General features: G+C 36.6%; 49 protein-coding genes and 3 pseudogenes (1 of these 52 running past the window's edge). 8 read left to right on the forward strand and 44 right to left on the reverse strand.

Annotation, left to right across the window (positions count from 1 at the left end; all coding sequences use genetic code 11):
- Nucleotides 1-245: 245 nt before the first annotated feature.
- A pseudogene (locus IOC57_RS12160) lies at nt 246-462 on the forward strand (transposase); the annotation flags it as partial.
- Between the two features lie 1,019 nt (nt 463-1,481).
- Here the strand turns inward: IOC57_RS12160 and glaH are convergent.
- The 4 genes from glaH to IOC57_RS12180 all read right to left on the reverse strand — a co-directional run bounded on the left by glaH (nt 1,482) and on the right by IOC57_RS12180 (nt 5,026).
- Nucleotides 1,482-2,420 carry a glutarate dioxygenase GlaH gene (glaH, locus tag IOC57_RS12165; protein WP_207438973.1) on the reverse strand — a complete coding sequence of 313 codons (939 nt, stop codon included), beginning with the start codon at nt 2,418-2,420 and terminating at the stop codon, nt 1,482-1,484.
- 327 nt (nt 2,421-2,747) lie between these two features.
- Entirely contained in the window at nt 2,748-3,089 is a 342-nt protein-coding gene (locus IOC57_RS12170; RefSeq protein ID WP_207438974.1) for a DUF3870 domain-containing protein, read from the reverse strand.
- A 30-nt stretch (nt 3,090-3,119) separates the two neighbouring features.
- The gene (lhgO, locus tag IOC57_RS12175; protein ID WP_207438975.1) at nt 3,120-4,337 is read right to left on the reverse strand and encodes an L-2-hydroxyglutarate oxidase; all 1,218 of its coding nucleotides are present in this window, start codon (nt 4,335-4,337) and stop codon (nt 3,120-3,122) included.
- 14 nt (nt 4,338-4,351) lie between these two features.
- Nucleotides 4,352-5,026: a GntR family transcriptional regulator gene (locus IOC57_RS12180; protein ID WP_207438976.1), complete on the reverse strand. Its 675-nt coding sequence runs from the start codon at nt 5,024-5,026 to the stop codon at nt 4,352-4,354.
- A gap of 830 nt (nt 5,027-5,856) precedes the next feature.
- Between IOC57_RS12180 and IOC57_RS12185 the strand changes: the two genes are divergently transcribed.
- Nucleotides 5,857-6,567 (forward strand): Dph6-related ATP pyrophosphatase, encoded by a 711-nt coding sequence (locus IOC57_RS12185; RefSeq protein ID WP_207438977.1) that lies wholly within the window; start codon nt 5,857-5,859, stop codon nt 6,565-6,567.
- Between the two features lie 413 nt (nt 6,568-6,980).
- Here the strand turns inward: IOC57_RS12185 and IOC57_RS12190 are convergent, their stop codons facing one another.
- The 3 genes from IOC57_RS12190 to IOC57_RS12200 form a co-directional block, all read right to left on the reverse strand.
- A complete protein-coding gene (locus IOC57_RS12190) occupies nt 6,981-7,553 on the reverse strand; it encodes a site-specific integrase (RefSeq protein ID WP_286184790.1) in 573 nt (190 codons plus the stop codon).
- A gap of 471 nt (nt 7,554-8,024) precedes the next feature.
- On the reverse strand, nt 8,025-8,996 hold the full coding sequence (gene uvsE / locus IOC57_RS12195) for a UV DNA damage repair endonuclease UvsE (protein WP_207438978.1): 972 nt from the start codon (nt 8,994-8,996) through the stop codon (nt 8,025-8,027).
- A gap of 176 nt (nt 8,997-9,172) precedes the next feature.
- Nucleotides 9,173-9,676: a PCYCGC motif-containing (lipo)protein gene (locus IOC57_RS12200; protein WP_207438979.1), complete on the reverse strand. Its 504-nt coding sequence runs from the start codon at nt 9,674-9,676 to the stop codon at nt 9,173-9,175.
- A gap of 198 nt (nt 9,677-9,874) precedes the next feature.
- On the opposite strand from IOC57_RS12200, the gene IOC57_RS26745 reads away from it, so the two are divergent.
- Nucleotides 9,875-10,093: a YczF family membrane protein gene (locus IOC57_RS26745; RefSeq protein WP_483862050.1), complete on the forward strand. Its 219-nt coding sequence runs from the start codon at nt 9,875-9,877 to the stop codon at nt 10,091-10,093.
- On the opposite strand, the gene IOC57_RS12205 is transcribed toward IOC57_RS26745, so the two are convergent.
- The 10 genes and pseudogenes from IOC57_RS12205 to IOC57_RS12250 all read right to left on the reverse strand — a co-directional run bounded on the left by IOC57_RS12205 (nt 10,088) and on the right by IOC57_RS12250 (nt 24,157).
- Nucleotides 10,088-11,191, reverse strand: coding sequence for a GerAB/ArcD/ProY family transporter (locus IOC57_RS12205; RefSeq protein WP_207438980.1), 1,104 nt, complete (start codon nt 11,189-11,191; stop codon nt 10,088-10,090). The two genes, IOC57_RS26745 and IOC57_RS12205, sit on opposite strands and share 6 nt — an antisense overlap.
- A 19-nt stretch (nt 11,192-11,210) precedes the next feature.
- Nucleotides 11,211-12,401: a Ger(x)C family spore germination protein gene (locus IOC57_RS12210; protein WP_207438981.1), complete on the reverse strand. Its 1,191-nt coding sequence runs from the start codon at nt 12,399-12,401 to the stop codon at nt 11,211-11,213.
- A gap of 32 nt (nt 12,402-12,433) precedes the next feature.
- Nucleotides 12,434-13,921, reverse strand: a complete 1,488-nt coding sequence (locus tag IOC57_RS12215) for a spore germination protein (protein WP_309487699.1) — start codon at nt 13,919-13,921, stop codon at nt 12,434-12,436.
- A 766-nt stretch (nt 13,922-14,687) separates the two neighbouring features.
- Nucleotides 14,688-14,825, reverse strand: coding sequence for a hypothetical protein (locus tag IOC57_RS12220; RefSeq protein ID WP_207438982.1), 138 nt, complete (start codon nt 14,823-14,825; stop codon nt 14,688-14,690).
- Between the two features lie 345 nt (nt 14,826-15,170).
- Nucleotides 15,171-17,057, reverse strand: a pseudogene (pulA, locus tag IOC57_RS12225) (type I pullulanase); the annotation flags it as partial.
- A 389-nt stretch (nt 17,058-17,446) separates the two neighbouring features.
- Nucleotides 17,447-19,576 (reverse strand): ATP-dependent Clp protease ATP-binding subunit, encoded by a 2,130-nt coding sequence (locus tag IOC57_RS12230; RefSeq protein ID WP_207438984.1) that lies wholly within the window; start codon nt 19,574-19,576, stop codon nt 17,447-17,449.
- Between the two features lie 398 nt (nt 19,577-19,974).
- On the reverse strand, nt 19,975-20,418 hold the full coding sequence (locus IOC57_RS12235) for a C40 family peptidase (RefSeq protein WP_286184792.1): 444 nt from the start codon (nt 20,416-20,418) through the stop codon (nt 19,975-19,977).
- Nucleotides 20,419-20,957: 539 nt separating this feature from the next.
- Entirely contained in the window at nt 20,958-21,584 is a 627-nt protein-coding gene (locus IOC57_RS12240; RefSeq protein WP_207438985.1) for a metal-dependent hydrolase, read from the reverse strand.
- Between the two features lie 499 nt (nt 21,585-22,083).
- Complete coding sequence (locus IOC57_RS12245) at nt 22,084-22,995, reverse strand: hypothetical protein (RefSeq protein WP_207438986.1); 912 nt, start codon at nt 22,993-22,995, stop codon at nt 22,084-22,086.
- A gap of 241 nt (nt 22,996-23,236) precedes the next feature.
- The gene (locus IOC57_RS12250; protein WP_207438987.1) at nt 23,237-24,157 is read right to left on the reverse strand and encodes a selenium metabolism-associated LysR family transcriptional regulator; all 921 of its coding nucleotides are present in this window, start codon (nt 24,155-24,157) and stop codon (nt 23,237-23,239) included.
- Between the two features lie 102 nt (nt 24,158-24,259).
- On the opposite strand from IOC57_RS12250, the gene IOC57_RS12255 reads away from it, so the two are divergent.
- Complete coding sequence (locus tag IOC57_RS12255; RefSeq protein WP_207439049.1) at nt 24,260-25,285, forward strand: YeiH family protein; 1,026 nt, start codon at nt 24,260-24,262, stop codon at nt 25,283-25,285.
- Between the two features lie 23 nt (nt 25,286-25,308).
- Here the strand turns inward: IOC57_RS12255 and speD are convergent, their stop codons facing one another.
- The 11 genes from speD to IOC57_RS12310 all read right to left on the reverse strand — a co-directional run bounded on the left by speD (nt 25,309) and on the right by IOC57_RS12310 (nt 35,592).
- Nucleotides 25,309-26,145: an adenosylmethionine decarboxylase gene (gene speD, locus IOC57_RS12260; protein WP_207438988.1), complete on the reverse strand. Its 837-nt coding sequence runs from the start codon at nt 26,143-26,145 to the stop codon at nt 25,309-25,311.
- Between the two features lie 174 nt (nt 26,146-26,319).
- Entirely contained in the window at nt 26,320-26,982 is a 663-nt protein-coding gene (locus IOC57_RS12265; protein WP_207438989.1) for an ABC transporter permease, read from the reverse strand.
- A 17-nt stretch (nt 26,983-26,999) separates the two neighbouring features.
- Entirely contained in the window at nt 27,000-27,917 is a 918-nt protein-coding gene (locus IOC57_RS12270; protein WP_207438990.1) for an osmoprotectant ABC transporter substrate-binding protein, read from the reverse strand.
- Between the two features lie 11 nt (nt 27,918-27,928).
- On the reverse strand, nt 27,929-28,582 hold the full coding sequence (locus IOC57_RS12275; protein WP_207438991.1) for an ABC transporter permease: 654 nt from the start codon (nt 28,580-28,582) through the stop codon (nt 27,929-27,931).
- A gap of 12 nt (nt 28,583-28,594) precedes the next feature.
- Entirely contained in the window at nt 28,595-29,749 is a 1,155-nt protein-coding gene (locus IOC57_RS12280; protein WP_207438992.1) for a betaine/proline/choline family ABC transporter ATP-binding protein, read from the reverse strand.
- A gap of 204 nt (nt 29,750-29,953) precedes the next feature.
- Entirely contained in the window at nt 29,954-31,126 is a 1,173-nt protein-coding gene (locus IOC57_RS12285) for an acyl-CoA dehydrogenase family protein (protein ID WP_207438993.1), read from the reverse strand.
- A 496-nt stretch (nt 31,127-31,622) separates the two neighbouring features.
- Nucleotides 31,623-31,781, reverse strand: coding sequence for a hypothetical protein (locus IOC57_RS12290; protein WP_396020808.1), 159 nt, complete (start codon nt 31,779-31,781; stop codon nt 31,623-31,625).
- A gap of 646 nt (nt 31,782-32,427) precedes the next feature.
- Complete coding sequence (locus tag IOC57_RS12295; RefSeq protein WP_207438994.1) at nt 32,428-33,054, reverse strand: hypothetical protein; 627 nt, start codon at nt 33,052-33,054, stop codon at nt 32,428-32,430.
- A gap of 183 nt (nt 33,055-33,237) precedes the next feature.
- On the reverse strand, nt 33,238-33,699 hold the full coding sequence (locus IOC57_RS12300; protein ID WP_207438995.1) for a flavodoxin: 462 nt from the start codon (nt 33,697-33,699) through the stop codon (nt 33,238-33,240).
- A 580-nt stretch (nt 33,700-34,279) separates the two neighbouring features.
- Nucleotides 34,280-34,678, reverse strand: a complete 399-nt coding sequence (locus IOC57_RS12305) for a hypothetical protein (RefSeq protein WP_207438996.1) — start codon at nt 34,676-34,678, stop codon at nt 34,280-34,282.
- A 686-nt stretch (nt 34,679-35,364) separates the two neighbouring features.
- Nucleotides 35,365-35,592 (reverse strand): hypothetical protein, encoded by a 228-nt coding sequence (locus tag IOC57_RS12310; protein ID WP_207438997.1) that lies wholly within the window; start codon nt 35,590-35,592, stop codon nt 35,365-35,367.
- A 306-nt stretch (nt 35,593-35,898) separates the two neighbouring features.
- On the opposite strand from IOC57_RS12310, the gene IOC57_RS12315 reads away from it, so the two are divergent.
- A complete protein-coding gene (locus IOC57_RS12315) occupies nt 35,899-37,089 on the forward strand; it encodes an MFS transporter (protein ID WP_207438998.1) in 1,191 nt (396 codons plus the stop codon).
- 495 nt (nt 37,090-37,584) lie between these two features.
- On the opposite strand, the gene IOC57_RS12320 is transcribed toward IOC57_RS12315, so the two are convergent.
- From IOC57_RS12320 to IOC57_RS12355, 8 genes are all read right to left on the reverse strand, one after another.
- Nucleotides 37,585-38,004, reverse strand: coding sequence for an aminotransferase class III-fold pyridoxal phosphate-dependent enzyme (locus tag IOC57_RS12320; protein WP_207438999.1), 420 nt, complete (start codon nt 38,002-38,004; stop codon nt 37,585-37,587).
- A gap of 83 nt (nt 38,005-38,087) precedes the next feature.
- Nucleotides 38,088-38,474, reverse strand: a complete 387-nt coding sequence (locus IOC57_RS12325) for a DUF192 domain-containing protein (protein WP_207439000.1) — start codon at nt 38,472-38,474, stop codon at nt 38,088-38,090.
- Between the two features lie 421 nt (nt 38,475-38,895).
- Complete coding sequence (locus tag IOC57_RS12330; RefSeq protein ID WP_207439001.1) at nt 38,896-39,900, reverse strand: NAD-dependent epimerase; 1,005 nt, start codon at nt 39,898-39,900, stop codon at nt 38,896-38,898.
- A 426-nt stretch (nt 39,901-40,326) separates the two neighbouring features.
- A complete protein-coding gene (locus tag IOC57_RS12335; RefSeq protein ID WP_207439002.1) occupies nt 40,327-41,508 on the reverse strand; it encodes a hypothetical protein in 1,182 nt (393 codons plus the stop codon).
- Nucleotides 41,495-42,985, reverse strand: coding sequence for a glycosyltransferase (locus IOC57_RS12340; protein ID WP_207439003.1), 1,491 nt, complete (start codon nt 42,983-42,985; stop codon nt 41,495-41,497). Before IOC57_RS12340 ends, IOC57_RS12335 begins: the two co-directional genes overlap by 14 nt.
- Nucleotides 42,986-43,371: 386 nt before the next feature.
- Entirely contained in the window at nt 43,372-44,709 is a 1,338-nt protein-coding gene (locus IOC57_RS12345; RefSeq protein WP_207439004.1) for a UDP-glucose dehydrogenase family protein, read from the reverse strand.
- 1 nt (nt 44,710) lies between these two features.
- Nucleotides 44,711-45,616 (reverse strand): UTP--glucose-1-phosphate uridylyltransferase GalU, encoded by a 906-nt coding sequence (gene galU, locus IOC57_RS12350; protein ID WP_207439005.1) that lies wholly within the window; start codon nt 45,614-45,616, stop codon nt 44,711-44,713.
- Nucleotides 45,617-47,012: 1,396 nt separating this feature from the next.
- Entirely contained in the window at nt 47,013-47,675 is a 663-nt protein-coding gene (locus IOC57_RS12355) for a hypothetical protein (protein WP_207439006.1), read from the reverse strand.
- A gap of 987 nt (nt 47,676-48,662) precedes the next feature.
- Between IOC57_RS12355 and IOC57_RS12360 the strand changes: the two genes are divergently transcribed.
- Nucleotides 48,663-48,944, forward strand: a complete 282-nt coding sequence (locus IOC57_RS12360; protein ID WP_207439007.1) for a site-specific integrase — start codon at nt 48,663-48,665, stop codon at nt 48,942-48,944.
- Between the two features lie 351 nt (nt 48,945-49,295).
- Here the strand turns inward: IOC57_RS12360 and IOC57_RS12365 are convergent, their stop codons facing one another.
- Nucleotides 49,296-49,517 carry a hypothetical protein gene (locus IOC57_RS12365; RefSeq protein WP_207439008.1) on the reverse strand — a complete coding sequence of 74 codons (222 nt, stop codon included), beginning with the start codon at nt 49,515-49,517 and terminating at the stop codon, nt 49,296-49,298.
- A 386-nt stretch (nt 49,518-49,903) separates the two neighbouring features.
- Between IOC57_RS12365 and IOC57_RS12370 the strand changes: the two genes are divergently transcribed.
- Complete coding sequence (locus tag IOC57_RS12370; protein ID WP_207439009.1) at nt 49,904-50,548, forward strand: 2OG-Fe(II) oxygenase; 645 nt, start codon at nt 49,904-49,906, stop codon at nt 50,546-50,548.
- Nucleotides 50,549-50,846: 298 nt separating this feature from the next.
- On the opposite strand, the gene IOC57_RS12375 is transcribed toward IOC57_RS12370, so the two are convergent.
- Nucleotides 50,847-51,626, reverse strand: coding sequence for a hypothetical protein (locus tag IOC57_RS12375; RefSeq protein WP_207439010.1), 780 nt, complete (start codon nt 51,624-51,626; stop codon nt 50,847-50,849).
- Nucleotides 51,627-52,214: 588 nt separating this feature from the next.
- Nucleotides 52,215-52,640: a VOC family protein gene (locus IOC57_RS12380; protein ID WP_207439011.1), complete on the reverse strand. Its 426-nt coding sequence runs from the start codon at nt 52,638-52,640 to the stop codon at nt 52,215-52,217.
- A 580-nt stretch (nt 52,641-53,220) separates the two neighbouring features.
- On the opposite strand from IOC57_RS12380, the pseudogene IOC57_RS12385 reads away from it, so the two are divergent.
- A pseudogene (locus tag IOC57_RS12385) lies at nt 53,221-54,444 on the forward strand (IS110 family RNA-guided transposase).
- Between the two features lie 263 nt (nt 54,445-54,707).
- Here the strand turns inward: IOC57_RS12385 and IOC57_RS12390 are convergent.
- From IOC57_RS12390 to IOC57_RS12410, 5 genes are all read right to left on the reverse strand, one after another.
- Nucleotides 54,708-55,136 (reverse strand): DoxX family protein, encoded by a 429-nt coding sequence (locus IOC57_RS12390; RefSeq protein WP_207439012.1) that lies wholly within the window; start codon nt 55,134-55,136, stop codon nt 54,708-54,710.
- 73 nt (nt 55,137-55,209) lie between these two features.
- A complete protein-coding gene (locus IOC57_RS12395) occupies nt 55,210-56,061 on the reverse strand; it encodes a M56 family metallopeptidase (protein ID WP_309487700.1) in 852 nt (283 codons plus the stop codon).
- On the reverse strand, nt 56,058-56,474 hold the full coding sequence (locus IOC57_RS12400) for a BlaI/MecI/CopY family transcriptional regulator (protein WP_207439014.1): 417 nt from the start codon (nt 56,472-56,474) through the stop codon (nt 56,058-56,060). Before IOC57_RS12400 ends, IOC57_RS12395 begins: the two co-directional genes overlap by 4 nt.
- 233 nt (nt 56,475-56,707) lie before the next feature.
- Entirely contained in the window at nt 56,708-57,382 is a 675-nt protein-coding gene (locus IOC57_RS12405) for an NAD(P)H-binding protein (RefSeq protein ID WP_286184796.1), read from the reverse strand.
- A gap of 73 nt (nt 57,383-57,455) precedes the next feature.
- A protein-coding gene (locus tag IOC57_RS12410; RefSeq protein ID WP_309487701.1) for a histidine phosphatase family protein crosses the window boundary here: on the reverse strand, nt 57,456-57,671 show its end. The gene runs 339 nt beyond the window's last position; the window shows 216 of its 555 coding nt (coding positions 340-555); its start codon lies off the right edge, out of view; the stop codon is at nt 57,456-57,458.

Consider the following 57,671-nt stretch of genomic DNA (forward strand, 5'->3'; position numbering starts at 1 on the left):
CAAAGAAAATCGAGTTTGTCTACATTTTTTTATGGCTTGTACAATTTGGACGTTGATTTTCATTCGGCACGCGCTTTTCCCGCAGGAGTCTCGAACACCCGCTCCAATCAACTTTGTTTTACCTTTTAGATAGAGCCCTTTTGCCTAGAGTCTTTTTTGCTTTAAAATAAACGTATTAAAACTGAAGGGGATGAGGATGCTTTCTACAATGATTCTATTCAGCGAGATCAACTGGAGCCATGAAGCATTTGGTTCGCAAAATGGAGGCTGCCATGGACTTCTCTTTCATTTATGACATAGTGAAAGAGATGGATTCAGAGGTAGGACGCCCAAGTATTGATCCCGTTATTTTAGTTAAACTGACATTCATCCCAATAAACCTCCGGTATTCGTTCCATGCGTAAAACGATTGAAGAAATAGAAACAAATATGGCTTACCGCTGGTTCTTAGGCTACGATTTTCCAAGTTTATCATTGAACAATATTTACATACGCATCAAATATCGTTGTTACTATATGGTTTTTCTCTATAGGAAATTGTTGAGTCCACAAATAACCATATCAAAAACATATATACTTGTTAATAGTTCAGTTACTTTATCGTATTCAATGGAATGAAATAAATAAGACTCTTCTATTTCAGATTTTTTTCATCTATTTATTAATACCAGGTCCGCTTACTTCTTCATAAATAACTTTTAATTCTTCAATAGTAAGTGATTCTAAAAATTCCTTTAGTTCATCCATGTTAATGCCTCCTACTACAATAAAGAACATTTGTTCTTATTATAAACTCAAAAATATCACTAGTAAATAGTTAATTTTACTTTTAACACTAATAGAAGAATAATAGAATTCTTCATCAAATGTTTTCCAACCAAATTTTTTCTCATTGTTCCTACAAAACTGGAAAAGTACTTGAAAAAGCTAACTTTAATTTAAGGAGAGGGAATTATGTAGAAAAAGAAGGAAAGACAGAAAGGGAGAAACAAACAATGTTTTCGTCTCTTGATGGTCTACGAATAGCATTTTTAGACAGTATGAATCATAAACATTACATATACGAACTTGAAAAAGATATGGAGTTTAACTTGGACGACATGAATTACTTTTCAATTCAACAACTACTGAAAGTAAATGGGCTTTCATAGGAGATGCTCGATTAACTTACTTTTTTTCAGATGATGATATAAAGTTAAAAGAATTGGTCATTAATGAACCGATTAAATTAGGTTTGAATGATGAAGCATAAAGATTAAAAAGAATATAGCATAATCTTTATCCACTGGTAGCGTTGGTTCAAGATTACAAGTAGAGGCCCCATATTTAAGGTCCTCTTTTTCACTTCCATTTAGCGGCTTTGATCTTTAACTGAACCTTTCAAAAAAAGATAAATTGATTTCCAACCAATGGATGGAAATCAATTTATCTTAAAAATGGTATTTGGGGATGAAAAAAACTATTGGGTTTACAAAGTAAAACTATTGATTGAATCTTCCGCGCTGGCGAAGTAATTCACGGTTAAGTTTCGGATCTTTTTCAAATGCAGCGCGGCCGTGAAGCCAAAATATATTGTTGACAACAACTAGATCTCCAACAGGCAGTTCCAGTTCAAGTACGCTTTCATCGTTTTCTAAAGAACTGGATAAATCTCGTAAGTATTTGGCTTGTTCGATTGATTCAGGATAAACAAATTGATCGATAAAACATATACCAGGTTTGTTATTATGATTGAAGAAAGTCAATCTTTCAATTTCCTGATCAATGTTCTTGCTTTTTGGAGCCTTATACGTGAATTTTTGGCTGGATAATGGATGATTTACATACGTATCAAGCTCTTTCCAATCGTCTAAGTGCAATAAGCGTGATTCGCCACCTCGTGCATTTTGTTCGACCATCTTCATCATTAGTAACCAGTCCGTTGGTTCATCAACAAAGGTTCCGTCTGTATGAAGTGTAAATAAACGATAGGCCTGACGCAAATATGAATCACTGCTATCCGTGTCTTGAACACTAAAGCGGGCATAATATTTTCCTGACATGGCATCATGGTTTGGAGTTCCCAGCAAGTATGAAATGGCTGTCGCAAAAATGACATATTCATCTGTATTTTCCGTGACACCCTCCAAACCGAGGGTGAAGCCGCCGGATTCCCGATCATGAACGATGTTCCGAAGCACTTCACCAAAGTCTTCCCCCACTTGATCCAATAGATATGAAGCAATGATGATTCGTGCATATGGTGTATATTCCAAATGTTGAACAGACTGATTATCCTTCGATACAGTTTCTAAAAAAGCGGCAATTGCCTCTTTTGAAATTTCAATATGATATAAACGGCTGGATTGAGGGTGTACTTTCACCTCGTATTTTTCTGTTTTCCTTTCAAATTTAGCTCTCTTTTTTTCTGCAATGCTCATGAATAATTCCTCCTGTTATTTGTAATATAGTTGAGAAAGTTAACGGGAAATATAAAAAGCCAGTCGCACATGATTCCCAAATAAAATAGGAATCCAACTGTACAACTGGCTTATATTCACTTCACTGCTCTATGCAAATAGAGTCACAGCGAATATGCAGTTTATGTATGATTTATCTTTCCTGTTTCCAATCATTAAGATCTTTACACGTTTCTGAAAAGGTATTTTCCAAAAGGTGTTAATGTCATAATATTGGCTTAATTACATTAAAACGTTTTTTAGTAAAATTGTCAACATTTTTTACAAATTATTCTGAAAATCATATTACTAACTTGGTAGTTTCGTTTTTTCCCCAGCTTTAATTTGCTGAAAATGGAGATCCAGGTCCTTGAAGGCTGCAATCAATGCATTAGCTGCTTTCCCACGGTAATAAGATTGAATCGATTCTATCGCATCGTCAACACCATCATTTAAACTGATCCCTTTTAATAAACGCCCAATGAATTCCCGGCCATGCTCTGTTGCCAATGTACAAGAAGCTTCCAGGACAACCCCATATTTAGCATCGACCTCTGCAGTGATGGTCAATGTCTCAAAGACACTTTTCGCTGCCATCCCTTGAGGTAGACGTGCATGACCTGCAATGAAAATTGTTTTACCATTGAACATAAGACTTCTTCCCCTCTCTTAAAACGAATTTTATTTTGACAATGCAGCTTCCAATAAGTGTGATTGTTCCGGAATGCGGTTAACAACCTCTTTTCCAATTTCAATTGATGCTGTTGCTGCAGGCGACGGTGCATTACATACATGGATGGTCCGTTTCCCCATTATAATATGAAAATCATCCACCATATTACCATCATCCTGTAACGCCTGGGCCCGGACTCCCGCTGGTGCAGGGATTAAATCATCTTCTTGAATTTCCGGAATTAACTCCTGCAGGCTTTTCGTAAATTGCTTTTTACTAAAAGAACGGACATATTCATCCATTCCTTCCTTCATGAATTTACTAGCCAGCTTCCAAAAACCTTTATACCTTAAAACTTCAGTTAAATCTTTCGCATTGAAATCGGTTTTCTTATAACCTTCCCGTTTGAAACTTAGTACAGCGTTTGGACCGGCATCTACTTCCCCGCTAATCATCCGTGTAAAATGAACCCCCAGAAATGGAAATTTCGGGTTAGGTACCGGATAAATTAAATGATTGACTAGGAAGCGTTTTTCAGGCTTCAATTTAAAATACTCACCGCGAAACGGGACAATCTTCATATCAGTTTTATAACCCGCAGCTGCTGCGATACGGTCACTATGCAATCCTGCGCAATTAATGACCACCCTTGCCTTAATTGTTCCGTTGGTCGTGTCGATGATGACTTCATCTAAATTCTCGTCAATCTTCTCCACCTTTGTATTCAGCTTGATTTCACCGCCGTTGTCTCGGATGATATCCGCCATCTTTTCACTTACCTGACGATAATTGACGATGCCGGCTTGCGGGACGCGAATTGCACCAAGTCCTTTAACATGTGGTTCAATTTCGTTTAATTCATCCACACCGATCCTTTGTATAGCTAGTTCATTTTGCAAACCGCGTAAATATAAATCGTCTAGAAGGGGCAATTCTTCTGGTTTTGTTGCAACAATTACCTTTCCGCAAATATCATGTTCAATTCCATGCATACGGCAGAATTCCGTCATTGATTTGCTTCCTTGACGGGCAAACCGTGCCTTGAAACTGCCTGGTTTATAATAAATTCCTGAATGGATGACACCGCTGTTGTGCCCCGTTTGATGATCTGCAACAACAGCCTCTTTTTCAATGACTGCCACTTTAGCATTAGGAAAACGCTGATAAAGTGCCATTCCCGTCGATAATCCTACTATACCCCCACCAACAATTGCGAAATCATACACAATTAACACTCCTTTTATTGATGATTTTTAGTATTCAGTAACTCCATATAGGTAATTAAATTATTCTTCGTCCGTAAGATGTGAAATTCTACTGCTGCCCTTAGTTCTGCAGGATCCCCTCTTAGTGCCGCTTCATAAATCATTCGGTGTTCCCTTTGCGTTTCTGGGTAATAATCAATCAGCAAATTTGGCGCTATGGGTGAGATCCCCAGCGTTTCTACCATTTTTTGAACCCTTGGCCATGGGCACCCTTTTCGGAGGGTTTCATGAAAAGCCGAATTCAAAAGGATATAATGCTCATTCGTTTCATCGGATAACTGAATTCCTTCCATTTCAATCAAAATACCCTTTAATTTTTCTTTATCCTCCTTTGTTAAATAAGGAAGCGATTTTTCTACTGCAAGACCTTCTAGCAGAGATCTGGTATGATAAATTTCTTCAATATCATCCCTGGTAATCGGTGTGACGATTGCTCCTTTATGAGGAACCATTTCCACCAATCCCTCCATTTGAAGCTGTGTAAGGGCTTCACGAATGGGCATTCTGCTTACTTCTAGGCGGTCCGCCCACTCCTCTTGGATGAGTCGCTCCCCCTTTTTCAACGTCCCATTTAAAATCGCTTTCCTAAGGCTTTTAGTTACATTTTTAACGATTGTTGATTTATCTCTTTTTGAATGTGTATTATCCAATTCAGCGTCCACCTTTCGATATTGGATACAATTTTAACTATATCAGCTATATAAAGCGATTACAATACTGAAAATCAAATACATTGTATCCAATTAATAAAATACTGGATACAATGTATTTGGTGAATATCTAATTCATATCTGATGATAATTGGGACCACCCATTTAATATTTAACTATTTAAACAACTTTCTTTTGTTCAATCCACAAATTCCAAATCAAGGACTAAAGACATCTCCCAAAAATCACACTTGCACCAAAAGATTCTGGTCTTCTTTTTGAATATGAATGATATCATGGTTACAATATACAAAATTATACAAATTAAGGGTTGCTAGTTAATGAGTAAAGACGTCTGCATGATTAGCGCAATAAGAACTAATAATTTCTCCGATAAGGAGCTTTTAGAGAAAATCGGATTACTTTGAGGCAAAGCAAATGATCTTAATATTGAAATGATATATAGGTTATACCATCAGCAAGAGAGTAACTATCGTGGAGATTATACTTTAGCGGTAGCCACCGAAACCCCTGTATCGAATGAAAAATTTGTCATTTCCAGATCAAGAATACGCGGTATTTGAATGCTTAAAAGATGAATATTCCATAGGAGAAACTTGGAAAAGGTTATGGAGGTTGGAAGAAGGGAAAAATTGAATAGAAACTATAGTCCGGATTTTGAAAAGTATTATCCTGATGGAAAGCGGAAATACATATAATATCTTATCTAAAAGTGCCAACCGTGATAAAATCAAACAAATATAGTTATGATATGTTATATGTAAAATATGAAATTATCAAAAAGTCATTAGAAAAAGGAGAAAATATGGATGAAAGAAGTAATCGGGTGGAAAAATAGTGCTCGCGGGCATAAATTCATAGCTTCTTTTAGTGGGGGAAAGGATAGTGTCTTAGCCCTATATAAAGCAATGAAGATTGGAGAGGCGGTAGGACTGATCGTCATGTTGGAGGAAGAAGGAAAACGTTCCAGATCGCATGGAATGCCTCCGGACCTCATAGATGCCCAAGCCAAATCTATAGGTTTGCCTGTTTATACTGCAGCTGCCAGTTGGACTGATTATGAAAAAGTATTTATGGGCCTTTTAGGAAATGCTAAAGATCAAGGGGCTGAAGTGTTAGTAACTGGTGATTTGGATATGCCTGACCACGGCTGTTGGCATGATAAAGTTACGAAGAATGCTGGATTGAAGCTTGGGATGCCTTTATGGGAAATGAACCATCGTGAAGCTGTTGAAGAGTTCATGAATCTAGGATTTGTAACGATCATTGTAACCGTTAATTTATCATTGGGAATGCGAGAGGATGATTTAGGACGAAGGTTAACCCATGAATACGTGCACGAACTTGAAGTTCGCGGCATTGACCCATGCGGGGAAGGTGGAGAGTTTCATACCACAGTAATAGACGGGCCTATTTTTAAACAACCGATTCCTGTTCGTAAATGTGAGATTGTCAAGGACGGAAAATATGCTTTTTTACCTTTGGAGCTAAATCAGACGGCGGATAGGGATACATTTTAACTGAAACTAATTATCCATTTTCCTTGCAAGATTGTACTACCCCCAATTATTACATTTCCTTAGTAATTGGGGGCTGTTCATTTGATGGTAGGATACATTCTTAATACAAGTTAACATAATGTTATTATAGTAACCTAATTTTGAGGCCTCCATTCATTTCTGATAACGTTTGTTACATGATTTGTTCAAAGAGTGGAATAACAGTCTTTTTCTGATAAATCATTAAGTTGAGATAAGACTCTAACCCAACTCTTATAATTTTCAAAACTCTCAGAGGTCGATTTTCCTAATATAAGACGTATCCCATTCATATCTATCAAATTAATGTTTGCTCTGGAATGATAGCCTATTTAAGGGCTTAGATATCAAAAAAAATACCGAGTAATACAGGTATCGCACTTCGCCCTATTCAGTTAATAATAGAAATCCATTAGAGTTTCATCCATTAAATCCTGTGTGAGTCCTATGTAAATCATCGTATCTTTTGGATTGGAATGATTAAGGATTTGTTGCAGTAAAGCTATATCCTTGAATTTTTGGTAATGCAAATAGCCGAAGGTTTTTCGAAGGGTGTGTGTACCGACATCCGGAATGTCAGCCATTTCAGCTGCTTTGTTCAGGATCCGATAGGCCTGTACCCTAGTGATTGGACCATTACCCTTTCGACTTGGAAATAAATACTGTTCATTTTTCAGGTTCGATTTCCTGACATATTTCTTTACTTCCTTACGAAGTTGAGGATTGACAAGGAACCGCTTAATTTTATCAGTTTTTTGCTCCACAATGACTATATGCGTACCCTCAAGAATATCTTTCACTTTCAATTGTAATAGATCACCTATACGTAATCCGATGTTTATCCCAATTGAAAACATCATATAATCCCTGTAGCTGCAATATTTTAATAGTGACTTTTTCATCTTTTCTATGTGATCCAACCTACGTATCGGCTGGACATTTTTTATTCTTTGAGCGGTTGATTGCATGAATGGCCCATTCCCCTTTCCACTTCTTTCATTGTACGTGAACAGGTGAAAAAAAGGCAAGTTTTATAAATTTTCATACGCTTATAAACCTTGATTTAACGCGTTTTCGAATGTATCAATAGGAGTCCTTTGTTACATTCGGAATATTCTAGTAATATCATTCAGGAAACTTCAAAAAACTATTAACCTCCATTAACCGCTTATATAGCCTTCTAGAGCGATTTTAATACAATCAGGAATAAAGACTCAATGCATTTTAAACAATAGCGTTAAAACCCAAATATGAAGGCCGTTTTTTTGCTTTTTTTAGATTTTGTAGAACAATGTAAATCATCCTATCGATATTAATAATGATTTCCCTTTCTTTTTATTAATTATTCAGTTAGTTATCAATAATTATATTATGTAAACTAAATATATTTGATAAAGAGAAATTTATGCATACCCCCTTTATCAAATCCTACCGATTGATTAATGAATATAAAAACTGGCATCATCAATGATTTCTATTTCTTTGTAACTTTTCAGTTCATCCATTAACTGGAAAAGTGCTCCATCCTTTTCTTTAGCTTCAATCATGCAATCCAATTGTGGTAAACTTCCCTTTATTTGTTGCAAAAACTCCATGAACATTCCTGTATTCACAAAATCAGCATGTGCTCGAAATTCTTTATCGGACCTTGGACTTGAAATATGCATTTTAGGGGGGAGTTTGGAATTCCTCCAAGTATTCAATATTCGGTCCCAATGATTTATCCAATTTTCCCCAGGTAACTGATGTGCGAGGTAATGGTGATAATCAAAAACTATTGGAATTCCCATCTTCTCACATAAATAAAGGGTTTCCGACAAAGTAAAGGTAGTATCATCATTCTCAAGAATGATCATTCTTTGAATCGATTCAGGAATCAAACCCCAATTATGGATAAACTGCTCCAGAGCCTGTACACGGTCGTTATAACCTCCGCCAACATGCAGTACACAGCGATGCTCAAGATCCACTCCCATTCTTTTCAATAAAGTATAATGCATCCTTAATGTTTTTAATGATGTCTTCAATATATCAATATTTGAACTATTCAAGATGACGAAATGATCTGGGTGAAAGTCTATCCTTATTTTGGGGTGATCTGTAATGAATGTTTTTAATTTAGCAAGTTCTTCTGAAATAGGTTCTATGTAATCCCATTCTGGAATTTCTGGATGATTGGCTAAAGGGATAAGTTTAGAAGAAAGCCTAAAGAACTGAATATCATTTGCTTCGTTATGGATCAGTAAACGCCAACAATTATGAAGATTGGAAATTGAAATGCGTTCAAGCTTCCTTATCGCAGCATCTCTGTCCTTAATTTTCGAAAACTGAGCAAAAGTCATGGTTTGGGATGGTGAACAGTTCGGCACATGATTACTCATGGCTACATAACCAAGGCGGATTAATGTCAAAGTGGTAGCTCCTTAATGGTTTAATGTTTATTGGAAGCATTCCCCATTCTAACTAATATTATATATTGAAAGAATCCTTTACTCCAAGAAATTCAAAAATGGCATTTACCGAATGAATATCAGCAAAAGCCATTTTCCTACTTATCTCACGCTAGAATTTCATTTCTTTTTCCCCCTTACACTTCAGGGGTTGGTGTTGGTTTGGCATATCCACTTTTATATTTTTCATCGACTTTATTCCGGATATCTTTGATGCTCATACCATTATTCAAGTCCAATATCGATTGTGCAGCTATTTCTAAGCAAACTCCACATCTCGTCCCGTGGTCATCCCAAACCACTTCACCATTTTTTTTATTTTCATGGATGAAACAGTCGTAATTGTTTTTATGGTTAGCTGACTCCCCGCAACCGCAATAACAAGGTATTTTTTCTAGTAAATCTTTATTTTGAGCAACTGCTAAATAGATTGTCTTCATATCTTCTGGTTTTTCGGCTAAGAAATCCGGTGCTATTTCCTTACTGCTGGTCTCCTCCTGAAGATCTCCGGATACTGTATGTTCTGAATGTCCTTCATGACTGCTTTCATTTTGAACAACACTTTCCTCTTCACTTGAACAACCTGAAAGTACTAATGAAGAACAGATACCCAAAGTGATAATCATTAATTTAAACTTCATTTATACACTCCTTTATCATTTCATACTCCCATTTTATGTCGGGGAAGGAAATTCTACAAGCATAAGGTTCATCATAATGAGGATTGAAAATGACAAGTATCAAGTATCCAGACCACTTACTTAAATACGACTTCATGCATATTTTTAGAGCATTAACCACACTTTAAGAGAAAAGAATGAGGTGATATTATCGTGAGAATGCTACCATCTTTATTCATTTTGTTAGGTACGTATTTTCTTATTTTACTCCTTGACAACCTACAGGGCTTTGATATATTGCATTCCATCAATTGTATCAAACAATATTTGATAGTAGCTCGTGGGGAAGATCACTTTCTGCTCTTGTTGTTCACTATAATCTTTATATGTTTGACCATATTCTCAGCCATAAAAAACCGGCAGCCTCCCTCTTCATGAAACTGCTGGTTTCATTTTTTGTTGTATATATGCAGTCAGTAATAATAGGATGGGGATTCCAATGAGCAAAGGTAAGTGCAAAAGGTACGGGACGACTTTTAGCCCCTCATCAATATGAGCCTGATAACTAGGTGCAATCATGAGCGAAGATATGAAAATAACACCGCCAACCATATAAATGAATACTGGAGAGGGTTTGATATGAAATAGGTCGGTTGCTCCGATAATGGCACAAAAGAAAAAGACGGAAATTTTAATGAAGCCTAAAATGACCATGAGAATTAGAATGAGGGTATCCATCCTTTCAATGAAATCAGCAATATTAATATAACTGATTGCTGTAAGGGCTGGAAAGGTCGATCGTATCACAGCATCAGGACCTAGGACGCATAAAAGAATGATCGAATTAATGGTTAAATAGATTCCGCCTAATATAATCGCTGATAGGCCTGCCTTTATTGCATGACTCTTCTTATTCAAATAGGGAAGGATCATCGTAAAAGTAATCAATTCTCCAAAAGGTACGGTTATCCCAGTAGGAATCAACTCTTTCCATACTGATGCCCATCCGTTGCCTAAAACAGGCTGAAGGTTCTCCAGCTTTATATACCCTCCTAAAATGTACATAATATTCAGGATAAAAAGAGTCAAGATAATAATTCCAAAGCATAAGCATGCCACCCGTGCAAAAGCTTCCACACCTAGGTGAACTCCATAAATTAATACAAGTATCATGCATACCCCAAGTGTTATTATGGATGTCCGATTATAAGAGGAGCTAATTAATAATTCTTCAAAATCCCTTAACACTCTAGACGCAAGATATACAAAATAGATAACATAGCAAAAACTGAATATTCCTCCGATATATTTACCCCAAATTTCACGAATATAGCCGGTCATCGGTAAGTCAGGGTATTTCTTATATAATGAAATATACACAAAATACAATAAACAGCCGAAAAGCATTGATAAGAGAGTCACAATCCAGACATCCTGCTTGGCGCCTTTCCCTATATCCAGCAGTATATTACTGCCAAACATAAAAATGACCATCATGCAAAATAATTGAAATCCGTCAATTTTTATTTTAGGCATAGCATGCTCTCCACTTCTTTTATTTCGGCTCATAAGGTTCCATTCGCATTCCGGAATTAATTAACTCGACTTTAACCTTCATAGAAATCAACGCTTCCGAATATAAATCATACCAAATTTTTTTATTCTGACGCCAATAATCCGGGTTCGTCCGGGACAATGCATCTCCAAATCCGAAGATGTCTGACTTTTCTTTTTGCGTAATGCCAATTGTCTTTTTTATTTGCTTCTTTAATTCATTTTCCATTTTTTTTTCTAACTTTTTTAATACTTTGGGATCGCTTAATTTAAGTTCACATGATGTTTCCGACAATTCTCCCATCACACGGACATTAGTATGAATGATAGGTTTTTCATGATGGATTTTTGTTTCCATTTTACTTTTTACGCGAATTGTATTGATGGTCACATTGCCTCCTTCACAAGGTATCACAACTGGGGTCCTCTTCACTTTCGATGTAACGAATTGAGCAGCCCGGGCTGTTTCTCCATCCAACCATCTTACCAATCTCCCTTTTCTAAAAATGGCCAATCCTTTTACCTTAATGGTAGTCGGATTCGTCGTCTCTAAATTTCCTGTAAGCAACCCCTTCTTGGATTCATTATTTATACTGATTCCTGGAAGTGACACATCCTTACCTTCACTCAAAAGCGAGGAAATGATTTCATATGCTAGCACCACACTGGTTGCCCCATACATTTTTTGATTATTTTGTGTAGTGCTGATAATATTTTTACCTGGATTAATCTCAAGAGGCTCGATTATCCCGAGTACATCCTTAGCAGACTTCCCTCGTGCAATAAAGACTGGGATGCTTCCCCGCTCATGCTTTCCTCTATCTATACCATCAAATATTAAATCCAGTTCTTTTCTTGCTAACTCTTCACCAATAATAATGAGCGAAAGATGTGTGGAATTATTTTCTCTAGGGATAACAGAGGATGCCTTTCCAAGAGTTTCAACAAGTGTTCTTCCTGTTATTGTATAGTTGATGACAGAGAGACTCTGACCTCCAGTGGTACTGGTCTGTGATAGGCCGCTGGGGTTTATAACTTGATATGTTATTTGATACGGTTGTTTTGGATCATCATTTTGGTCAATTCCCATGGCAATTATCATTCCGAGATTATTTAATTCCCGATAATTTGAACATCCTGATATCAATAAGCAAATAGCTGCGATCCAAAATAGTGAGATATTAATTTTCATTTTTCGCCCCCAATCGTATTAAACCGCGTTTTTTATTTCCTTGATGATTTTTTCAAAAGTGATGGCAGAGGGAAACGAAAAAAACCATCTTTTTGCTCCTTGAAACGAAATGGAGCAAATGGTGCAAAGTATGGTACACCAATAGACCTTAGGCTGCTCATATGAAGCCAGATACATAAAGTGAAAAGCAATATGCCGTATAAGCCTATGAATGCTGAAATTAAAATCAACATAAATCGAATTCCACGTGTCACATTGACAAGACTGGTATTCGGCAGTGTAAAACTGCAGATTGCAGAAATGGCTACAATGATGACCACTGCTGCTCCCACAAATCCCGCTTCAACAGCTGCCTGTCCTAAAATGAGTGCTCCTACAATTGATACAGCCGGCCCGATCGCTCTTGGCATCCGAATACCTGCCTCACGCAAAATCTCAAAGGCCATTTCCATTACAAATATTTCGACAATCGCCGGGAAAGGAATATTTTCCCTTTGAGCCATCAGACTGACGATTAAAGTTGTAGGGATAAGCCCCTGGTGATGAGTAACCAGTGCCAAATAAATAGAGGACGCATACATCGATAGAAAAAAGGCTCCAAATCTTAATAGCCTTAAAAAGGAGCCGATATATTGATTTTGGTAATAGTCCTCAGGAGATTGAAAAAATTGAGAAAACACCGCTGGCACGATTAAAACAAAAGGAGTTCCTTGAATAATGATGGCAATTCGACCTTCTAATAAATTCCCAACTACCGCATCAGGACGTTCAGTATTCATAAGAAGGGGAAAAATGGTCGCTGAATCATCTCGGATTAATTCTTCAATGTAATTCGATTCAAGCACCCCATCAATATCAATGCCCTCTACTCGTTCTTTGACTTCCTTCACAATACTCTCATCCGCTATCCCCTGAATGAACATGATTCCAATATCCGTTTGAGTGATGCTTCCGACTTTCAAGCTCTCTAAACGCACATCAGGATTTTGAATCCTAGCACGAATTAGTGATGTATTGGTTCTTAAATTCTCAGTAAAACTATCTTTTGGTCCTCTTATGACTGTTTGGCTTGTCGGTTCAGTTATTGCCCGGGATGGCTGACTTTTCGTACTGGCGATAAATGCTTTTGTACTGCCATTCAACAATACGACCGTATCCCCTGCCAAAACCGCTGATATGAATTCCTGCCAACTTTCTTTAACGCTTAATTGAGATACCGTTAATATACGACTAGCCAGTTCTTCTAACTCTGTAGATATTTGGATATTTTCTTTAAACCATTGTATTAATGGGTCTACAATGTTTTCATTAATGATGTTAGAATCAGCCAGGCCGTCAAGGTGGATTACGGCTGCTTGTACCGATTTTTGGTGTGGAGATTCAATCATTCGGACAGACAAATCTGAACTGTGCCCGAGCTCGTTCATTAATTTCATTACATTTTCATTCACCTCGCAGGATAAGGTGCCATTGGTTGTAGGTTGTTCTTTCGCCCTTTTAAGAGAACGTCCTATTCTCACTTTTCCGCCTCTTTTTGATTAAGTGTGTGTGTTTGTTCGTTTCACAAATGATTGATTTTATTATTTGCATCTACTTTAAATATATGTAATAAAAGGCTATTGAGAAAAAATATTGATAATAATTTTCATTACCACAATTTCCACCGAAAAAAGCCGATGATTTCCTATTAGGGGGAATCATCAGCTTTAAAATATATCGTTCATAATTCAACTTCTTGGTTACAGGGTTTAGCTCAATATTCCGAATATGAACGTGCAAGTTACTTTATTTCTTGCTTTCAATAAAGTTAGCGGAATGGTTGCGGGCGAAACTCCTGCTCCCATCCAAAACCAGTTGTGTTTCGTTTTTTTCACTTCCGCTTTTACTGGGGAAGTTTGATCCGTATGATCTTCTGGAGATCGGCCATTCTATGTCAGCTGTTTCATTCGTTTTATGCAAATACTGATTCTCAGGTAATTGGTTGTTCTTTCTAAATCGCTTGTATCTTCTCCGATTCCTTTAAGGAAGGCCATCAGAAAAGTCATGGCTTGCAGGAGTTACTGGTATTTTGTAACCCCAGATGTTTTCATATTTCACTCGTACCTTTTCGTCCATTACTTTTTCAAAACCTGGCCAGGTATACCGTAGTTGCCTGTTAAAAGCAATAAATGGGAAATTACAGTGCATGTATCGCTTCCTACGCCATGCTGTGTTACGCCCATGGCCCAAAGCGATGCAACGCTCCCCGCTTCATGAATGGCTTCTGCAAGCGTAATTAAATCTTCTTTAGCTTACGCCTGTTAATTTTTCCGCATATTCCATTATGTAAGGTTCTAAAGCCTTGGTGTATTCCTCCATCCCATCTACACGATTTTTGATGAAGTCTTTATCTGCCCAATCTTTGTCGAAGATATATTTAGTCACGGCCTATAGCCATATGATATCCGATCCCAGAAGAGGTAGGAACGTTCAGCCATTTCATGCTTTCTGATGTCCGCCACTACCAGCTTCTGATTTGTAATATTGTTTGATTACGTTCCAGATTGGTCTCAACACCATTGATTTTTATACGCACTTTCTCTGGCAAAATAATCGCTCCCCTCTTAAAAAACGATAAAATCAACCATTTTACAATTTATCCCACTCGTGCAATTTTCCTTCCACTCCCTAAAGTAAATAAATGGAATATTACATTCGGCCAATTTCATATCAGAAAATGAACTAAAGTCGAAGTGAGACATAGAATTCACTCACTTCAACTTTAGTTCATTAATTAGAGATTGCTTTCAATACAAACGAACTTAAAGGGGAAACGGTTATCTGACTCCCTTTAATCCTTTCTATTTCGTCCAGGCCCGCCCGCTGGCCATCCACTAAAACGGACCAATCACCTTCGTGGGGAAGAGAAATGGCTATCGTGTTCCAATTTGCGTTATGAATCACTGCAATTTCAGTATCATAATGATGTTTTAAAGTGAATGCAACCGCATTCGGCGGAGCATCAATGAAATGTAAATGCTCCTCAATTTCTTCGGGTGTGCTTAACCTAAAAACAGAATGATTTTTCCTGAGTGAAATTAGTCCTTTCATATACTCCACTTCGCGATCTAATGCCGCTCTCCTTTTCCAATCCAACCGGTTTATCCAATCGGAAGATTGATAGCTATTTTCATCCCCATCCTTCGTACGCATGAACTCTTGACCAGCATGTATCATTGGAATTCCCTGTGACAGTAAGACAACGGCCGAAGCTAATTTATGCATTTGTTTCCGTACTTGTTCCGTCGCATCTGGATTAGTGATGAGTAGCTTATCCCATAAAGTATAATTATCATGTGCTTCAACATAATTGATCACTTGATCTGGTCTTTGATATGTTGCGATATCATCATCATATTTCAAACCACCAGTGATGCTTTTTTTTATAATTTCTTCCATTCCTGGTTTGCCATTCACGAATCCTTTATCATGTTCATTCATTACAAACCCTTTTAAACCATCACGGATCGCATCATTAAAGTGAGCGATTCCAGGCATTTTACAAGCATTCTTTTGATTTGCTTTCCGTTCTTGGGCCAGGGGGGTATTCATATCCCAGCCTTCGCCCAAAACAAGGAGGGTAGAATCAATTTCTGCCAGTTCCTTTTTCACTTCATTCATCGTTTCCACATCATGAATCCCCATTAAATCGAAACGGAAACCATCAAGGTTAAATTCCTTCGCCCAATAGGTTACGGATTCAACGATGAATTTTCGCATCATTTTACGTTCAGATGCCGTATCATTTCCTACACCAGTTCCATTGGATAAGGTGCCGTCAGCGTTATAGCGAAAAAAGTAAGTGGGAACGAGTTTATGGAAGTTTGAGTCCCCCACTGAATAAACGTGATTATATACAACATCCATGATTACTCGTAAACCGTGATCATGTAAACCTTGAATCATTTCCTTTAACTCCCGGATCCTGAGTTTTGGTTGATACGGATCAGTCGAATAAGAGCCTTCGGGAGCGTTATAATTCTGTGGATCATATCCCCAGTTATATTGCGGTTCATTCAATTTCATTTCATTAACTGTAGCAAAATCGAATATCGGAATAAACTGAACATGGGTAACACCTAGATCTTTAATATGATCAAGACCTGTTTTCGTTCCTTCTGGACCTTTGGTTCCGGCTTCAATTACTCCTAAGAATTTGCCTTTATGATGGATTCCGCTCTCAGGATGAATCGACAAATCCCGTGTATGCAATTCATAAATGATTATGTCTTCAGCTTTTTCTAGAGGTGGTTTATCCCGTGTCCACCTTTCAGGGTTCGTATCAGATAAATCTATCACAACTCCTTTATGACCATTAACAGTAACTGCACGTACATAAGGATCGACAGCTTCATTCCAGGTTTCTCCCACTCTCACTTTATATGTATAAATCAATCCATCCTGATCTCCGCTCAGCTCAATGGTCCAGGTCCCCCTTTCCGAACGAACCATCTGAATCTCCATTCCATCGGTATCCTCCCAATTATTATAAGTAACCAGCTTTGCTTCAGCTGCAAGTGGTGCCCATAACCGAAATGACGTTTTATCTTTGAGATAGGAATTTCCTAAATCTTTGCCTTCATAGAAATATAGTTCGTCCAATTCTGACGGGTTTATTGGATTAATATTTGCAATCGGTAGGGATTCCGACTGATTTTCTGTTTCATTATCCATAGGTTTTCGATTATTTTTATTTTCCTCTTCAAAATAAGAAAGTGAATCTTTAATAGGTCATTCCTCCATTACAATTCCCGTTTTAGAGCAGGAATTATTAATTTTTATAATCATGAGCGAATTTTCCTTATCATCTTTTGATTCCACAGGCAATACCCATCAAAACATTCTATCGGCAAACCATGTCGAAAATTCAGAAATCTATATTCAATAATCGAACGCTGCAGGTGTTTTAGTAGGACCTTCCCTATCCTTTTATAAAAAGTAATCCTAAAAAAGAAAAAAATGCCTCCATAACAGTTTTACGGTCTTGGAGGCATTTCTAGTACTCTTTATGGTGTTTTAATAATTTTCACAGAGGTATCCTCAACAATTGCAGTGAAGTTCTTAACTTCAGGCTGCTCAAAGATCAAGTCAGTGATACCGTCCTCGAGCTGTTCTTGAAGAACACGGCGGAGCGGTCTCGCCCCGAAAGCTGGGTGATATCCGAGTTCAATTAGCTTTTGTTTCGCTTCATTCGTCACATCTAAAGATATATCATTTGCGGCAAGTGTTTCGCCAAGCTCATGAATCATGATATCAACGATTTGTAGTAGATCTTCTTTCTTCAATGCCGAGAATTCAATGATGCTATCGAATCGGTTCAAAAATTCTGGTTTAAAAAAGCTGCCCAGAGATTGTAGGATTGAAGCCTCTTCCACGGCTGAACTTGTACCAAATCCCATTACTTTTTGTTTTTCACCGACTCCAGCATTACTCGTCATGATGATCACGGTATCTTTAAAAGTAACGGTCCGGCCTTGACTGTCGGTCAAGCGGCCATCTTCCATGATTTGCAAGAACATATTCATTACATCCGGATGTGCCTTTTCGATTTCATCCAATAAGATGATACTATAGGGCTTGCGGCGAACTTTTTCCGTCAATTGCCCAGCATCCTCATGTCCTACATATCCAGGAGGTGAGCCGATTAATTTCGAAACACTGTGTTTCTCCATGAATTCACTCATGTCAAGACGAATCATCGCTTCTTTGTCCCCGAACAATTCCTCAGCTAGAGTTTTCGCCAATTCGGTTTTACCGACTCCTGTCGGACCAACGAAAAGGAAAGAACCGGTAGGACGGTTTTTGGGTTTTAACCCGGCACGACTTCTTCGAACGGCCTTGGAAACCTTTTTGACTGCCTCTTCCTGTCCGATTACTTTTTTCATCAGCTCCTCTTGGAGATGAACCATTCTTTCTTGTTCATCTTCTTGAAGCTTACCTACAGGTATTCCAGTCTTTTGTTCGATGATACTTTGAATATCTTCAGCCATAACGGTTGGCTTAATTACACCTTCCCCAGCTTGCAAAGACTTTTCCAGTTTTTCTTCTTCATCTCGAAGAACCGCAGCTTTTTCATATGCTTCTTCTATTAAGGCCATTTCTTTTTCTTTATGAATTTGCGCCAGACGCTCTTTCATGTTTTCTACCTGGCCGTCTTCGATGGTCAAGTTCAACTTGGAACCAGCTTCATCCATCAAGTCAATTGCTTTGTCAGGCAGGAATCGGTCTTGAATATAGCGGTTCGAGAGTTCAACAGCCGCTTTTAGGGCCTCCTCACTATATGTTACACCATGATAAGATTCATAACTATTTTTTAAACCACGTAAGATGACCAATGCCTCAGCTGTTGTTGGCTCATTAACGTGTACAGGCTGGAAACGTCTTTCAAGGGCACCATCTTTTTCAATTTTCCTATATTCGGATAAGGTGGTTGCTCCGACAAGCTGAAGTTCGCCGCGTGCAAGTGCAGGCTTCAGGATATTCCCTGCATCCATTGATCCTTCGGCAGAACCCGCTCCCACAAGTTGATGAATTTCATCGATGAATAAAATGACATTTTTCCTTTCCTGCAATTCACTGATCAATTGCTTCATGCGTTCTTCGAATTGCCCTCTAATGCCTGTATTCGAAACAAGGGATGCTACATCAAGCATATATACAAGCTTATTACGTAGTTTAACAGGAACGGAACCTTCAACGATCGCTAAAGCAAGACCTTCAGCAATGGCTGTTTTGCCGACACCAGGTTCACCGATTAAAACTGGATTATTTTTATTGCGTCTATTTAGAACTTCAATGACGCGCTTGATTTCTTCATTTCTTCCAATAACCGGATCAATAAGTCCTGCTTTTGCAGCATCGGTCAAATTACGGCCATACTCCTCAAGCAATCCTCCGTCCTCACCATGTTCGGTTGAATCCGGTTTTGGAACATCATTATAATTAAATGGATTGAATGAATTTAAAGATCCGTTATATTGGAATTTCCCTATATCCATTCCGCCCATTGCTGCTCCAAGTTTGTTTCGCTCTTCTTTATAACAAGTGGAGCACAGTTTCACGTCATGCTCCTGACCATTCATATTTAGGTGAACTTGAACATTAGCTTGGTTTACATGGCATTTTTCACAAAGCATGTAGTACTCCTCCTTTAAAATTATTAATTGAAAATCTTTGACCTTCTTTGACTTTCTGACCTTATTATACCTTGACCTTCTTTGACTTTCAATGATTTTGTCTGGGAATTGTTAAAAATAAAAATTACCTGGGATTAGTTTGCTTAGCATATTAAACTATTCACTTTCAGTCAAATAAAAAGATTCTATGTATCTCTCTTAGTAATATATTCAGTTATTATTGATTACCAAGTTCAGGACTATCTCTATCTAAAACCTATTAACGAAACACCCATTCACCATTTTTCTGGAATAATCAGAGACCTAATCCATATGCCACTGCCACTCTTATTGTAAAAAAACCAAGAGACTTTATGAAGTCTCTTGGTTTTTTTTACAATAAAGTTGGTTTTCTTCTATTATATACGTTTTGCACCAATATACTTTGGCTTCCAATAACTATTATTGGTTTTAGCGTATGACACTCCTTTAGATGATGAAGAGTGTATGAATTCATTGTTTCCTATGTATATAGCCACATGTGTAGGTTTTTTCGCTTTATTTGGTGCAAAAAACATTAAGTCACCTTTTTGCAGGCTTTTAACTTTCTTTCCTTTTTTATATATGTCAGCAGCGGTTCTTGGTAAATTCTTACCAGCTTTTTGATATGAATACTTCACTAAACCGGAGCAATCAAAACCTGAAGAAGAAATACCACCCGTTTTATATTTTGTCCCTAATTCACTTTTAGCCACTTTAATCGCTTTTGTATGATAAGAAGCAGCTTCCACTTGATCCCCAGCAAAGGATGCGGTTACAAGGATGATAGCCAATGACAATCCGACGACAATTTTCTTAAACAAATTATTTTACCCCCTGATGTGATTTGCTAAACCTAATATACTAGAAAAGCTATATCATTCGCATCACAGGAACTTTACAAATATGTTACATTTAGTAGAAATAGGAAGAATGACCAGATAAAACTTAAAAAAAAGTCGAATCACGCGTTCAATATTCACTTAATTGGCAAAGCACTTTTACTTTTCCTCATAGAAAAAACAGTAGTAGGAAAACCACTGTCCAGTTTAACGTTATAAGAAGATTCGGAGTGCACTCACCCCGAACCATGATTTAAATGGAAATTTTATTATCCTTCATGTTTTTTTGTTTGATTATACGAATGAAACTCTCACTAGATTCTATAAATTTGCGACACTCCTACCTTATAACTGGTTACCAAGACCTCACAGGAGCTTGCTTTGATGCGGCTTGGCAGACAGTCGGCGGAAAGGGAGCGGATTTCTGAAATCAACTGGAACTTTTTTCAGAAGCAAAAATTGTAGGCAAACTGGCTCTTCTTCAATTTATCTATAGCCCAACAGCGGTAAAGAAATCACTGTCAAAATTCTTTTGAGAAAAATGGAAGAAATAACTTTACCCCACGTTTATTAAATGGTAAACATTTCAAATCTGCTATTAAATGACTTATGTATCCTAATATACAAGTAGTGAAAATTCCATCAATCCCCATAAAGGTTTCAAATTGAAAGGCAATGATTCCAAAGAAAGCGATACCTGCAATCGAATGGGTATAACTTCTATGTGGTGTAAAGGATGCCAGGATAATATAAACGCCTAACAGCCACAACCAGCTTTCCTTCATAGATAAACCGCCGCCTAAAACTGCTAATCCAGTCAAGGTCAGCATATGCCTTTGTGTAATGAATGATGAAATGATGATGGTTCCGATTCCTGCACCTGTACCAATCCACTTTTCCGCATCAGAGCCTTCCAAAAGACTATAAAAGATCATTAATATTCCTATCGTTTGTGCTATCGTTCGGATAAACTTATGGGAAAAAGTAATCCTATTACTTAGCTTCCCATCAATATCGATATCGGGCATTAGACCTGAAACTCCCCCAACGCCAACCAAGAATAAAGTGGTTGTTGGATCTGTTTGAAGTGTGTTTGCCGTTAAGAATCCAACTGTTGCCCCTAAAGCCATGTGTGCTGTACCGTTCACTGTCTCTCTCCTGTCCCTCTATGTAGTAATCACTGTTAGCAAGAAAACGAATGTTTGTTCGAATCCCTATATTCTAACTATACAATACTTTTGGGGAAATTTCTTTATTTCTTATAAAAAAGCCTAGTAATCATTATTTAGAGTAAATAATTCCCTTATTTTAAATTAATATCGATTCTTCTAGAGTGTCAATAATTGCTTTGTTTAAGTGATTTTCATCCCTAAACACCTGCAAAATATTTTTCTGTAAATTGAGTTTTTCATGAAATTTTATCCAAAATATGAATATACTAATCTATAAGGGGAGTGATTCAGATAGCCTTTATAAATGCCTTCAAAAATTTTAAAAATGGGAAAAAGTCTAAGAAAATAAAGAACATGGATTTTCGGGAACAACACGTAAAGAAATCATCTGAGCTCATTGGTAATAATGTCATTGTCCAAAATATAATTAACAATCATCTTTCCAAAAAAAATAACCACTTGTAGGGTGGTTTTTTTATTTACTTTGGGAAATCTCTTCATTCTTTTCCATCTTTTCGCTCGCTTCGTAAATATAGTTATATTGTAAATAGTAATCATATATGACGTTTTGCAGAATCTTAAGTAGTGATTTATCGAATGTATCGAATTCAGTTTGATAACTATTTAAGACAGTGACGAATTTCCCATCCATGTTTTCAAAATAATGCAGGAGGAAGTTCTTGTAATATTCACTATCACTGTTGCTTTTATTGGTGATGCATGGATCGCCGGTTTGGATCGACTTATCAAGCATCGCTTTGATGGATTTAGGCAGCTTTGCTTTTTTGAACTGGTTCAGGGTATAGATATCATAAGTAAAGGAAAGTCCTAATTGATCGGAATAAAAATCCACGGCACAATCCAATGTATAGATTAAGGGCGTTTTAAAGTCCTTGCTGTTGGCAATTTCCTCTGATATCTCCAATTGATATTCCTCGGATGTTAGATACGCAGCAAATTTCATCTTTGAACTGCTCATGCTGAATACTTCATAAACGGCTGCATCTTGTTTTTCAATTTCAATTTCGATATTAAAAAATTTAAAGTGTTTTAAACGGTAAAAAGCAATCGGTGCTAATAGGAAAAGCAGTATCCAAACAAGGTAAAGAAATAACGTGTTAAAGATGATTTGATAAAATTCAGACGTAACGATCGGTTCGATGATTAACGATATCAATGTATGTTCAAAGCCCTGCGAAACAGGAAGATTCGTTGTAGATCCAACTGTTTCCTCTGGCTTTTTTAAAGTTTGGATACCTAAATGAGCCATCGCAACTAGCGTATAAACAAAAATCAAAATTGTTCCAATCACATAAAATTTTGGCATGAATCCTATAATCCTGTCGAAAACAGAAATCCGCTTATCTTTCTGCTCCTCTATAGCCAATGTGGTTGCTCCTTTTAAGATTATTAATGTCAGGATAAGTTTACAGGGACTTAGAAGTTCCTGGAGACTACCTATTTAATTTATATGTTTACAATTATGTGAAAATACGTAAAATTCGTTTAATGATTGACATATTCCAAAATATTTTCGACGTTTTCAGTAAAATTAAAAATATTTAGACGTTAAAAATGCCCAACTTCCATCGAAAATGAAAGGTTGAGCAAATGTTTAGGGGGTTTATTCAGGACGGCCCTTTTATCGCAAATTCTTCGACCTTCCTTAAAAACAACTCCATCGCCTTTGATGCTTCGAAGTCTAACTTTTTCACGATTGAAAAAGGTCTTATAATGGGTTCATTTTTCAAATGAAAGGTTTTCAATTCATTCGACTTCAGTTCTTTTTGTACAGTCAATCGTGATAACAGAGCAATGCCAAGCCCAGCCATCACCGCTTCTTTCACTCCTTGGATGCTGGTAAAAATAAAGGTTTTCTTTATGTTTAACTCCAGACTGCTCAGAAGTTTATCGGAATATGTACGGGTTCCCGATCCTTCCTCCCTAAGTACCCATGTTTGGTTTTGGAGCAAAGTGCCCTCGATGAGATCCATCTGTGAAAGGGGATGAACCGGGGGGACGACAACGATCATCTCGTCATTCATGAATGGTCTGACATCTATATCTTTGTAGTCCGTTTCACCTTCAGTCAACCCGATATCAAGCTTATTCGAACGTATCCCTTGAATGACTTCATTAGAATTCGAGATGATGATTTGAATGTCCACCATCGGATATTGAGCCGCAAATTCCGCTAAAACCTTTGGAAGGTAGTATTCCCCTATCGTGAAGCTTGCACCTATTTTCATCGTTCCGCTAACCACGTTATTAAATTCATTAATTTCTCTTATTGCTGTTTCATAATGATTAAGCATTTGCTTTGCATGTCTATATAGAATTTTTCCCGGCTCTGTTATTTGCACTTGTTTTGGAGAACGATAAATTAATTTCGTCCCTAACTCATTTTCCAGATTCCTTATGTGAAGACTGACTCCTGGCTGCGACAAGTTCAAAATATCCCCTGCTCTAGAAAAGTTTCTCTGTTCGATTACAGTGACGAATACTTTTAACGGATCCATGGTTACCTCCCTATATCCTATGCGTTTCATTTTATCATAAGTAGAAGTAATCATTAAGATAGCAAAAATATATTTCACTTATCTTTAATTAAGCTTTAAAGTTAAGGCATCAGCATAGATGGAGTGATCACACTGGAACAAACAAACGTTGAAACAAGAAAACTTGGATTTACAATTGGAATAGGTTTGACTTTACTAATTGCCATAGTAGCAAAATACTTAGCAGAGCTTCCATTCCTTCATATTATGGGACAGTTAGTCATTGCGATTCTGATTGGTGTTGTTTGGAAATCGATCATTGGCGTCCCTGCTTACGCCATTGCAGGAACAAATTATTCAAGTAAAATCCTTTTGAGAATGGGCATTATCTTATTGGGAATGCGCTTGAACCTAAAGGATATTATTAATGCCGGCCCGAAAACATTTGCAGTTGGTGCCATTTGTCTCGTATTTGCTATATTAGTAGTTTATGGATTGACCCGCATTTTTAAAGTTGAGAAAAAGCTAGGCATATTGACAGCTTGCGGAACGGGAATATGTGGAGCTGCTGCCATACTGGCAATCTCCTCGCAAATAAAAGCAAAAGAAAAAGATACAGCAATAGCTGTAGCGACGGTTGCTGTTTTAGGTACAACCTTCACTTTCGGATATACGATCCTATACCCATTATTGGAGTTATCCGATCAAGGATATGGTATTTTTTCGGGTGCGACACTCCATGAAATTGCTCACGTCATCGCTGCAGCAGCACCAGGGGGAAATGAGGCCGTCGACTTGGCGGTGGTGGTAAAATTGACTAGGGTGGCCCTGCTCATTCCCATTGCCATTTTAATTGGATTCATCATGAATTGGAATGAACGATCAACAGCTACCGAAAAGAAATTTTTTTGGAAGGCGGTTCAGATACCGTGGTTTATTTTTGGATTTTTATTAATGAGTGCGCTTTATTCTACTGGAGCAGTTCCTGAACCAGTAGCTGATAAACTTGTTATGCTTTCCTATATCCTCATGGCAATGTCCATGGCAGGACTAGGATTGAATATTGATCTTGTAACGTTTAGAAAATATGGCGGAAAACCTTTTATAGCTGGACTGATCGGCTCTATCCTATTGACTTGTCTTGGGTATGTATTGGTTCAGGTATTCCATTTAAATTAACTTTCAATTAAAACAAGCATCCCTTAATCGGCATGCTTGCTTTTATCTATTGGATGTGGAACGTTGGCACCATAAAAAATTTCATCCATCTCCGTTTGAAGCCTTTCTATAATTTCTTGCCGTTCCTCTTTATTCAGCTTTTCCTCTGAATACCCGAATAAGTAATTATTAATATCGAATCTTTTTAGCTTACATTTTGTATGGAATATATTTTCTTGATATACATTCACATCAATCATGTCATATAAACCTTTTACTTCATCAGGAATATAGTTTTGGATTGAATTAATATCGTGATCAATAAACAATTTCCGCCCATCTTTATCCCTCGTAAAGCCTCTTACACGGTAATCAATCGTGATAATGTCAGTATCGAAGGAATGAATGAGATAATTAAGGGCTTTTAGAGGCGATATTTCTCCACAAGTAGAGACATCGATATCGGCCCTGAATGTGCTAATGCCTTCACTTGGATGGTATTCAGGGTATGTATGTACGGTAATATGGCTTTTATCCAGTTGCATGACCACATTATCAGGTAAAGGCCCAGGTGATTCCTCATAAGTTCCCGTAGGTACTTCAACGACAGGTCCTTCTGAAACAAGAATGGTTACACTGGCGCCTTGTGGGACATAATCCTGTTTCGCCGTATTTAAAACATGCGCTCCTATTAAATCAGAAACATTGTGCAAGATATTCGAAAGCCTATCTGCATTATATTGTTCATCGATATAATCCAGGTATGCCTCTCTCTCTTCCCTGGTTTTTGTGTAACAAATATCATACATATTAAAGCTTAAAGATTTCGTAAGATTATTAAAGCCATGAAGTTCAATACGTTGCTCTGGTGTAAGTTTCATGATTAATTCCCCTTATATTTTTTTACGACTATCCTTATAGTTACCCTTTTTCTTAAATAAAAAACTATGTCTGCCAGTCTCGGCTTCTGACTTCTGATCGGAAATCATTATTTTCTGCACAGAAAAAGCCATTGCATTAACCATGCAATGGCTCTTTTATTATCCTGATCTGTTTTAGGCAGTATGAATTTTTTTCTTTTTTATAGGTGAAAGGATTCGTTCCAGCCATCCGAGTAAAAGATCTGAGAGAATGGCCATCAATGCCGTCGGGATTGCTCCTGCAAGTATGATTGCCGTTCCATTTGAAGCATTCGTTCCCCTGACAATGATATCCCCCAGTCCGCCAGCCCCTACGAATGTACCGACAGCAGTTACTCCTATTGCAACGACAAGCGCTGTACGTAAGCCAGCCATGATGACAGACAGAGATAATGGTAATTCGACCAATCTCAGTAATTGCAGCTTCGTCATCCCCATTGCCTTGCCAGATTCTAAATAAGCATGATCTATACTTGTAATTCCTACATAAGTGTTCCTCAGGATTGGCAGCAAGGAATATAAAAACAATGATAAGATCACCGTATTTGTTCCTAACCCCATTACTAACATAAGGAGAGCTAGCATAGCCAATGCTGGTGTGGTTTGTATGACATTCGTTATCGAAAATACCCAATTACTCAATTTCTTATGCTTCGCGATGAAAATGCCTATCGGGATGGCTACAATTGCGGCAAATAAAACCCCGTAAGCGGACATTAAAAAGTGACGATAAAATTCAGTAAGTACATACATCCAATTTTGGGAATAATAAGTTCCCAGCTGTTGTAAGGTTTCCAATGGTCTGCACCTCCCATTTATTCAAAATAATTATGTGCTTTAAGGAATTCCGATGCTACGACCGATGGCTCCTTCAAGTTCCCATCAACTTCATAGTTCAGTTCCTGCATCGTTTCAGTAGTGATTTCGCCAATTAACTTTTTAAGTTCATCTTCAATTTCAGGATATCGTTCTAATAATTCTTCGGTAACGACCGGTGAACAGTCATATGGAGGGAAATATTGTTTATCATCTTCTAAAAGCTTCAAATCATTAACCTTGATCCTTCCATCAGAAGAGTATGCAAGGACAATATCCATCTGACCATTTTTGACTGCATCGTATACCAGGCCAATCTGCATCGGATACGTTTCCCCAAATTCCAATCCATATGTATTGACGAACCCTTTATAGCCATCCCCTTTTCTTTTCAGCCAAGCACTATCGACACCTAACCTTAAATGATCTGCATCCTTTTCCAAATCCGATATTTTCTTATATCCTTTTTCCTCTGCCAATTCACTTGAAATCGTAAAGGCATAGGTGTTATCGAATCCATATGAATCAAAAAATTTGAATCCATATTGTTCTTTGAATTCCTTTTGAACAATTTCCATTGCCTTGACCGGATCCTTTTCGATTTCCTGTCCCAGGACACTCGTTAAATCAGTCCCTGTATATCGAGTTGCGGCGATATCTATATCACCGGTCTCCATCGCTTTTTGCTGAACGAAATTCGAACCTAGATTTTTAATGATTTTCGTATCAAGTCCCGTATTCCGCTCAAGGAGTTGAGCGATCATGTTCGCCAGGATTTCGGATTCGGTCATACTTTGGGCACCGATCTTTACAGTAGTTTCAGAAGATGATCCTAAACCCGGCAAGGAACAGCCGGTGATCAATAATGAACATACTAAAAGGGCCATTAAAATAATACTTCTTATTTTTTTATACATGATAATCCCCCTCAAGCAACTTCCTTCATACCTTTCAATCCTTTTGGAACGACTTTTCGTTCTATGATTGAGAATACATAATCCACCAGGATAGCCATGATGATTACCGGAACTGCACCTGCGATGATATATTCTGTTTGATATAAATTCAAACCGATAAAAATGTAATCCCCAAGTCCCCCGCCTCCAATAAAGGAAGCTAAGGTGGCCCATCCAATTAAATAGACGGAAGCCGTACGGATACCTGCCATAATAACCGAAAGTGCAAGGGGGAATTCAATTAGACGAATTCTCTCCCAGCTTGTCATCCCGATGCCGCGGCCGGATTCCAGCAAATTTTCATTTACGCCTTTGATGCCGGTGTATGTATTCCTAAGTATCGGTAAAACGGAATAGAAAAATAACGCAATAATTGCGGGTGTTTTCCCAACGCCGAGGAAAGGAATGAAAAAGGCTAGGACTGCAAGGCTCGGCAAAGTCTGCATAATGTTTGCGATTCCGATTATTAGCGAAGCGCTCCTTTTCATTCGCGTCAACATAATCCCTAGCGGTACGGCTACTATTATTCCAAGGAAAACAGCGATCATGGATATATATAAGTGCTCCCATGCTTTATAGATCAATTCTTGCCAGTTCGTTTGTAAGAAATCGAGCATTGTTTCCATCTCATTCACCCCCTAAAACATTTCTGCCATTTCTGCCACTTGATTTTCTTCCTCTCCCCATATGCTGTCATATACGATGTCGACCAATGTAGCCCTAGTTACAATTCCGACCAAATGTTTATTCTGGTCAACTACTGGTACGTATTTGAATCCTCGTTTTAGAATCTTTTGAACAGAATCGCGGATTAAAGTGTCCTGTTTAACAGAATAGATTTCAGTATTGATGACTTCACTGATAAATTTAGCTTTTTTTCGATATTCACTGATCGTTTCAACATCTACAAACCCTTTCAAAACATTTTGCTCATCGACCACAAGTAAAGAATCGACCCTTTTCTTGCGCATGATCGTAATAGCATCGGTAAGGGATTTTTCCTCTGTAATGGATATTGGATTTCGACTCATGATTTGTTCAACCAACTCAACATTGGGTCTTGTTTGAAGCAAACGATCTTTGCCAATGAATTCTTCCACAAACTGATTGGCTGGGTTTCTGAGGATTTCATCCGGTATTCCCACTTGGACAATTTCACCAGCCTTCAAGATGACGATCCTGTCTGCTAGCTTAATGGCTTCATCCATATCATGGGTAACAAAAACGATTGTTTTATCAAGTGTCCGCTGCAGATTTTTAAATTCCTCCTGAAGAGCATCGCGGGTGATTGGATCTAGTGCGCCAAAAGGTTCATCCATTAAAATGAGCGGAGGATTGGAAGCAAGTGCTCTGAGAACGCCTATCCTTTGTTGTTGCCCGCCACTCAATTCGTAGGGATACCTTTCTAAGTATTCGGGTCCCATATCGACAAGCTGAAGCAATTCCAGTGCACGTTCCTTTTTCTTCTGTTCATTCCATTTAAGAAGTTTTGGAACGAGGGTGATATTTTCAAGAATCGTCATGTGAGGGAAAAGTCCGATTTGCTGGATAACGTAGCCGATCTGTCTTCTTAGCTCGACTGGATCTTTATCCATAATATTTTCACCATTAATTAGTATCTTACCTTCAGATGGTTCGATAAGACGGTTAATCATTTTCATTGTCGTTGTCTTACCACATCCACTCGGACCAATGAAGCAAATGAACTCCCCTTTTTTAATATCCAATGAAATATTCTTTACAGCTTTCTTTCCTCCCTTATAGATTTTCGATACATTTTCGATTTTCAACATACAAGCACCTCCATCATTTGCATACAATTACAAATTTTACAAATATATTAATTTTCTATATGCACAGTCTCTTGTACCCATTAGGTAATATGTTTAAACCTTTTTATTTTAAAAAACTAGTTCATTGTAATTATATTGAAAAAATGGAATAAAAAACCACCTCGTTTTAATTGAGGTAGTTGATAGATAGATTTATAAGATGGATTAAAACCCGATATTTTTAGCAATCAGGAGTTTTACGGTTTCATCTGTCCCTGTAAAGAATGTTGTCAAAGGTATGTCCCGGTGACGCCGTGCAATTTTATCGTCACCCATATTTCCGTAACCATCATGTAATTGCATGCACTTATCAGATATTCGCTTAGACATCTCCGTTATCCAATATTTAGCCATCGATACTTCAGTTAAGATATTCTCCCCAGTCATATGTTTACAGATCAACCCATCAACAAACGTTCTTCCCAGATGAATATCTGCCGCTATTTCAGCAATGGTGCACTGTGCATTTTTTAATTTACTTATTTTCTTATCAAATGCTTTTCGTCCTTTTATAAAATTCATCGTTAAGTGAAGCATGTCTTTCGCTGCTATTAATGACCCGATCGCACACATTAGCCTTTCCTGCTGCAGTTTTTGCATGATATAGGAAAGTCCCTTTCCTTCCTCCCCAAGGAGGTTGCCAACAGGAACTGGAGCATCATCGAAAAATAGTTCGGCTGTGTCTGGGCTTCCCTGTTCCTTTCCAAGTTTTCTTCCTCGTGAAAACCCTGGGGTATCTTTATCAATGAGCAGCAAACTGATTCCGTCCTGGAAAGGAACAGGACTAAGATCAGTTTTGCATGCTACTATCATGAAGTCAGCCTTAAAGCCATTTGTGACAAACGTTTTGGCTCCATTGACAATATAATACCCATCTTTCTTGATGGCTGTGGTTTGTATATCCGCTAATTCCGAACCCATTCCAAGCTCCGTCAATGCAAAGGCAGAAATCATTTCTCCTGTAATGAACTTTGGTAAATATCTTTGTTTTTGATCTATCGTTCCGAACGAGGCAATATAGGGGGCTACAACATCAGAATGAATGGATATTCCTCCTAATGTTGATCCAACCATTTCCAATTCTTCAGCCAGCACAACTGAATATCCAAAATCTGCCCCTATCCCGCCGAATTCCACATCAAGCCATGGACATAAAAATCCATGATCACCCATCTTTTTCCAAAAAGAGCAAGGTATCCCCCCCTCTTTTCCCCATTGATCATAAAATGGGACAGCCTCCTTGGCGAGAAATTCACGAATTGATTGTTTAAATAATAAGTGTTCTTCCGTTAGGAAGGAACGGGAATAATCCTTATTGATCACCATCGTGCTAACCATGGGTTAACCTCCATTCTCTATACTTATAATGGACTACCATGAACAAGTTAAATATGTAATTGTCTCGATGTAAACGGTTACAATAGCAAAAATCAAACAATTAAAATGTTCCACAATATTCATGTTCAACAAAAGTATGGAATTCCCTTTTATAAATCTATTTTTTCCTTATTACTTAACTGTTTTGAATATGGTTTTAATATATATTCTGTCGAGGTTATTTTTGAAATATAATTTGTATTAATTCAATAAAACTTCCTCTTTAATTGCATAATACATAGTTGCTTTAACTGCCTCCGTCATAGAATTAAACCAGCTTAAAGGGATGTCAATATTTTCATCTGAATTTTCCATTTATCTTACTATTTTTCCCCATGCCAAATAACCCTCCAAAAACTTATTGGAAGGATTTTTCTATGTTACACAGATTCGTTAATAAGGCTAAATCTAGGAATGTTTCTTTTCTCTTTAATAAAGCGTTTATATAATGTAGCAACTAATTCAAAAAGGCAACGATTGACAATTTGGCAGGTTTTCCTTCTGATTTTTTCTTATCATAGAATACTTTAAGGTTTTTGTTCCTTGGACTTCTTATGCAGCATAGTACGGCAAGATACAGGGAATGACGTAGTCTGCATGACCCTCTTTTAGTCATACGATTAATGGTTGCCGTAAACTTACCCGATGAGTGATCACATGGTCCGATATCGGGAATCGATGGATGATCTTATATACTTCCATTTCATTTCCCAGGGCCACTATACGATACGATACGATCTTCCAAATCAGAGAGGTCCCCTGGTAATGAAAAAGCAACTGAATTATACATATGAAGATTGATTACGTGCTTTATATAGATCCCAAAAAACCTTCCTGTATTCAGGAAACACTTGATCTAAAATGGTATGGAACTCAAGTTTATTATCCACATACATATTCGTTACGATCTCCTGTTGTCTAGATAAATTCCAAAAGTCTCAAATCTTGATTCCTCTACTTCTGTCAATTGGTAAGGCTAAATAAACGGTAGCCAATCCCTATAGTGTGGGCATTAGAAACTAGAATAAAAATGTGATAGGATTATCCTCGTAATGGAATAATCCGCATTTAGTGAATTATGTAATTTCCAGTTAGAAAGTTATCCATCTGCCCATTCACATCGATGCTCAATAGAACGAATTATCTAATTGTAACCGCTTAATGATAGATAACCTTTTGATATGCAAGAGGTTAAAATCTAAGTAATTGTTTACTTTCAACCTTATCCGCTACCGCAATAATTCTAGGTTTTCTGTACACGATTATTGCCTATTAAATCTTTCTTGGTTTATATTAATACCTTCATAACAGCTTTTTTGATAAGAACAGCTTTTGCAAACTGTTAAGGAACCCGTTTTCAAATACTTTTTGGGTTCTTGTAAAAGATTCTTGATTATGTTGAGGTATTCCAATCCGTCCGAAACATCCTTCATGGTTGGAATGTAAGATTCTACTTTACCTTCCATAAGCGAAAATATCTCTATTCTTTCCGGTAATTGACCAAATGCCTTCTCACAAAATACCGAAATCATATTAATAAATAAAAGGTTCATTTCTTCATGTGTATCAACTAAATACTTCTTTATGATGAATGAGTTGGTAGACCATTCCGCTACTTCAAAAGTCAGGGAAAGTTCGGTCCCTAACTCCTCAATATTAATGTTAAACTTTTCATATAAAAATAAAGGTGGGTTTTCCATTTTTTCAGAAGTTAAAAATTGGAGTAAATGGTCTGTCATATTAGCAAGAACCATATAATAGTGAACCTTTGACTCGAACTGACGCACATCAAGGGCACTCCAATGATCATCTATGAACTCCATAACTTTCTTAGACGTCTTACTTATTTGAGGAAGTTTATAATATCGGCTTACAACTTGATCAACCACAAATTGAACCCTCTTCCTCCAATTCAATTGAGTTGTGATTTTTCCTTCTATATGATGAAAGAAAAATTGATTAGGACATCTTATAAAATCTTGTAAATGGTAATCAGTTAATGTAGCAATGGAAATCCGATATTCCTTACCCCTCATTCCCTTCACCACTCTTTCCGCATAAAATTTCTAATTCTATATTGAAGGGACAAAACTTTTCTTTATAAAATCCCTCCCGAAATTTTGGCATTTTTTGATATCCTCATCATCTGGGGTTAATTCTACTTTTAACCCTTCTAGGACAATACCAGCACCCTGTTCCCTTAATTTTTCGGTTAAAATATCTACAGCTGCACCGTATTTTGGGTAAGATGAATCACAGGAACCAAAGACTGCAGCTTTCTTTCCTGTTAGATCAATATGATCCATTTCATCATAAAAGTCTAAAAAATCATCCGGTAATTCTCCATCTCCCCACGTGTATGCACCTAATAAGATACCATCGTACTCCTCAAGTTTGGAGGCTTCAGGACCTTCCATTATATCTATCTTTTCGATATTCACACCACTGATTTCTGTGATTCCCTCTGCAATGGCATTCGCCATTTCTTCTGTATTTCCACTCATACTGGCAAAAATTATAATGATTTTAGACATGATAATTTCCCTTTCCATAAATGATAATTAATATCAATTATCAATAAAAATTTTAATCCACTTACTCGTTCGTTATCACTTTTTCATCAAAATTTAGTAAATCAAATTCCTGGACCTATTCGCAAAAAAGTAGGGCTCGATGCTTTTTCCTAAAAGCCGGTAAATTACGGTAAACAAAATTAATTAATTCGAGAATCATGTAAATGTTATTGGCATTCCTTTTTTCTCATTTTTTCTTTAGTTGGAGATTAAGAGGGATTCCTAAAAAATGATCATTTACTGGCATTGATGTGGTCTTCCTTATTAGCGGCATATTTATCCACATCCTGCCTCTACCATTTTTAAACTTCTTCAGGGTAACCATTGTCATAACAGCTCACACTACAACAAGGGCATGACATATAAAAGTCAATCTCTAATAACGGAAACATTGCTTTTTGGATATAGCAACACGAGTCCATTGAAAAAACTGTATAGATACTTCCCTTCCTTTTTGCTGAACGGTCCTTTTAAAAAGAAGTCTCTTCTTGAATGATTTTTTTTATTACTTTACATATGTTCATGAAATGGCCCTGTTTTCTTAAAAAACATGTACATCTCCAGAGTTCATTTTATTCTTTATTTTCTGTATGTTGCTCAGTTCATCGGCAAATGAAAGAAATGACTCCCTATCATGTGAATCGAGTGCTTCGTTTACTTTAAAGTTCAAATGGTTAATTTTTAGGTCCAAATCCAAAATGGAGCAAATGCTACCCTTGGAATACAGTTCCTCAATATCATCCACATGAATAAAAAACTGAAACTCGTTGTTGACAACTATTAAAGAGTGCCATCCTAGGCAATCAACGTACTTCCGTTCGTTTGTCATTGTCCAAACATCACCCTGAAGAAACTCAATCCTATGTTGGTGCTTTTGCCCCGGGCAGCAGCAGCTTACTTGATGCTGAAATAGCTCTAATATTATAAAATTTTCATTCATACGTGTTCCTCCTTCACTCACATTAAGTTTTTTTATCTCTTCTTCATTCTTAGCTCTTTGTCAGTCAGACTGTTTTTGTCAGAGTTATCGTCTATTCAGTTAAGTTTGACTTATTTTTTTAATTTTTCTTCCTGTTTCTTAACGGTTTATTCAATATTGCCGCCTTTTACATTCGAAATTCTTTTTATTGACATGCAATAGGAATTTGCAAGAAAATCAATTGAAATTGATAATCATTTTCATTTAGTATTTTATATGATAATGATTATCACTGTCAATCTGTTTTAGCCAATTTTTCATATTTTTGTTTTGCTGCCTCGGAAAAAAACAGATGCCTAGCGACTGCTGCCCAGAGCCATCTTACGTTATTAGATAGGTTTTTAAAAATGATTTTGGAGTGGATGTGTCCATCTTGGAAGGTAAGAAAGCAGGTGAAAAATGTAAACCTTATCCACTGATATAATAGATTCTATTAAAAAAGGTCAACCAGTAATTTTAACTGGTTGACCCTATAATACGAAAGCACTCGCTAGTTCAAGAAAAATATTTCATAATCTTACCAATCTGATCCGTTTGTTCAAGTGTTAGCGACCGGAGCTTTGTTGTGGCCCTGCACCCATTACCGTGGTCCAACCGCAATATACCTTTGCCTTCTAAAATGCGCATTCTCTCTTCTTTCACAAATTTTACCCTTGGACTTTCCCATTAATGACAATACACTTCCCATTTGTCGGTTGCTTTATCACCCTTCCGTCCTTGATGTATACAGTGTAAGTATTATTGACTTTAGCATTTAATCTTGCTATGTCTCCCGTTCTTGCTATGATATTTTTGACAGCTTCTCTCTTCAAATTATCCATGACTTGCTTTTTCCATTGTTCCCGTTTGTTTTTTTGTTTATTTTCATCAATCATCAGGATCCCATCCTTCTTGTTTGATTTATGTCTTCTCCGATATTAGTGTATTATTTTTTTTTCATCTTGTTACCCTTATGCTTTTCCTTATTATTAATCCGTTTGGGATTCTTTTATTGTTTTATAACAAAACAGGTTACGGTAAAATTAGTGAATGATTCAGGCACAAGCTTTTTAGGAAGAAAAATACAACGATAACTAATCAAGGATTTTCCTTGTAAAAATATTTTATGGTTTATGGTATGATAGTTAAATTGTTTATCTACCCTGTTACACATTTACATTCATCTAAGAAAAGAGGTATTTATGCACGCCACAGAATTATCCAAGCAACATTGGCTACTCATCTTAACACTTACTTTATTAACATTCGTTCTCGGGACAAGCGAATTTGTTATTATCGGTATCTTGACCGATATTTCCTCGAGTCTCCATATGACAAATGCAAAAGCAGGTACACTCGTTTCTGCATTTGCGATTACGTTTGCCATTGCCACACCAATCGTGATGTCGGCAACAAGCCATTTTCCAAAACGTAAATGGATGCTGTTTTTGATAGGTACTTTCATCATCCTGAATGCTTTGTGCGTGATTTCGACGAGCTATATCATGCTCCTTGCACTTCGAATGATGACTGCGATCGTAACAGGAGTTTTAATTTCGCTTGCCATGATTGTTGCAAGCGAAACCATGCCAATCGCAAAACGTGGACTTGCTATATCATTCGTTTTTGGTGGATTTACTCTTGCAAACGTAATTGGAGTACCAATAGGGACGGTCATCGCTGATTGGTACGACTGGAATGCAACCTTCCTGTTAACGACTTTTCTTGGTGGAATTGCGTTTTTGGCATCTTTCTTCATTTTGCCTACTATGCACAGTACATTTCGCAGTTCAATGCGTGAGCAATTTTCATTGTTAACACACCCGCGAATCTTAATGGCCTTTTTCATTCCATCTCTTGGATTTGGAGCAACGTATGCCGTTTATACCTATCTTGTTCCGATCCTTAAAGGAATGAACGCTCCAGGTAGTTCAATCAGTTTGATCTTATTTGGCTACGGATTCATTTCCATTTTCAGCAACATACTCGCTGGTAAAATTGCCAGCTACAATGCTATCGGTCGCCTCCGGTTTGTTTTTCTCGTGCAAGCCATTGTTCTGATCAGTTTATATTGGACCACAGGTAATTTTATTTTTGGATTGGTTAATATTAGCTTGATGTCATTAATGGCCATCCTTTTGACAACATCAACCCAGCTTTATTTGATAGATCTTGCCGGTATTTATCAACCAAAAGCTACAGGACTAGCTGCTTCACTGATGCCAGTAGCAAGTAATGTAGGTATCGCCTTCGGTTCTGCATTAGGTGGGATTGTTTACCATAAGGGGGATTTGATGAATGTGACATTGGTAGGTGGGCTGATTGCTATCTCTGCAAGTCTTCTAACTTTCCTAAGTCACCGCTTAGACCAAAAACAAAAGAAACCAGCATAAGAGAAAATACGAGTACATGGGTATGCTTCCTATGGTACCTCACATGGCATAATAAACGAGATTACAGTTAATCCTTCAAATAAAAATAAAGAAAGAAGTATCAAAAACGTTGATTTGTTTTTTGATACTTCTTTTTAAAATAGGTATAGGTGCTTACCTCTTAAAATTAAGCGGACAATTGCAAAAGACCTTATCAAGATCATTGTTTCTGATTAAAGGAAGTATTGATCTTAGAATCGAATTTTTTGTTCTTTAAAAATACATTATAAATCCTCATGTACTTATGTTAAGCTCACACCTAGTTAATCAAAAAATCCCCTTTATCGAAATACCCCACCAATAATTCCCTATTATTTCTTCCTTCAATTTAGTAGCAAGTTTACGGTTCGAGTGGAAAAAACATTCGCTAGAAATATAAAATTCTCAATCATATGAAAAATTATTTCATGAATTAATGCCCTCTTTCTCATTTCCCTGAATCAATTCTTTAATACTTTAGATAAGCTCTTTTTCGTTATGCTTCAGTTTAACTGCAGATATAGAATCAGATATAACTTCTATCATTTTATGAACCTCATGCTTATTAATAATTAAAGGAGGGGAGAATACAAGCGTATCTTGGCCTTCAAAAATAACCGATCTAAACATTAATCCTCTTTTTGCAGCTTCTTTAACAACCAAAGGAGCAAGAGGGTTATTAAACCTTTCATTTGTACTCTTCCCTTTTCCTAATTCAATTGCTCCTAATAATCCTAGTCCCCGTACTTCTCCAACAATATTTTGTTCTTGTTGAATCCACTTAAATCCCTTCAACATCTCTTCACCCATCAATCTAGCATTTTCAATCAAATTTTCTTCTTCAATAACTTGGATATTTTTTGAAGCGACAGCACATGCAGTTGGTCGGATGACCAATTTTTCTCAATCTTCGCCATAACATTAACATAAATATCAAAAAAAACTCACGTCTAGTTTCTTAGAGGTGAGTTGATATGAATTCAATCAAACTTTACATAATCCCCTTCTTTGATTTGATTCTTTTCAAACCATCCAAGATTCACTTCAATTGCATAACGATAAAAAAGTCCCGGATCATAGGTAGGGCATATATCCTTTTTACAAGGCTTCATATCAAGTATTTTTAGTATTTCACCATCTGAATCAAGAAAAGCAATTGATAAAGGAATAAATGTGTTTTTCATCCAAAATCCACCATATATTTGTTCTGAAAACACAAATAACATCCCCTCATTTTCGGACAATTTCTCAACAAACATTAAGCCCTTTTCTATTTTTCTTTGAGTATCTGCAACTTGAACGGTTAATATAATTTCCTTGTTTCCACCGAGTATTTTTAACATTCTTGTTTTCATTCTATTTTTCATGTTCACTCACCTTCGAGTAATATTATAAGCAGGGAAGAAAAATGTCTTTGTATGGTAGGTCTTCAGAACAATCATTAAAGTAGTTTTCAAACAGAAGATTTAATTTGAGTGAAGGATCGTTTGAAGAATTACGTGTAAGGGACTTCATGAGAAAATGTGACAAATTATACTCCTTAAGGACTTCCTATGGGATTTTCATATTTTCATGGTTAAAATTACTTGTTCCTTTTATCAACTTACAAATTTTAAATTATATGGAACTACTTAGCCATATACACTTCAAATCTGTCTCATCAATCGTTTTCCCATAGACATTTTCTGATTTTCAGCATTTCATTAATGGCATCTGTATCTGAGGCTGAAGCAGGATCCCGTCATTATTTTTTATCCACTGATATCCCACTCAGTAAAATTCACTACTTTATTTATTGTACTTTTTGTACCAATTCACAAAATGTGTTAAACCTTCTTCTATTGTTGTTGAAGGATAGAATCCCACATCTGCATGCAAATCGGCAATATCCGCATATGTCTCCTTAACATCTCCCGGTTGCATAGGTAAGAATTCTATTTTTGCCTTTTTTTCAATTAGTTTCTCTAATGTGTTAATGAAATCCATCAATTTTATGGGCTTATTGTTACCGATATTATAAATTTTGTATGGGGCATAACTTGAACTTGAATCAGGGTTAGCTCTATCCCATCCAATATTATAAACCGGTGGTTTATCAAGTAATCGGATTATTCCTTCAACAATATCATCAATATAAGTAAAGTCTCTTCTCATATCTCCATTATTAAAAACCTTTATTGTATTCTCTTCAATAATATTTTTAGTAAAAGAGTAATATGCCATATCGGGTCTCCCCCATGGACCATACACTGTAAAGAAACGGAGTCCTGTGGTTGGAATATTATATAAATGACTATAAGTATGAGCCATTAATTCATTAGACTTTTTAGTGGCAGCATATAAACTTACTGGATGATTTACTGGGTCTTTGGTTGAGAAGGGGATATTAGTATTTGCTCCATATACAGAACTAGAGGATGCATAAATTAAGTGCTTTACATTATTTTGCCGACAGACCTCTAAGATATTTACAAACCCAACTAGGTTGGAATTAACATAAGAATCCGGGTTGTCTATGCTATAACGTACTCCAGCCTGAGCTGCTAAGTTTATGACTATATCAATGGTTCTGTCTATGAATAATTGATTTAATTTTTCTTTATTCAACAAATCTATTTTATGGAATTCGAAATCAGGGTTTTCTTCTAATATCTTGAGTCGATTTTCCTTTAAAAAAACATCATAATAATCATTAATATTATCTACTCCTATAACATTGATATCTTGGGCTATCAAACGTTTTGTTAAATGAAAACCAATGAAACCTGCAGCCCCTGTTACTAAAATGTTCATAGTATTGATTCCAATCCTTTCTATACAATAGGCTTTTGACACCTTTTTGGAACACTGAGTAAACATTCATATTTGTATATTGATACTTTCGGAATCTTTTACAACCACAGAACTTCGTTCATCATGACGGATATAAAGAGAAGGCAAACTCTAAATCTCCATTGGGGAGAGACTTACGTTTTATTCGTAATCCACCAATGACATGATATCCTTTTAAGCTTTAACCCTTATGAGTTTTCCACTCTTATATCCGCTGTGAACTAGCACCTATGAATGAAGGTTAAGCTAAAACAATCTTGGAAACCGTTGAATGCAAAATCACCATAGGTTTTGATAGGCTCCTTTTTTGTGATGACTAAAACTTCAACAAATAGGAGTAATACCCTTTAAAGTTTTTTCGTTATGATTCCAGATACCTAACTAAGACTATACAAGCGTATTATCACTTTCAGTTAAGGGGATTGGTGTTTTAGTCCATTCAGCATAAGTACCTGGATCTATCGCCTTCACTTGTTCTAAAAAAGAATCTAAAAAATTTCTTTCTCGCAGGTCTTTAAATAACTCGAGAGGTCTTTTTTGTTCACGTGAAAACGAGTACACATGGTCGACTAATTTAAAACCATTCCTGGTTATAATAATATGCCGTAATGGAGCATCAATTTGTTTGAAACCTGATTTTTCCATTGTTTTTAATATATAGAGTAAGCGTTTTGTTATGTCCTCAGATAACACAGATTGTTTTTTAAGAAACGTATTCAAATCTGGCCCTAACAGATATTCCATTAAAATATAATTGGGTCCTGTTTCAAAGACTTTCGGGATAAATGGCAAGTCTTGACTTGATAAAAGAACCATTTTTTCCTGACTTGCATGTTCAGTTTTCCCGTAAAGTTTGACGCATGTTTCTTCAGACACTCGATAAACAGCACCTTGATGCCCTTTTCCAATGAGTGTTTGTGTTATAGCGCTATCCACTTTCACTCCATTCCCTGCCCCTCCTGAGAAAACGGGAATGTTTTTAAAGTCCAAACTATTTTGATTGAAATAATCCTCCCACTCATTGAAGGTATCCGGTTCGAGCTTTTTCACTTGGGATAAGAACGAGTCCTTTAAAAGGATTATTTTTAAATCTCTTAATAATTTTAATGGTACAGGATGCATTCTTTTAAAGGAATTCACATGGTCGATCACCTTAAGTTCCTCATTAGCAACGACAAAAATATGGCGTAGGGGGGCATCTATCATGGTGAATTTTGCTTGTTTTAATTCCCTTAATATATAGAGAAGTTTCTTTACTATAGAATCAGGGATATACGTACAATTTCTCAGGTATTCTTTTAAGGTTGGGGCATTAAAATATTCCATGACTATATAGTTTGGTCCTGTATCATATACCAAAGGCATAAAGGGTAGATCTTTTCCAGCTTCAAGAGCTTCTTCCTCCATTTTCGCTTGAACCGGGTCTGAATAGATTTTTACACATTTATCTTCAGAAAGTTTAAATACTGCACCTTGAGCTCCCATTCCAATCAGCGAAAAGGTAGTGGGATTGTGAATTTCCAGAGACTTTTCACCTTTGGTTACAGTAATGGCTTTAAAATTCTCCATGATCTCCTCCTAACTGCTCATCCATGGCCGCCAGTTGAAACTGTTGAATTTTATTAAGGGCTTTTTTGACTTTTTCGGCTTTTTGAGCCTTTTTTTCTTTTTTACGAGATGCCATTGTTTCACCATTACCTTCAGTAGCCTTCTGCTGAATTTTATCTTTATTATTAGATGCTATAAGTTTAGCTTTGATTTTGTCTTTAGTCTGCTGTTGGAACTGTTGGAGCTGTTGGTGCTGTGGAAGCTCTTGAAGCTGTTGGAGCTGTTGCATATAAACAAGGGCTTTTCTGGCTAAATCGGCTTTTTTTCTAGGCACTTTTGTTTCACGATCATACTTACCTTGCTGTTGAGACTGTACAGTCTCCTTAATGGCTTCTTTATCTATTTGGTGAGGTGTTACTAAATATTGTTTTCGTACTTTATAAGGGGCAACAAGTTCATCATAAAATTCAGCTTGTTGTTGAAGCTGTTGGACGAGGTTAAAGTTTTGTTCAATTTTTTGACGAGCCGCTACTGTATATGTTTCCCATTTATCTCTGTTGGTTAACATAAATTCAAGAGCCTCTGCCAGTTCATCTACATTGTTTTCTTGTACTAAAACCCCCTCTTTGTTATGGGTTATAAGTTCAGGGATGCCGGCATGGTTGGTCGAAATCACTGGTACCCCAATCGCCATAGCTTCTTTTAATGTATTAGGTATACCTTCTACATCTCCATCGACAGCTTCCAAGCTCGCGGCACAAAATATATCTGCATGGGTCATTTGTTCTCGTACTTGATCTTTAGGGAGATGATATAATAAACGAAAAGAGTCCCCTAAATTAAGTTGATTTGCCAAAGAAGTGAGATATTCTTCAAGCTCCCCTCTTCCGATGATCGTCAGGGTTGCATTTGGAAATTTACCTCTGATTTTTTGAAAAGCTTGCATTAAAATGTGATGTCCCTTTTTTTCCACCAACCTACCGATGGATAAAATGTTTTGAGAACCCCCTTTATGTGGAGTACGGTATTTGAATTCGTTAAGGTCAACGCCCCCATATAACACTCTAATTTTTTCTGAAGGACAACCCCAAGCAATTAACCTATCCGCTAAATATTGACAAACTGGAAAAAAGCGCTCACCTCGATCAAATAACATTTTCATGTTATCTAGATAACCAATAGGCTGATTGGCTAGGGTTGCATCCCTGCCTCTAATACTTGTTACCAACGGAAGATCTGTTTCTTCTTTAAAAGGAAGTAATAACATCCCTAATTGACCATGGTGAGCATGTAATAGGGAGATATTATTTTTTTTCACATATTCTTTTGGTGAGAAAATTTCATTGAGATAATGGACCTTCTCATTTAAAAGGGAAAGGTCAATCATATACTTAGGTTGTCGTACCATATGAATATAATCATAATCAGGAACTTCTCGAATCTGTGAGATATATTGGGTCGGGTCAACTCTTAAATTCAAATGCATAACTGTGTGCAAATAAATTTCTCCTTTCATGCGTATTAAGCAAACTTCCTCGACCTTTTCAAGTATATTATGCAGGACCCTATAGGTACGCATGGACTAATAACATTCAGTAAAGCTAAATGGCAGGGAGTATGCGTTTGCCTAATACAAAGGGGATTGAAGTAGATGCTATGACACAGATTATTTGCAAACCATGATAATGATACAACGTGTTTATAATTGATGTTGATCTTTGGTTCTAATGCTCGATGATGTTTCTAGATATAAAAAAGCACCCAAGAACTATCAAAGGTGCTGCATTGCCAGTTTGCCCGCCTGAAGAATAACAACTGCTTCTCTGAATGGTTACGTTCACCTCAAATATGTCTTTGAAAAATCATGTTCGAGTTAATGAAGTGTTAAAAAATGTTATCGCTTGATGTCATACCCATAACAATTGCTGGTCTTCCTATTGGATAATATTCAATTTTCTTGCACGCTCTGATTCGATCTTCTTCAAGGAAATTCCTACCATCAAAAACAATCGGTTGTCTCATTGTATTCATCAATTTCTCCAGATCTAAATGTCTAAATTCATTCCATTCGGTAACAATAAATACAGCATCCGCATCCACTGTCGCTTCGCTGATTGAGCTTGCAAATCTTATTGTATCTCCTAATATGTTCTTCGCATTACCTATTGCAACCGGGTCATAAGCTACCACTTCTGCTCCCAGTTTGGTTAATGAACGCGAAATTTTGATTGATGGCGCTTCCCTCATATCGTCTGTCTCTGGCTTGAAAGCAAGACCAAGCATTGCAATCTTCTTCCCTTTTAAATCCCCCAAGCGATTTATTGCTTTCGTTACAAGGAGTTCCTGCTGAAAATCATTGATCGCTACTGTTTCTTTTAACAGGGAAAAATGTACTCCATTTAAATTGGCAGTACGAAGCAACGCTTTAACATCCTTTGGAAAACAAGATCCTCCATATCCAATACCTGGCTTTAAAAAAGCTTCTCCAATCCTTTTATCTTTTCCCATCCCCTTTGCTACATCTTTAACATCTGCACCTACTACTGCGCATAAATTTGCAACTTCATTGATAAAGCTAATCTTAGTCGCCAAAAAGGCATTAGATGCATACTTAATCATTTCCGCACTTCTAATACTTGTTAGGATAAATGGTACATTTAACGGACGATACATTTCTTGTACTTTCTTAGCCGCCCCATCATTTTCAGATCCAATGATGATTCGATCTGCTTGCATCGTATCCATGACTGCTGACCCTTGTCTGAGAAATTCAGGATTTGAAACCATATTGAAAGTGACGCTTTCGTTACAAAGTTCCTCCATAATGTTTTTAATAACATCATTCGTACCAACTGGCACAGTACTTTTTATAACGATTACTGAACTTTGTACCAAGTTCGCAGCAATATCCTTCGCGGCTTGCACAATATACGATAAATCTGCTCCTCCATCCTCCAATTGCGGTGTTCCTACTGCAATGATGATGATCTCGGCACCATTTAGCGCTTCTCGATGAGATGTTGTAAATAGCAATCTACCCGCTGCAGCATTTTGAGCAAGCAAATTCTCAAGACCCGGTTCATATATTGGAGAAATCCCTTGACATAGACTTTTAATTTTTTGTTCATTTGTATCGATACAAATGACACTATGCCCTATTTCTGACAAACAAACACCAGTGGACAGTCCGACATAACCTGTACCCAAAATAGCTATTTTCATATTATTCAAGCTCTCTCTTTATCATTTGAAGATTTTCTTTCTTACTTACATCCCTTAAATAGGAAAGTACCTCGTCTCTTATATCATCCCTGCGCAAAGCAAAGTCTATTGTTGCCTTGATGAATCCAACTTTATCACCAATATCATATCGGTTTCCCTCAAAGTTATATGCTAATACGGCCTGCTGCTTGTTTAGCTCATTTATGGCATCAGTAAGTTGTAATTCATTACCATGTTCAATCGGAAGATTTGACAGTGTTTCAAAAATCTCAGGTCTAAAAACATAACGCCCCATTATTGCATACCTGGAAGGAGCTTCTTCCCTTTTTGGTTTTTCCACCAAAGAATCGATATGAAAAAGGTTAGGCTCAATCATTGTCCCTTTTGGCTTAATAATTCCATATTTACTGACCTCCTTATCCGGTACATGTTGAACAGCTACGACTGAACTGTTGCAATACTCAAAAATACTGATGATTTGTTTCAGACAGGGTGTTTTAGACATAACGATGTCATCCCCTAACATAACAGCAAAAGGTTCATTTCCAATGAAGCTTTTAGCACAAAGAATTGCATGTCCTAGCCCCATCGGTTCCTTTTGGCGGACATAATAGATATTTGCCAAACTAGATATTTTCTGAACTTCCGCTAAAATACCGAGCTGATTTTTTCTTAAAAGTGCATCTTCCAACTCATAGGATTTATCAAAATGATCCTCTATTGATCTTTTTCCTCTACCGATTATGATAATAATTTCCTCTATACCCGAAGCTACTGCTTCTTCAACTATATATTGAATCGTTGGTTTATCAACAATCGGCAGCATTTCCTTAGCCTGAGCTTTTGTTGCAGGCAAAAATCGAGTCCCGAGTCCTGCGGCCGGAATAATGGCCTTTCGGATTTTCATAAGCTGCCTCCTTTTGTCATTCATTTATCCTTTATATGCAATAGGACAACTTCCGGTCTAGTTAATAGCCCATTTAGTCCATTTTTATTTAACTGGGACCAGAAGGCTATACTTGTAAGAATCCCAATCTGGCTGCTGCCGATCGTCGCAACCTGTCAGTTAGTGCCAAATTAAAAACTCCATTACACTTTATATGTAATGGAGTTACCATGGCTTTTGTCTAATGGTCGATAAGAAATTGTTGCTCTCATTTCTGACAGCTATAGTTTCCCAAAGAAAGAAAAAAAGGGAATCGTTTAGACTGCTGAACAGCAAAAAAACTCACACAGTAGTTTATCCAAACCGTAGACTAATTTATAAGCGGTTTTTTCACAAATAACCTTTTAAAATATAGGAGGGGCTGTATTCATGATTTGATTGGGATTTACAATTAATTTCTTAATCTTAAATTTAAGAAGACTATAAAAAGGTGAGTTTATTAACTCCCTGCATTTCTAATTAAATGGTTATCAGGCCTGATAACTAAGAGTACAATCTTTGTTGAAATGGATATAGTCTAGGCATTTTATTAACTAGCCCCTAACGCGACACCTGTTATCATCCTTGAAAGCAACACTACTACTTCTCCGTACATAAAGCACAAAACTTGGCATATTGGATACATTTCTAATGTACCATGCCGCTCCATTTACAACCCTGACGCCATCGCCATAGGTTTCGTTTTCTGCTGGAACATACCCTACACCAACTACAGCGATATGTTTGAAGCTGGTTTTTCCATAACCCTTTGAAGGAAACTCAAAAAATTTGGGATGCACATTTGTCGGACAGGAGGGGGAAACCGTGAAACCGGCTCCGTGTCGGGGACTTGCTCCCATTAACCACGCGAAACAGATCCTAAGGGACTCAAAGGCAATCAAAACAAGATCTCCGGGTCAAGTAAGGCAAAACGCAAAAAATCTGCGTATGTATATCGCGAATTCCTTTATATACATTTGACTATTGGGTTAGCAAAGACACGAAGGATATTGCCATGCTGCAACAGAACCTGCATTATTCCCGTCCTTCTGTCACCATGCAATACATAAGGTATTACCGAAGAAGTAACAAACAATGTACTAAAAACAGTAGCATTTTCATTTTTATAAATTAAAAATGACGCATTCAAAACGTTCGTAAAAATCAATGTAAATTCTTGAAACTAGTTTGCACTTTTACGAACATTTAAAATGGCAGTTCAGGAGAATACGCCTCCGTTCCCGAACGTGTACTTTTATGAACAGAACAGCAGGAAGACTCCGTAACGAAACCGAACCTTTTTACAATAGTAACGGGTGGCAAATATTCTAGTTTTCAATTAATTAAAGAAGAAAGGACTTACTCAGCCACTTCTTCTTTATTTAGTTTCCTCTTCATTTTTATTACTACTACTACTGCTATTTGCTATAAACATGGCAATCTGCGCCTTTTTTTCTACATCTAGATCAAGTGTATCGATTATGCTAAAAGGAGATTTTAATAAGAGGGGTTGTGGTTGTGAAATCTTCGTTAATTCGTGTAAGATTTTAATTGAAGTTTGATCTTGTTGTTTAATTAACTGATTCTGAAGTTGAATCTGAAGTTCCTTATGTTGTTGTTCTTGGAATTGGAGTTGGACTTGAATATTTTCTAGTGGTTGTGAACGCTTCGTTATTTCCTGTAAGACCTTATTTGAATTCTCATCTTGTTGTTTAGATAACTTATCTTGAAGCTGGACCTGAAATTCCTTCTGCTGTTGTTCTTGGAGTTGGAGTTGGACTTGAATATTTTCTAGTGGTTGTGAAATCTTCGCTATTTCGTGTAAGATTTTATTTAAAATCTCATTTTGTTGTTTAATTAACTGATTCTGAAGTTGAACCTGAAGCTCTTTCTGTTGTTGTTCTTGGAGTTGGAGCTGGACTTGAATATTTTCTAATATATGGTTAAAGTCATCATGCTTTTTATCATTTTTCTTAACTTTCTTATATTTCTTCTTTTTGTCTTCTTCTTTATATTTATCTGTTTGATCATTTTTACCCATTAGGTTCCCACCCTTTTCTATTTATTGGTTATGGAAGCACACTTGTATTTCATATTGTGTATTAGTAAAATCGCATTGACATAATATTATTTTTTATGTTTCTAAGTAAATCACTTACGTTGCAGGAACCAGTTTAAGGACAATCGTAGATAGCTATTTCACCATTTCCTAGTGTTGTTGTCGTCATGAAATGTGTTGCCGTTTCGATCATAATTACAGAATTGTTCTTGGTATTTATTGTATCGTCGTCCACATTGATGGTGTACGCAGCAGTAGCACCTAATAGTCAAGGGGTCGGTAGTCCTTGACACGTTATTTTCACAGGGCCACTCGGAAAACTAGGAATGGTAAAGTAATGGCCATTTAATGCAGGGCAACCATGGATACACCGTAATCAAAGAAGTTATTAGTTGGTGTGTACTTAAAACAATTTGAAGCTTCTCTGCCCCAGGATGGATGTTGGGAGCGGGGTCTAACTCTTCAAAAGTAACGGAAGCCAAATTAACGTTACAGCCTAAGCAGTATTAATCAAAATGGTTGGTGTATTATTAAGGGTGTATGGGTTTCCCATATTGTTATTTGCATGGATAGAGAACAACTTCACCATTCTTTCTATAATTATTCAACAAGCCTTTGAATGACTGAGCGTTTGCCATGTGTAAACGTAAACTTATAGCACCTTGCAATAAAAAATCCAAAAAACACTTTATAAAGGAAAAATCGCTATCCTTTTGGTAATAATATAATTTTACGAGAATTATAATTTGTATAACTGCCGTATTTTACGTTCGTTATTGTAAATGGATTGGGCGCCAGGGTGGGGTCCTTCTTCGACTGATCATACAATAAATCCCAGAAAAAAGTTTGCGACACGTATATCGCGAATTGCTTCCAGGAGGACTATAACTATACGAAAAACGCCAGAGTCCATACTTAGGAAGGAGGGCCGGCTGGCCTCCCGGCATTTAAAGAAGGCCGTAGCATTCGTTGGCGCGGAACATGTCGGCATCCATACTCGGAAAAACGTTTGGCTTTTGGTTATACAAAGACATGAAGGATATTGCCATGCTGCAACAGAACCTGCATCATTCCCATCCATTTGTCACTCTACCCAATATAGGTATTAATGAAGAAGAAACAAAAAATGCACTAATTACAGTTATCATTTCATTTTTCAAAAATAAAAATGCCGCATTCAAAACGTTCGAACAATATAAACTAGTTCGTACTTTTACAAACGTTAAAAATAGTGATAAGCCTCCGTTTTAAAAATACTATACAGGCCCTTTTGAATGAATTTCTATATATTGTTTATTGTTCAGCGTCATAGCAACCCAAAATAACTCCTTTTTAGCTTTAATGGAGTTATTTTTTATTTATAAATCTTTTAATTCCTTTTCCTTAGTTACAATAATGTGGCGCCAATCGGCATCCAATCTGGTAAACTTTAAACGCTTCATTTCTTTTAGCATAAAAAGAACTTGCCTCATCAATTTTTCGGATACAGCCCCTCCAGATTCTAAATGCTGAAATAAAGTTACACTCCTGAAATATTACATAACCATATAATTTCACCAGCCTTATAACGCCGTGGAATAGTGGGAGACTCATGTTCAATTTTCAATACAATACATTCCATCCTTTAACGGCATACTCCGGTTTTGCACAAATTTCCACACATTTGTTTGACAAGTTTTTAAAAATGGCCCATTGCACTGCCTTACCAATGAGTAAACAAAACAACGATGGATTTTTATTACTCTTCAATAACACCACTTTTAAACACTCCTTCACATTTCCTATCAAACTATTACTTTTTATCCTTTTTTCTTTTTCTCTCATTAACCTGCTTCCCCTTATCATTGCCATTGTGAAAGGAGACGTTCTCCACAAAGATTAGTGAAATAATAACTGATATAAAACATTTTGAAAAATCCCTTCAATAATAAAAGGTAATAATTTCACGTAAGGATTTTGATGAAAATACACACATAAATATCTTGTTGTGAGCTTATTATGTTTTATGTAAAAGATTAGAGTTTGCTATAGTCAAGTACCAGGTCACCCAGTAATGTTTACTTGTCGACCTCATAATACGAAGCAATGTTAACGGAAATAAGAAACAGTTATATAACAACTTACATGGTATAATTAATAAAGAAAAACGCTTACAGAAATAGGATAAACTAACTGTTCGGAAAATTCATTCTTTTGGGAGTCGATGAAAGTTGACAGTGGATAATAAAATAAGGAAAGAACAAACGATTTTTAACCATATTGGAAATACAATCCAAACGGAAGATAGAGAAATTAATGTGATTGCTAAATTAGAAGAACCTCTAGTTGTAGTTTTAGGAAATGTTTTGAGTGAAGAAGAATGTGACGGTCTTATTGAATTGTCAAAAAATAAAATGCATCGTTCCAAAACTGGAGTTACGCACGAAGTAAATGAGATAAGAACAAGCAGTAGTATGTTTTTCCAAGAAAATGAATATGACATCATTACCAAAATTGAAAAAAGGATATCTACAATCATGAATATCCCCCTTGAACATGGAGATGGTATTCAAATTCTTAAATATACTCCTGGTCAAGAGTATAAAGCTCATTTTGATTTTTTTACATCTTCAAGTACAGCAACAAAAAATAATAGAATCAGCACAATCATCATGTACTTAAATGATGTGGAGCATGGAGGAGAAACCTTTTTTCCTAAACTGAATTTCTCTGTGTCCCCGCGAAAGGGGATGGCTGTGTATTTCGAATATTTCTATAACGATAAAAACATAAACGAACGAACTTTACATGGTGGAGCGCCCGTTATAACAGGGGAAAAATGGGTTGCAACACAATGGATGAGGAGACAAAAATAGGCTGAAGATTGATGATGTGCAAAACGATAGATTTTAAATGACTCAAATTCAGGTGCCAAATGAACAAAGGCACCTTTTCGTTCATTTAGAAACTATTTACAAAAATTCCCAACGTTGAAATCAAAAAAGAAAGATCAATAGTCTTAATTAACACTGGCCCGGCGCTTTGAACTCCAAAATTTCCGTTCGCCCTTAATCCTAACAATCGATTCGACTATCAAGGGTTTCAAACAAACTTTTACTCTAGGAATTTCGTTAAGTTTTATTTGAAAATAATCTGTATGCATAAAAAAACTTTTTATTTACCTTTGTTGCTCTTTCTAAAATTATCGTAATCAGTCTTAATGTAATGAAATACCCTCGCGTTACCATTATGGTCTGGATGAGTAATTTTTAATAACCCTTTATATTCTGCTAATACTTCTTTACTGCTCGCCATTTTAGAGAGCCCTAATTTTTCACTATAATCATTTGATTGAGTAGTGGAGTCAATACTGTAATTGTTTCTGATATTTTCTTTTAATTTTATCAATTCATTACGTAATTCAATATTTTCTTTTAACAATTCCTTTGTTTCATTTTGTAATGCACTTTTTTCATTCTTTAGAATGGCAACTTCCTTTTTGAACATATCCCTTTGCTGAATCAATATTCTTTTTCCAGTCTCATGAAGTTCTTCGATTCCTTCTATATGCTTATCTTGAGCTTGTATTTTTAATTTTAATCGATGTATGATTTCATCTTTATTTTGATCTATGATATCATTTATAGCCAGCTTTGAAGCTGTGTCATCGCTTATGTATCCATTGTTCCTCTTTCCATTTCCCGCGTATTTAATCTTCCCTTCACGAAGCCAGCGCCTAATAGTTTGTACACTATTACTTTCTGTTACTCCTGCATCTTTTAACATTTCAAATGCTTGATCGATGTCATCCATTATGTATCCAGTTTTTCTATTTCCGTTTCCCCCCTCATATTTAATCTTCCCTTCACGAAGCCAGCGTCTAACGGTTTGTATGCTACTGCTTTCTGTTACTCCTGCATCCTTTAACAGGTTGAAAGCTTGATCTGTGTTCACGTTGGTCCCCCTTTCCCCTTATTACACGATGTAAAGTTACCTCGAATGAGATTAGCCTATTACCAGGAATATATTTCACAAAGAATGCGGCTAATTTGTATGTCAATGTTTTAAATAATAGCATAGCCATTTTCTAAACAAAGAACAAATAGATGAAGAATATATGACGAATATCACAGAAAAATAACGATAAGGTATCAAAGTTAAAAGTGTGGAACCCAAATAAATTATCGGTAATTACGTAAATCATGATATGAATGGTGGAGTTCGGTTTTTAAGAGCAATATATATATGAATCCAGGACCTGGGGACAGTGAAAATGTACGTCTACATTTTGTTATCTTACATACTATGTTACAGTTCGGGATGATCCTTGGCTGCTTATGAAAAGAGATAAGAATCATACCTTTAATTCCGAATGGAATTCTGCAAGTAAAACCTTACTTTACTACTTTAAGGAAATTCCCATATTAAAAATCCCAATCTCTCCGTGATATAGATGAGAAATTGGGATTTATTTATTTAACAAATAACAGTTGCAACTATTAGTTAGTCACAAGAAGCTGTTATTGTTTAAACTAGAAAAAATTATTGTTGACCCTCTGTATATATTTGAAAGGTTACACCGAATTTGTCAGATACAATTCCATAAGCAGGACTGAAAAAAGCTTCCTGAAGCGGCATTTTCACTTCTCCACCTTGCGACAAAGTTTCAAAGATTCGTTTTGATTTTTCAATATCGTTCATTGAAATACAGATCGTGACTTGATCTCCAGACTGACTGGTTTGACCTGGAAACGTATCGGAAAACATGAGGTCGGTTTCCCCAACCTTTAACATTGCGTGTGCCACAAGATCCTTTGCTTCTTCTGGCAGAGGAAATTCAGGGTTTTCTGGCATCTCTCCAAAAGATTGATTAAAAAGGACTTTTGCATCCAATGCTTTTTCGTAAAATTGAATCGCTTCCTTCGCATTTCCGTTCATCATTAAATATGGAGATAATCGCATGGTCATAATTAAGTAGCTCCTTTTGCTTTAATTTTTACTAAGCTTGAGAGATTTCCAAGCTTCCTTTTGAACTGGTTAGTGGCAATAAATGATTTACCATTATTACCCATAATTAAATTTTACAACAAGGAACATGCGTTCGTCAATGAGATCTTACTGAAAACTATCAATTTTTTTGTTTGTTAATGATTTAATTGACAATTCCAAGGTTATTTGTTCAACCTTGAAGAATTGTCATTTCGCAATATATATTACGATGATGTAGTCATCGAAAAGTTGATTTGATTTATTATCGGTTTTCAAGTCATGAATCCATTTCAATCAAGGACACGATGAAATGAAAACATACTAAGATTAGTAGTGCGGACCAAGGCATTGGTCCACACTACTATTTTTTATATAGTAGAAATGAAGAATAGGTCGATCATGCCTTAGGATCTAGAATCCGTAATTAAAACGGACCTTCTTCATTTACCTTATTTGAATCAGGTTTTAGTATGTTGGATCCTAGAGATCGTGTATAAGAATTTAGAGTCGAAAAGTGTAAGATGAAGGCTTCAATTTAAGAAAATTGTAGGAGGATAACATGAAACATGTAATTGCCTTTGACGTGAGTATGGGAAAGAGTTACATGGTCATTTATAATGGCTTGAAAAAATGTATTTATGAAGCTGAAATTAAACACACCAAACCTGAGTTTGAAAAGTTAAGAGCTCGGATTGATGAATTAATCGAAGGATATGGGGACCAACCTTATATTGTGTTCGAATCAACTGGTGTCTATTCTCGGCAATTGGAACGCTTTATGCGTGATAACTATTTTTCCTACTGTCTTTTAAACCCTCTAGAGGCTAAAAAGCAATGTGATGCCTTAAGGATTCATAAAACTGATAAAAGTGATGCCCATCAATTGGCTTTAACTCACTCCTCTGTCTCCCGAAAGAAGACAAACGGGACAGACACCCTGTTTCAACAGTTGAAGTCACTTTCGAGATTTTACAGTGAGCTTGATGATGATTTATCGGTAACTCGTAGTCGCATGCATAAAGTCATTCAGTTGACCTTTCCTGAACTGGAAAAACTCTTCACCATTAAATCTGATTTATTTCTAAACATTGTCCAATTGTTTCCACATCCAGATTTTGTTCAGGGACTTTCAAAAACAATTATTAAAAATAAAATACGTGCCAATACAAATAAAAATATCTCGGGAGCGAAGGCAGAAAAGAAAGCAATCGCACTAATTGAGGCGTCCCAGCAGTCCTATCCAGCTGTTTCTTCATCGGATGTTTTATGCGAGCAACACGGTCATACGCTAGACGTTATCAAGAACTTCTCCAACAGAAGGAACAATGTATTAATGATATGGTCCAATTAGCAGAAAAACGCAACGAATACAAGGTGATCTTGAGTTTTCCAGGCATTGGCCCCAATACAGCAGTTCGCTTAATAGCAGAAATCGGAGACATCCACCGTTTTGAGAATAACAAACAATTAAATGCTTTTGCGGGTAGTGACATACGCCGATTCCAATCAGGAAAAACCTATTTTAAGGACAAAATTAATAAGCGTGGTAATAAACACTTACGAAAACTGCTGTTCCTAATCATTCAGAACATGATTAAACAGAGACGTTACGGACAGAATCATATCGTTGATTATTACGACAAATTAAAAACGCAACCCTATAACAAATGTCATAAAGTTGCGTCCATCGCCTGTGTGAATAAGCTTTTGAAGAACATCTTCTTTCTTCTTTCTTATTTCACACAATATGAACTATGATTACGGCTTGGCCTCCAAATCATAGTTTTATAAATAATAACATAATCAAATGACCTAGTAAAAAAATCCAAGTTGGCTAGATCTATTTTGTATGCATATATTTAACAATTCGTCACCCAATTATTATTAGTAACCCTGAACACTCTGTACATTCTAAATACTAATAAATTAATTCAAGCAAAGACATTGACTAATCGTAAGAAAGGCATGAGCCCAGTAGATTACCAGTTTCATGCCTCTAGATTGCCTAAAAAGGTGTTTAATTTTTTGTGATATCGTTTATTGGTATTAACTTGCTATCATTTTTGAATCTTGTCTTTTTTTAAGGGTAGGTAACTTAGAGTCTATAGATAGGAATCGGCTCCCATTCAATACTAGGTGAAGTGCAATAATCATAAGAATGAGATCCAGTTCGTACCCTGTGCCTTCTCCATTACCCATAAAACCTGCTGGGAATTTCACATAAACAATTGCACCAGCCATGATGAATACAAGGAGGGCAGAAATTATTCTTGTTCCAAGACCTATAATTAATGCAATTCCTCCAACCAATTCAATAATACCGACTACATAGGCCATGAATCCAGGAATGCCTATACTTTGAAACCATCCTGAAGTGTTATCCAATCCTCCTTTGAATTTTGACAAACCATGCAAGAAAAATGAAATTCCCAACATAACCCTTAATAAAAAAGTTCCGATCTCTTGTTTATTCATGACACATCTCCTTTTGATTTATTTCACACTACAAAGTGTAGTGTAAGATGGTAAAAAAATCAAGTGAAAGTCATCAGACAATCACTATAGTCATTCCCAAAAGTATAATTAACACATAAATAGAAACAAAAATCGTGGTAGTTTCAGCCCTCAAAGGAATCGTTTTATGGGGATCAATTAATTGCTGAAGTCTATAGTTAACTGATTCATTGGAGAAATGGACAAGGACAGGAGATGATTTATCAGTGCAACCATGTTTAATTAACTTCAACAAAGCGGCACTTATGCCTAATTCAGTCCCCATTTTATGAATCGCATTTTCGTCGGCTGATAATTCACTTATTATTTTGTAATTTTCAAGGCACCATTTTGTCAGTGGGACAAACCATAACGCATCTGAGATCAACTGTAAAATAAAAATTACCAGTGGGTCATATTTTTTTTGGTGAAAGTCTTCATGCTCTACTACCGCTTCTAGCTCATCAAAATCCAACAATTGAATCAAACCGGTACTGAACATGGAAGGCCGCCTGAAACCAAGCGTAAAAGCAAAAGGCTGTTCAGCGTTCACAACTAAGATATCATTGTTGACCCGATTGAATATTTCATTTATTGACCTTGTCATATCAATATTTTTGGAAAGTAACAGCTTTTGTTTAAACCTTCTGGATAAAAGATATTGTTCTGCAATTTTAAATAAGGTGCTCAATATACTATAGGATATTATTATACTTAGCAGGATGACGACCACAAAGTAGTATACTGAATCTTCCTTGAATAAGCTAAAACAAAATTTTAAAAAATTTGCTTTAATATTCACACCAAAAAAGATGTGGACCAAAAAAGCACCCATTTGGCACCATACTACACAGGCAATTAAAAGACTCAGGCCTATCACATAATAAGACTTTCTCTTCCACATCATAATTTATCCTTTTTTAACGATTGAATTTTCCGTTCCAATTTTTCAATTAAACCTTGGTCAGCATCTTTCATAGCATCCAGCATATGGTTTATGACTGCCCCACCAAATTCATCCAGCAAATTCTCAGTCAGTTTCTTTGACTGCTCTTCTAGAAACTCCGCTTTTGACTGAACGGGGCGAAATAATGAAATTCTTCCTTTAGACCTCTTTTCAAGAATACCTTTTTCTACCAAACGATTCATGACAGTCATTACTGTGTTGAAATTGATGGGTTTGTCAATTTCCAATGATTGCTGTACCGATTTAATGCTCTGTTCATCTTTATCCCATAAATATTCCATGATATTAGCTTCCAATGGACCAAAGAAACGATTCAGGCCAACTTCATCATATTTAAAATTTTTAATATGCATCTATTATCACCCCCACTACGAATTGTAGTGGAATTCCTTGTTACAATCAAGTTACATCCGGAAGATTAGCATCACGGATTTCTCTGGATTGGCTTTACTTGCTTTTCAAGACCCTATTGGCCTTGCTTTACCCAGTTGTTACAGTAGTACATCCATTCCTTTTTCCTTTTAAACGAGAATCAAATTTTGCTATCAAATTAAGAAACGAGCCTATTGGAGGCCCGTTTCACTAATTATAAAGTACCTCTTTGTGCAAGTTCCTCTATTTCATCAGAATTATAAAAATGATATCCTTTTGCCGTCGTTTGGGCCGCAGCGTACATTGCAGCTGCTACTTTGTTTGCTTCTATTGCACGGTATGGGCGTAATGGACCCACAAAGACAAACTTAGCAGAAGTACCTAGCAGACCAGAAATCTTTTCACCTGCCCTGAATTCCTTGCGTTCTCCAAGAAGCAAGGAAGGGCGGAATATATGTACAGTATTCAATTCCAGGTGTTTTAGTGTTCTTTCCACATCACCCTTAACGCGACTGTAGAAAAACTTTGATTTGGAATTGGCTCCCATGGCCGTTATGACGAGTAATTTTTCAACATGGGATGTCTTCGCCATTTTAGCGGCTTCGATTACATAGCCATAATCAACTTTATGAAAAGCTTCCTTCGTTTTAGCTTTTTTGATTGTTGTACCCAAACAAATGAAAACATCTGAGACATTGAACAAATCGGCATACTTGGATAAATTCTCAAAATCCACAACGTGTACTGTGCACTTGGGTTCCGTGAATTTCGTTTCCCTTCTTGTCAGCAAATGAATTTCTCCATAAATTTTGCTGTTGCTTATTTCTTTAACTAACTGGGTACCGACCACACCTGTAGCTCCTAAAATCAATGCCGTCTTATTAGTCATGATTTCCTTCTTTCTATAATTAGTTCCTCAATATCAACCATATTTATTTTATCTCTAATGTAACTTAATAGAACTAAGATAAATGTTTCACTTGATTGAAATCATCAATTATCCAAGAATCGACTTCAAACCTAATCGTACTCAAGCATGCATTGGATAAGCGCATTTCGTTGGATACGATTGACTCGTTTGTCATTAAGCGTAAAATAAAATGAATGACGGCTCCATGAGCGACAAGTATAACTTTCATCTCAGGATACTCCTTCTGAATTTCCTGGAGCCCATTCAT

This window comes from Bacillus sp. SD075, from assembly GCF_017355165.1.
Taxonomy (GTDB): Bacteria; Bacillota; Bacilli; order Bacillales; family DSM-1321; genus Peribacillus.

Excerpts from the sequence above, each read along its gene's own strand:
- glaH (WP_207438973.1), bottom strand. The coding sequence starts at position 2,420 with ATGAGCATTGCAGAAAAAAAGAGAGCTAAATTTGAAAGGAAAACAGAA.
- IOC57_RS12250 (WP_207438987.1), bottom strand. The coding sequence starts at position 24,157 with ATGAAACGCATAGGATATAGGGAGGTAACCATGGATCCGTTAAAAGTA.
- IOC57_RS12200 (WP_207438979.1), bottom strand. The coding sequence starts at position 9,676 with ATGAAGTTTAAATTAATGATTATCACTTTGGGTATCTGTTCTTCATTA.
- IOC57_RS12355 (WP_207439006.1), bottom strand. The coding sequence starts at position 47,675 with ATGGGTAAAAATGATCAAACAGATAAATATAAAGAAGAAGACAAAAAG.
- IOC57_RS12315 (WP_207438998.1), top strand. The coding sequence starts at position 35,899 with ATGCACGCCACAGAATTATCCAAGCAACATTGGCTACTCATCTTAACA.
- IOC57_RS12345 (WP_207439004.1), bottom strand. The coding sequence starts at position 44,709 with ATGAAAATAGCTATTTTGGGTACAGGTTATGTCGGACTGTCCACTGGT.
- IOC57_RS12190 (WP_286184790.1), bottom strand. The coding sequence starts at position 7,553 with ATGCAATCAACCGCTCAAAGAATAAAAAATGTCCAGCCGATACGTAGG.
- IOC57_RS12285 (WP_207438993.1), bottom strand. The coding sequence starts at position 31,126 with ATGGTTAGCACGATGGTGATCAATAAGGATTATTCCCGTTCCTTCCTA.
- IOC57_RS12290 (WP_396020808.1), bottom strand. The coding sequence starts at position 31,781 with ATGACTAAAAGAGGGTCATGCAGACTACGTCATTCCCTGTATCTTGCC.
- IOC57_RS12395 (WP_309487700.1), bottom strand. The coding sequence starts at position 56,061 with ATGATGTGGAAGAGAAAGTCTTATTATGTGATAGGCCTGAGTCTTTTA.
- IOC57_RS12230 (WP_207438984.1), bottom strand. The coding sequence starts at position 19,576 with ATGCTTTGTGAAAAATGCCATGTAAACCAAGCTAATGTTCAAGTTCAC.
- IOC57_RS12205 (WP_207438980.1), bottom strand. The coding sequence starts at position 11,191 with ATGCCTAAAATAAAAATTGACGGATTTCAATTATTTTGCATGATGGTC.
- IOC57_RS12335 (WP_207439002.1), bottom strand. The coding sequence starts at position 41,508 with ATGGAGAATTTTAAAGCCATTACTGTAACCAAAGGTGAAAAGTCTCTG.
- IOC57_RS12365 (WP_207439008.1), bottom strand. The coding sequence starts at position 49,517 with ATGAGAGAAAAAGAAAAAAGGATAAAAAGTAATAGTTTGATAGGAAAT.
- IOC57_RS12325 (WP_207439000.1), bottom strand. The coding sequence starts at position 38,474 with ATGAAAAATAGAATGAAAACAAGAATGTTAAAAATACTCGGTGGAAAC.
- IOC57_RS26745 (WP_483862050.1), top strand. The coding sequence starts at position 9,875 with ATGCTACCATCTTTATTCATTTTGTTAGGTACGTATTTTCTTATTTTA.
- IOC57_RS12400 (WP_207439014.1), bottom strand. The coding sequence starts at position 56,474 with ATGCATATTAAAAATTTTAAATATGATGAAGTTGGCCTGAATCGTTTC.
- IOC57_RS12330 (WP_207439001.1), bottom strand. The coding sequence starts at position 39,900 with ATGAACATTTTAGTAACAGGGGCTGCAGGTTTCATTGGTTTTCATTTA.
- IOC57_RS12185 (WP_207438977.1), top strand. The coding sequence starts at position 5,857 with ATGAAAGAAGTAATCGGGTGGAAAAATAGTGCTCGCGGGCATAAATTC.
- IOC57_RS12305 (WP_207438996.1), bottom strand. The coding sequence starts at position 34,678 with ATGAATGAAAATTTTATAATATTAGAGCTATTTCAGCATCAAGTAAGC.
- IOC57_RS12310 (WP_207438997.1), bottom strand. The coding sequence starts at position 35,592 with ATGATTGATGAAAATAAACAAAAAAACAAACGGGAACAATGGAAAAAG.
- IOC57_RS12275 (WP_207438991.1), bottom strand. The coding sequence starts at position 28,582 with ATGGAAACAATGCTCGATTTCTTACAAACGAACTGGCAAGAATTGATC.
- IOC57_RS12210 (WP_207438981.1), bottom strand. The coding sequence starts at position 12,401 with ATGAAAATTAATATCTCACTATTTTGGATCGCAGCTATTTGCTTATTG.
- galU (WP_207439005.1), bottom strand. The coding sequence starts at position 45,616 with ATGAAAATCCGAAAGGCCATTATTCCGGCCGCAGGACTCGGGACTCGA.
- IOC57_RS12170 (WP_207438974.1), bottom strand. The coding sequence starts at position 3,089 with ATGTTCAATGGTAAAACAATTTTCATTGCAGGTCATGCACGTCTACCT.
- IOC57_RS12380 (WP_207439011.1), bottom strand. The coding sequence starts at position 52,640 with ATGACCATGCGATTATCTCCATATTTAATGATGAACGGAAATGCGAAG.
- IOC57_RS12390 (WP_207439012.1), bottom strand. The coding sequence starts at position 55,136 with ATGAATAAACAAGAGATCGGAACTTTTTTATTAAGGGTTATGTTGGGA.
- speD (WP_207438988.1), bottom strand. The coding sequence starts at position 26,145 with ATGAAACTTACACCAGAGCAACGTATTGAACTTCATGGCTTTAATAAT.
- IOC57_RS12300 (WP_207438995.1), bottom strand. The coding sequence starts at position 33,699 with ATGTCTAAAATCATTATAATTTTTGCCAGTATGAGTGGAAATACAGAA.
- IOC57_RS12270 (WP_207438990.1), bottom strand. The coding sequence starts at position 27,917 with ATGTATAAAAAAATAAGAAGTATTATTTTAATGGCCCTTTTAGTATGT.
- IOC57_RS12405 (WP_286184796.1), bottom strand. The coding sequence starts at position 57,382 with ATGACTAATAAGACGGCATTGATTTTAGGAGCTACAGGTGTGGTCGGT.
- IOC57_RS12280 (WP_207438992.1), bottom strand. The coding sequence starts at position 29,749 with ATGTTGAAAATCGAAAATGTATCGAAAATCTATAAGGGAGGAAAGAAA.